Annotated in this window: 54 protein-coding genes and 1 pseudogene (2 of these 55 only partly in view); 31 read left to right on the forward strand and 24 right to left on the reverse strand. The window is 60.4% G+C overall.

Features of this window, described 5'->3' with window-relative positions; genetic code table 11:
• Window positions 1–775, forward strand: partial view of a catalase/peroxidase HPI gene (gene katG, locus LG290_RS15200; protein WP_499835506.1) — the final stretch only. 1,424 nt of this gene lie to the left of the window's left edge; only the last 775 of its 2,199 coding nucleotides appear in the window; its start codon lies off the left edge, out of view; its stop codon occupies window positions 773–775.
• A gap of 111 nt (window positions 776–886) precedes the next feature.
• Here the strand turns inward: katG and paaX are convergent, their stop codons facing one another.
• The 7 genes from paaX to paaN form a co-directional block, all read right to left on the reverse strand.
• A complete protein-coding gene (paaX, locus tag LG290_RS15205) occupies window positions 887–1,816 on the reverse strand; it encodes a phenylacetic acid degradation operon negative regulatory protein PaaX (RefSeq protein WP_499835507.1) in 930 nt (309 codons plus the stop codon).
• Window positions 1,817–2,018: 202 nt separating this feature from the next.
• Entirely contained in the window at window positions 2,019–3,479 is a 1,461-nt protein-coding gene (locus LG290_RS15210; protein ID WP_499835508.1) for a sodium-dependent transporter, read from the reverse strand.
• Between the two features lie 120 nt (window positions 3,480–3,599).
• The gene (gene hppD, locus LG290_RS15215; RefSeq protein ID WP_160418225.1) at window positions 3,600–4,691 is read right to left on the reverse strand and encodes a 4-hydroxyphenylpyruvate dioxygenase; all 1,092 of its coding nucleotides are present in this window, start codon (window positions 4,689–4,691) and stop codon (window positions 3,600–3,602) included.
• Window positions 4,692–4,937: 246 nt separating this feature from the next.
• On the reverse strand, window positions 4,938–6,497 hold the full coding sequence (locus LG290_RS15220) for a sigma-54-dependent transcriptional regulator (protein WP_160418227.1): 1,560 nt from the start codon (window positions 6,495–6,497) through the stop codon (window positions 4,938–4,940).
• Between the two features lie 158 nt (window positions 6,498–6,655).
• The gene (locus tag LG290_RS15225; RefSeq protein ID WP_499835509.1) at window positions 6,656–7,441 is read right to left on the reverse strand and encodes an enoyl-CoA hydratase-related protein; all 786 of its coding nucleotides are present in this window, start codon (window positions 7,439–7,441) and stop codon (window positions 6,656–6,658) included.
• Window positions 7,441–8,055: a phenylacetic acid degradation protein PaaY gene (gene paaY / locus LG290_RS15230; RefSeq protein ID WP_499835510.1), complete on the reverse strand. Its 615-nt coding sequence runs from the start codon at window positions 8,053–8,055 to the stop codon at window positions 7,441–7,443. Before paaY ends, LG290_RS15225 begins: the two co-directional genes overlap by 1 nt.
• Window positions 8,056–8,066: 11 nt before the next feature.
• On the reverse strand, window positions 8,067–9,743 hold the full coding sequence (paaN, locus tag LG290_RS15235; RefSeq protein ID WP_499835511.1) for a phenylacetic acid degradation protein PaaN: 1,677 nt from the start codon (window positions 9,741–9,743) through the stop codon (window positions 8,067–8,069).
• Window positions 9,744–10,112: 369 nt separating this feature from the next.
• On the opposite strand from paaN, the gene paaF reads away from it, so the two are divergent.
• From paaF to paaE, 11 genes are all read left to right on the forward strand, one after another.
• The gene (gene paaF, locus LG290_RS15240; RefSeq protein WP_499835512.1) at window positions 10,113–10,886 is read left to right on the forward strand and encodes a 2,3-dehydroadipyl-CoA hydratase PaaF; all 774 of its coding nucleotides are present in this window, start codon (window positions 10,113–10,115) and stop codon (window positions 10,884–10,886) included.
• A gap of 16 nt (window positions 10,887–10,902) precedes the next feature.
• Window positions 10,903–11,694: a 2-(1,2-epoxy-1,2-dihydrophenyl)acetyl-CoA isomerase PaaG gene (paaG, locus tag LG290_RS15245; RefSeq protein WP_499835513.1), complete on the forward strand. Its 792-nt coding sequence runs from the start codon at window positions 10,903–10,905 to the stop codon at window positions 11,692–11,694.
• Between the two features lies 1 nt (window position 11,695).
• Window positions 11,696–13,246 carry a 3-hydroxyacyl-CoA dehydrogenase PaaH gene (gene paaH / locus LG290_RS15250; RefSeq protein ID WP_499835514.1) on the forward strand — a complete coding sequence of 517 codons (1,551 nt, stop codon included), beginning with the start codon at window positions 11,696–11,698 and terminating at the stop codon, window positions 13,244–13,246.
• Complete coding sequence (paaI, locus tag LG290_RS15255; RefSeq protein WP_499835515.1) at window positions 13,239–13,706, forward strand: hydroxyphenylacetyl-CoA thioesterase PaaI; 468 nt, start codon at window positions 13,239–13,241, stop codon at window positions 13,704–13,706. Before paaH ends, paaI begins: the two co-directional genes overlap by 8 nt.
• On the forward strand, window positions 13,703–14,908 hold the full coding sequence (pcaF, locus tag LG290_RS15260) for a 3-oxoadipyl-CoA thiolase (RefSeq protein WP_499835516.1): 1,206 nt from the start codon (window positions 13,703–13,705) through the stop codon (window positions 14,906–14,908). Before paaI ends, pcaF begins: the two co-directional genes overlap by 4 nt.
• A 55-nt stretch (window positions 14,909–14,963) precedes the next feature.
• Entirely contained in the window at window positions 14,964–16,277 is a 1,314-nt protein-coding gene (gene paaK / locus LG290_RS15265; protein ID WP_499835517.1) for a phenylacetate--CoA ligase PaaK, read from the forward strand.
• Between the two features lie 307 nt (window positions 16,278–16,584).
• A complete protein-coding gene (paaA, locus tag LG290_RS15270; protein ID WP_499835518.1) occupies window positions 16,585–17,571 on the forward strand; it encodes a 1,2-phenylacetyl-CoA epoxidase subunit PaaA in 987 nt (328 codons plus the stop codon).
• A 105-nt stretch (window positions 17,572–17,676) separates the two neighbouring features.
• A complete protein-coding gene (gene paaB, locus LG290_RS15275) occupies window positions 17,677–17,958 on the forward strand; it encodes a 1,2-phenylacetyl-CoA epoxidase subunit PaaB (protein ID WP_160418249.1) in 282 nt (93 codons plus the stop codon).
• Between the two features lie 11 nt (window positions 17,959–17,969).
• The gene (paaC, locus tag LG290_RS15280) at window positions 17,970–18,749 is read left to right on the forward strand and encodes a 1,2-phenylacetyl-CoA epoxidase subunit PaaC (RefSeq protein WP_499835519.1); all 780 of its coding nucleotides are present in this window, start codon (window positions 17,970–17,972) and stop codon (window positions 18,747–18,749) included.
• Window positions 18,733–19,317: a 1,2-phenylacetyl-CoA epoxidase subunit PaaD gene (paaD, locus tag LG290_RS15285; protein WP_499835520.1), complete on the forward strand. Its 585-nt coding sequence runs from the start codon at window positions 18,733–18,735 to the stop codon at window positions 19,315–19,317. The genes paaC and paaD overlap by 17 nt, the downstream gene beginning before the upstream one ends.
• Before the next feature lie 62 nt (window positions 19,318–19,379).
• The gene (gene paaE / locus LG290_RS15290; RefSeq protein WP_499835521.1) at window positions 19,380–20,459 is read left to right on the forward strand and encodes a 1,2-phenylacetyl-CoA epoxidase subunit PaaE; all 1,080 of its coding nucleotides are present in this window, start codon (window positions 19,380–19,382) and stop codon (window positions 20,457–20,459) included.
• A 114-nt stretch (window positions 20,460–20,573) separates the two neighbouring features.
• On the opposite strand, the gene LG290_RS15295 is transcribed toward paaE, so the two are convergent.
• The 8 genes from LG290_RS15295 to LG290_RS15330 form a co-directional block, all read right to left on the reverse strand.
• Window positions 20,574–20,960 (reverse strand): hypothetical protein, encoded by a 387-nt coding sequence (locus tag LG290_RS15295; RefSeq protein WP_499835522.1) that lies wholly within the window; start codon window positions 20,958–20,960, stop codon window positions 20,574–20,576.
• A gap of 247 nt (window positions 20,961–21,207) precedes the next feature.
• On the reverse strand, window positions 21,208–22,503 hold the full coding sequence (locus LG290_RS15300) for a TRAP transporter large permease (RefSeq protein ID WP_499835523.1): 1,296 nt from the start codon (window positions 22,501–22,503) through the stop codon (window positions 21,208–21,210).
• Window positions 22,496–23,068, reverse strand: coding sequence for a TRAP transporter small permease (locus tag LG290_RS15305; RefSeq protein WP_499835524.1), 573 nt, complete (start codon window positions 23,066–23,068; stop codon window positions 22,496–22,498). Before LG290_RS15305 ends, LG290_RS15300 begins: the two co-directional genes overlap by 8 nt.
• A 27-nt stretch (window positions 23,069–23,095) precedes the next feature.
• Complete coding sequence (locus LG290_RS15310) at window positions 23,096–24,148, reverse strand: TRAP transporter substrate-binding protein (protein ID WP_499835525.1); 1,053 nt, start codon at window positions 24,146–24,148, stop codon at window positions 23,096–23,098.
• A gap of 449 nt (window positions 24,149–24,597) precedes the next feature.
• The gene (locus LG290_RS15315; protein ID WP_499835526.1) at window positions 24,598–25,146 is read right to left on the reverse strand and encodes a MarR family winged helix-turn-helix transcriptional regulator; all 549 of its coding nucleotides are present in this window, start codon (window positions 25,144–25,146) and stop codon (window positions 24,598–24,600) included.
• Window positions 25,147–25,158: 12 nt separating this feature from the next.
• Entirely contained in the window at window positions 25,159–26,454 is a 1,296-nt protein-coding gene (locus LG290_RS15320) for a TRAP transporter large permease (RefSeq protein ID WP_499835523.1), read from the reverse strand.
• Window positions 26,447–27,019, reverse strand: coding sequence for a TRAP transporter small permease (locus LG290_RS15325; protein ID WP_499835527.1), 573 nt, complete (start codon window positions 27,017–27,019; stop codon window positions 26,447–26,449). The genes LG290_RS15320 and LG290_RS15325 overlap by 8 nt, the downstream gene beginning before the upstream one ends.
• Before the next feature lie 24 nt (window positions 27,020–27,043).
• Window positions 27,044–28,099, reverse strand: a complete 1,056-nt coding sequence (locus tag LG290_RS15330; RefSeq protein WP_499835528.1) for a TRAP transporter substrate-binding protein — start codon at window positions 28,097–28,099, stop codon at window positions 27,044–27,046.
• Between the two features lie 316 nt (window positions 28,100–28,415).
• Between LG290_RS15330 and LG290_RS15335 the strand changes: the two genes are divergently transcribed.
• The 7 genes from LG290_RS15335 (at window position 28,416) to LG290_RS15365 (ending at window position 35,891) form a co-directional block, all read left to right on the forward strand.
• Window positions 28,416–29,384, forward strand: a complete 969-nt coding sequence (locus LG290_RS15335; RefSeq protein WP_499835529.1) for an MBL fold metallo-hydrolase — start codon at window positions 28,416–28,418, stop codon at window positions 29,382–29,384.
• A gap of 106 nt (window positions 29,385–29,490) precedes the next feature.
• Window positions 29,491–31,203 carry an FAD-dependent oxidoreductase gene (locus tag LG290_RS15340; protein WP_499835530.1) on the forward strand — a complete coding sequence of 571 codons (1,713 nt, stop codon included), beginning with the start codon at window positions 29,491–29,493 and terminating at the stop codon, window positions 31,201–31,203.
• Window positions 31,190–31,411, forward strand: a complete 222-nt coding sequence (locus LG290_RS15345) for a DUF2783 domain-containing protein (RefSeq protein WP_160418269.1) — start codon at window positions 31,190–31,192, stop codon at window positions 31,409–31,411. Before LG290_RS15340 ends, LG290_RS15345 begins: the two co-directional genes overlap by 14 nt.
• Window positions 31,412–31,424: 13 nt before the next feature.
• Entirely contained in the window at window positions 31,425–32,735 is a 1,311-nt protein-coding gene (gene hmgA / locus LG290_RS15350) for a homogentisate 1,2-dioxygenase (protein ID WP_499835531.1), read from the forward strand.
• 117 nt (window positions 32,736–32,852) lie between these two features.
• Complete coding sequence (locus tag LG290_RS15355; protein WP_499835532.1) at window positions 32,853–33,875, forward strand: fumarylacetoacetate hydrolase family protein; 1,023 nt, start codon at window positions 32,853–32,855, stop codon at window positions 33,873–33,875.
• A gap of 9 nt (window positions 33,876–33,884) precedes the next feature.
• Complete coding sequence (maiA, locus tag LG290_RS15360; RefSeq protein WP_499835533.1) at window positions 33,885–34,529, forward strand: maleylacetoacetate isomerase; 645 nt, start codon at window positions 33,885–33,887, stop codon at window positions 34,527–34,529.
• A 135-nt stretch (window positions 34,530–34,664) separates the two neighbouring features.
• On the forward strand, window positions 34,665–35,891 hold the full coding sequence (locus LG290_RS15365) for a multidrug effflux MFS transporter (protein WP_499835534.1): 1,227 nt from the start codon (window positions 34,665–34,667) through the stop codon (window positions 35,889–35,891).
• On the opposite strand, the gene LG290_RS15370 is transcribed toward LG290_RS15365, so the two are convergent.
• Window positions 35,880–39,404 carry an indolepyruvate ferredoxin oxidoreductase family protein gene (locus tag LG290_RS15370; RefSeq protein ID WP_499835535.1) on the reverse strand — a complete coding sequence of 1,175 codons (3,525 nt, stop codon included), beginning with the start codon at window positions 39,402–39,404 and terminating at the stop codon, window positions 35,880–35,882. The two genes, LG290_RS15365 and LG290_RS15370, sit on opposite strands and share 12 nt — an antisense overlap.
• 181 nt (window positions 39,405–39,585) lie before the next feature.
• Here LG290_RS15370 and LG290_RS15375 point away from each other — a divergent pair, with 181 nt between their 5' ends.
• Window positions 39,586–40,074 (forward strand): Lrp/AsnC family transcriptional regulator, encoded by a 489-nt coding sequence (locus LG290_RS15375; RefSeq protein ID WP_160418280.1) that lies wholly within the window; start codon window positions 39,586–39,588, stop codon window positions 40,072–40,074.
• A gap of 39 nt (window positions 40,075–40,113) precedes the next feature.
• Here the strand turns inward: LG290_RS15375 and LG290_RS15380 are convergent, their stop codons facing one another.
• Window positions 40,114–40,323 (reverse strand): hypothetical protein, encoded by a 210-nt coding sequence (locus LG290_RS15380; protein ID WP_499835536.1) that lies wholly within the window; start codon window positions 40,321–40,323, stop codon window positions 40,114–40,116.
• Window positions 40,323–42,008 carry an FAD-dependent monooxygenase gene (locus LG290_RS15385; protein WP_499835537.1) on the reverse strand — a complete coding sequence of 562 codons (1,686 nt, stop codon included), beginning with the start codon at window positions 42,006–42,008 and terminating at the stop codon, window positions 40,323–40,325. Before LG290_RS15385 ends, LG290_RS15380 begins: the two co-directional genes overlap by 1 nt.
• A gap of 148 nt (window positions 42,009–42,156) precedes the next feature.
• Here LG290_RS15385 and LG290_RS15390 point away from each other — a divergent pair, with 148 nt between their 5' ends.
• The gene (locus LG290_RS15390; protein ID WP_499835538.1) at window positions 42,157–42,942 is read left to right on the forward strand and encodes a LuxR C-terminal-related transcriptional regulator; all 786 of its coding nucleotides are present in this window, start codon (window positions 42,157–42,159) and stop codon (window positions 42,940–42,942) included.
• Window positions 42,943–43,044: 102 nt separating this feature from the next.
• On the opposite strand, the gene LG290_RS15395 is transcribed toward LG290_RS15390, so the two are convergent.
• Window positions 43,045–43,488: a hypothetical protein gene (locus LG290_RS15395; protein ID WP_499835539.1), complete on the reverse strand. Its 444-nt coding sequence runs from the start codon at window positions 43,486–43,488 to the stop codon at window positions 43,045–43,047.
• 141 nt (window positions 43,489–43,629) lie between these two features.
• Between LG290_RS15395 and LG290_RS15400 the strand changes: the two genes are divergently transcribed.
• Entirely contained in the window at window positions 43,630–44,106 is a 477-nt protein-coding gene (locus tag LG290_RS15400) for a MarR family winged helix-turn-helix transcriptional regulator (protein ID WP_202114734.1), read from the forward strand.
• On the opposite strand, the gene LG290_RS15405 is transcribed toward LG290_RS15400, so the two are convergent.
• Complete coding sequence (locus tag LG290_RS15405) at window positions 44,096–44,635, reverse strand: VOC family protein (RefSeq protein ID WP_160418290.1); 540 nt, start codon at window positions 44,633–44,635, stop codon at window positions 44,096–44,098. The genes LG290_RS15400 and LG290_RS15405 overlap by 11 nt on opposite strands.
• Before the next feature lie 394 nt (window positions 44,636–45,029).
• Between LG290_RS15405 and LG290_RS15410 the strand changes: the two genes are divergently transcribed.
• Genes LG290_RS15410 through LG290_RS15420 form a run of 3 tightly spaced genes read left to right on the forward strand, consistent with a single transcriptional unit; the run spans window position 45,030 to window position 47,266 of the window.
• Entirely contained in the window at window positions 45,030–46,388 is a 1,359-nt protein-coding gene (locus tag LG290_RS15410; RefSeq protein ID WP_160418293.1) for a Na+/H+ antiporter family protein, read from the forward strand.
• Between the two features lie 59 nt (window positions 46,389–46,447).
• The gene (locus tag LG290_RS15415) at window positions 46,448–46,822 is read left to right on the forward strand and encodes a thiol-disulfide oxidoreductase DCC family protein (protein WP_160418295.1); all 375 of its coding nucleotides are present in this window, start codon (window positions 46,448–46,450) and stop codon (window positions 46,820–46,822) included.
• 54 nt (window positions 46,823–46,876) lie between these two features.
• On the forward strand, window positions 46,877–47,266 hold the full coding sequence (locus LG290_RS15420) for a Rieske (2Fe-2S) protein (RefSeq protein ID WP_499835540.1): 390 nt from the start codon (window positions 46,877–46,879) through the stop codon (window positions 47,264–47,266).
• Here LG290_RS15420 and LG290_RS15425 read toward each other — a convergent pair.
• The gene (locus LG290_RS15425) at window positions 47,263–48,234 is read right to left on the reverse strand and encodes a LysR family transcriptional regulator (RefSeq protein WP_499835541.1); all 972 of its coding nucleotides are present in this window, start codon (window positions 48,232–48,234) and stop codon (window positions 47,263–47,265) included. The two genes, LG290_RS15420 and LG290_RS15425, sit on opposite strands and share 4 nt — an antisense overlap.
• A gap of 114 nt (window positions 48,235–48,348) precedes the next feature.
• On the opposite strand from LG290_RS15425, the gene LG290_RS15430 reads away from it, so the two are divergent.
• From LG290_RS15430 to kduD, 4 genes are all read left to right on the forward strand, one after another.
• Window positions 48,349–49,290: a sodium-dependent bicarbonate transport family permease gene (locus LG290_RS15430; protein ID WP_499835542.1), complete on the forward strand. Its 942-nt coding sequence runs from the start codon at window positions 48,349–48,351 to the stop codon at window positions 49,288–49,290.
• A 531-nt stretch (window positions 49,291–49,821) separates the two neighbouring features.
• Window positions 49,822–50,754, forward strand: coding sequence for a sugar kinase (locus tag LG290_RS15435; protein ID WP_499837122.1), 933 nt, complete (start codon window positions 49,822–49,824; stop codon window positions 50,752–50,754).
• 34 nt (window positions 50,755–50,788) lie between these two features.
• Complete coding sequence (locus LG290_RS15440; RefSeq protein WP_499835543.1) at window positions 50,789–51,814, forward strand: 2-hydroxyacid dehydrogenase; 1,026 nt, start codon at window positions 50,789–50,791, stop codon at window positions 51,812–51,814.
• Window positions 51,801–52,553 carry a 2-dehydro-3-deoxy-D-gluconate 5-dehydrogenase KduD gene (gene kduD, locus LG290_RS15445; protein WP_499835544.1) on the forward strand — a complete coding sequence of 251 codons (753 nt, stop codon included), beginning with the start codon at window positions 51,801–51,803 and terminating at the stop codon, window positions 52,551–52,553. The genes LG290_RS15440 and kduD overlap by 14 nt, the downstream gene beginning before the upstream one ends.
• Before the next feature lie 80 nt (window positions 52,554–52,633).
• Here kduD and LG290_RS15450 read toward each other — a convergent pair.
• From LG290_RS15450 to LG290_RS15460, 3 genes and pseudogenes are all read right to left on the reverse strand, one after another.
• Window positions 52,634–52,957, reverse strand: a pseudogene (locus tag LG290_RS15450) (mannonate dehydratase); the annotation flags it as partial.
• A gap of 19 nt (window positions 52,958–52,976) precedes the next feature.
• The gene (locus LG290_RS15455) at window positions 52,977–53,081 is read right to left on the reverse strand and encodes a mannonate dehydratase (RefSeq protein WP_499835545.1); all 105 of its coding nucleotides are present in this window, start codon (window positions 53,079–53,081) and stop codon (window positions 52,977–52,979) included.
• Between the two features lie 13 nt (window positions 53,082–53,094).
• Window positions 53,095–54,567, reverse strand: coding sequence for a mannitol dehydrogenase family protein (locus LG290_RS15460; protein ID WP_499835546.1), 1,473 nt, complete (start codon window positions 54,565–54,567; stop codon window positions 53,095–53,097).
• Window positions 54,568–55,008: 441 nt separating this feature from the next.
• On the opposite strand from LG290_RS15460, the gene LG290_RS15465 reads away from it, so the two are divergent.
• A complete protein-coding gene (locus LG290_RS15465; RefSeq protein ID WP_499837123.1) occupies window positions 55,009–55,758 on the forward strand; it encodes an SDR family oxidoreductase in 750 nt (249 codons plus the stop codon).
• Window positions 55,759–55,775: 17 nt separating this feature from the next.
• Window positions 55,776–56,176 carry the 5' portion of a fumarylacetoacetate hydrolase family protein gene (locus tag LG290_RS15470; RefSeq protein WP_499835547.1) on the forward strand. 451 nt of this gene lie beyond the right edge of the window, so the window shows 401 of its 852 coding nt (coding positions 1–401); its start codon is at window positions 55,776–55,778; the stop codon falls past the right edge of the window.

Consider the following 56,176-nt stretch of genomic DNA (forward strand, 5'->3'; position numbering starts at 1 on the left):
GGCCTGTACTTACCGCCAGACCGACCACCGCGGCGGCGCCAACGGCGCGCGTATCCGCCTCGAACCTCAGGTCGGCTGGGACGTCAACGTACGCTCGGGCGTAGCAGAGGTGATCGACAAGCTCGATGAGATCAAGAACGCCTCCGACGCCAACATCTCGCTGGCGGACATGATCGTGCTGGGCGGTGGCGTCGGGGTGGAAATGGCGGCGAAGGCGGCCGGTCATGACATCACGGTGCCGTTCACCCCGGGGCGCACCGACGCGAACCAGGAGATGACCGAGGTCGACACCCACGCCTACCTCGAACCGAGGCACGATGCGTTCCGCAACTACATGCAGGCGCAGACGACGTCCATCCCCGCCGAGCACCTGATGATCGACCGGGCGTTCATGCTCAATCTCAGCGTACCGCAAATGAGCGCTCTCCTTGGCGGCATGCGGGCCATCGGTACCAATGCTGATGACAACGATGAAGGGGTTCTCACCGACCGCCCCGGCCAGCTGACCAACGACTTCTTCGTCAACCTGATCGACATGGGCACCGTCTGGGCGCCGATCGACGAAAGCGAGGAACGCTTCGAGGGCCGCGACCGTGCGACGGGCGAGAAGAAGTGGAATGCGACACGCGTCGATCTCGTCTACGGATCCAACTCGCAGCTACGCGCCATCGCGGAGGAGTACGCCGCAAACGGTGGTGAGGAGAGAATGATCGAGCGCTTCGTCAAGGGCTGGGTCAAGGTCATGGAGAACGACCGCTTCGACCTGCACCGCTGAGCGTCAGGCCCGCGAGGGAACGCGGGCCGTTGCTTGTGAACTTGCACCCCGAAGGTTGGACACCCCAATCTTCGGGATTTTTTTATGTTCTAGGCTGACCTAAAACACCCTTCAATCCAGGCCGCCAAAACGCTGGTAAAAGCTGGACGTAGGGGCGGGCAAGGGTCCTTCGGCGGTTTCCAGGTGTTTGTCCAGCCAACTCTCCGCACGCTGATGAATCGCGCGGTATATGTTTCGGCACAGCTGAAAGGCATTGCGCCCTTCCCAAGCGGCGGGAAGCAGCTCATCTGGAAGTTGAGGGTCGCGAAGCTGTACTTTGCGGTATTCATGAATTAACAAGATACGCGCGATAAAGCACTCTTCTTCGCTAAGTGCATTATCTTCATTGGCCAGGGCGCGCCATAAAGGGCGAAACTTATCCAGAAAAACCTTGTAGCTCTGGGATAACTCATCAAGGTTCCAACTCTCTCTAACCTGGAGCCTCAGGGGCTTTCTTACCATGGGCGTCAGCGGCTCGGTCTGCATGATAATGGTATCTTCGGCAGCCCCCATTTCCTGCAGCACAGCAATCGTTTCATTTCGGCTAAGCGTGGGGTGCGCCAAAATCCCGGGACAAAAGCTACCAAACCCGAGCCACTCCAGTTCATCACGCACTTTCTGACGTGTCGCAGGCTCCAGCTGCGTCAACATGGCCAATGTCCATTTGCCCATCCATTGGGTTTGCTGGCCGTGGTAAACCCGCTTGAAGGCCTGTTCAAAACGACGCCGCCCGGCATTGCTCAGGCTGTAGTAACTGCGCCGGCCCACCTTTTCGCCTTGCAGCCAGGTATCCTGGGTTAGCCGATAAACAGACGTTCTTACCAGGCGTTCGTTAATGCCGATGGGTTCCAGCAGTTGATACAAACTACCCAGCCAGACAGTGCCCCCTCGCGGGACAATCGCATCGCCGTAAACGGTAATGATGAGAGAGCCGGCGCGAATCGGGCGACGTGCCTGGAAGTTGCAGACGAGATCCGCAACACAGTCAGAAGCAAGCGACATGGTGATAGTGAGTCCCTGTGCGGCAATTCCGTGGGTGTTGAACGTTGGCAGCAAAGGCGCACATGCTACACAAAGGAGATATATCACGCCATAAAAGGCGCCGTGCCGCTCCCGCCAGTAAGCGGAAACGGCACGGCTGTTCTAGCGTCTAGCCTGGTGTAACGCTCCCATCAGGGGAATGGGAGCGTTTCGGCTAGGTGGCTCAGGAGACCTGGCGGCGTAGCCGCGGGCTGGCCAACTCGCCCACCACGGTAACCAGCGCCAATAGCGCCAGCAACCAGGGCCACTGGGTGGCTATCTGGAGCGTGGCAAGACCCAGCGCATCGATGAAAATCAACACGATGCCCAGCGGGCTCACGTAACGCACCATGAACAGCCACAGCGCATGCTGGGTGCGGCTGAGCCCCAACTCTTCCCGGAAGATTTCGTTGCGCAGCAGGAAACCTGCCATCAAGGCCATGCCCAGGCCGCCCAACGGCATCATCCAGCGAGAGGTCAGGTAATCCAGCCAGTCGAAGAAGTTGCGTCCCGCCAGGGTCCAGTCGGCGCCCAGGTTGAACGACAGCATCGCCAGGGTACTGACCAGCCACAGCACGATACCCACACCCCAGGAAGCTTTTTTCCGCGTCATGCCTTTACTGTCGGTGAGCCAGGCCACCGTGGCTTCGATCATCGAAATCGAAGAGGTGAGTGCAGCCATCGCCAGCATCAGGAAGAACAGGATGCCGAACAAGGTGCCAAACGGCATCGCTTGGAAGGCCAGCGGCAAGCTCATGAAGATCAGCCCCGGTCCAGCACCCGGGCTCATTCCGTTAGCGAAAATGATCGGGAAGATCGCCAGTCCCGCCATCAGCGCCACGACGGTATCGGCAATCGCTACGCTGAACGTGGTGCGCGCGATGGAGTGACCCGCCGGCAGGTAAGAGCCGTACGTCAGGATCGCCCCGGACGCCAGCGACAGGGTGAAAAAGGCATGGCCCAGCGCGGCTAGCAGGCCTTCACTGCTGAGACCTTCGGTATTGAAGGAAAACAGGAACGACCAGGCCTCGCCAAAGCCACCGGAAAAGGCGCCGTAGCCGATCAGGATACCCAGCATGATCACCATGCCCGGCATCATCCAGCTGACGCTTTTCTCGATACCGGCTTGCACGCCCTTGCCCACGATCAGCATGGTCAACACCGTGACCAGCGTGCTCCAGGCACCCAGGTTGAAGGGATTGGCGTTATTGGCCGCGAAAATCGCCGCCATGTCATCGACGCTGGTACCCGCCAGCCCACCACTGAGCATTTTCCATAGATAGGAAAACGCCCAGCCGGCGACCACCACGTAGAAAGACAGGATCATGAAACCGCACAGCATGGCCATCCAGCCGAAGATCGACCAGAAACCGCCATGGCCCGATTCATGCACCACACGGCGGATAGCGTCAATCGGGCTACCCCGGCCACGGCGGCCGAAGCTGATTTCAGCCATCATGATAGGAACCCCTACCGCCAGAATGCAGGCCAGATAGACCAGCACGAAGGCACCGCCACCGAACTCACCGGTGATGTAGGGAAACTTCCAGATATTACCCAGACCCACTGCGGAACCAGTGGCAGCCAGTACAAACCCCCAGCGGCCCAGCCACAGCGTCTTGGTAGGTGTATTCATCGTCGTCATCGGGGAAAACCTTATAGATTTAATTGTTTTTTAGGTTATTTTTTCTAGACAGTAAAAACAACCAATAAAGAGAAGATTGGTTGCATGAAAAGACCGCCCTACCCGGGCGGTCCAGGCTTTTTACTCGCTGATTACACCGCGGCGAATCTGGTCTTCCTCGATCGATTCGAACAGAGCCTTGAAGTTGCCCTCGCCGAAGCCGTCGTTGCCCTTGCGCTGGATGATCTCGAAGAAGATCGGGCCGATCACCGTCTCGGTGAAGATCTGCAGCAGCACGCCCTCGTCGGGACCGCCGTCGATCAACAGGCTCAGCTCGCGCAGGTCTTCCACGTTTTCTTCGTGGTTGGGCACGCGTTGATCGATCTTTTCGTAGTAGGTGTCCGGCGTGGACAGGAAGGTCACGCCGTTTTCGCGTAGCGCACGCACCGTGGCGTAGATGTTGTCGGTGGACATGGCCAGATGTTGGATGCCCTCGCCGTTGTACTCGCGCAGGAATTCAGCGATCTGGGAGTTATCGTCGGCGGATTCGTTGATCGGGATGTGCATCTTGCCGCAGGGCGCGGTCATGGCACGGGAATGCAGACCGGTCTTCTTGCCCTTGATGTCGAAATAGCGGTTCTCGCGGAAGTTGGCGATATCGATGTAGAAGTTGGCCCAGACGTCCATCTGGCCGCGGTCGACGTTATGCGTCAGGTGATCGAGCACCTTGAGGCCGACGCTATTATCGCTGGGCGAACGGTTGGGGATCGCCTCGAAGTCGATGTCATAAATGGTGCGGCCTTGGTCATCGACCTTGTTGTCGACGAAATACAGCAGGGAACCACCGATACCGCGCACCGCGGGAATACCCACTTCTCCGGGCTCCACATGGTTCTCCACCGGCTCGGCGCCCTGGGACACGGCATACTCGAAGGCCTGCTGGGCATCCGCCACTTTCCAGGCCATGGCACAGGCGCTGGGGCCATGCACCTCGGCGAATTTCGCCGCATGACTGCCCGGTTCGGCGTTGAGCACGAAGTTGACGCCATCCTGCTGGAACAGAAAGACATTCTTGGAACGGTGCTTGCGAGTCTCGGTGAAACCCATCTGATTGAACAGCTTGCGCAGGTTCTCGATACCTTCGCTGGTCGGCGCGGTATATTCAACGAATTCGAAACCATCGGTGCCGATGGGGTTATGCGTAGACAGGGGTGTGGTTGCTGGGGCGTTCATAAAAAGCCTCTAGACAGATAATTGTTTTTCCGACAGGTCGACCAACTGCGGGTCAACCCAGTGATAAAGAGTCTAGGGGGCTAGGCATGCGCCGGGAATGGGACTAAAGCGCGTTCATGGCCACGCCGACCATGGTCGGCACACCACCTTCGTAAATAAAACGTTACACCTGGCCGGGAGTGCTGAGCGGTGGGTGCCAGGCGTTGCGTTTTTCTGACACTGCGTAAAGAAAACATGACAGGCAATTCAATCATCCTGCGCGCCAATGCCGTAACGCTTGAGCTTGTTGGCAATCGTGGTATGCGAAACCCCTAGCCGTTTACCCAGCTGGCGGCTGGAAGGGTGCTGCCGATACAGGGTACTCAGGATGCGTTTTTCCACATCCCCAAGAATATCGCTCAGGCTTCCTTCCAGCGGAATGCCGGCAAGCTCAGGCGCACCTTCGCTTTGCGGGAGCCGCAGATGCACCGGCTGGATGACCTTCTCCTCGCACAGCGACACCGCCTGAAACAGGACGTTTTCCAGCTGGCGGACATTGCCCGGCCAATCATAGTGAGCGAGTTTTTCCAGGGCCGCAGGCGAAAGACCTGGCAAGGGACAGCCGATCTGACGCGCCGCACGATCCAGAAAGTAGGCCGCCAACTCCTCGATGCCGTCGAGACATTCGCGTAAAGGGGGCACCTGTAGCGAGAGCACATTGAGCCGATGATAAAGGTCGGGACGAAACAGCCCTTCGGCACAGAGTTGTGGCAAGTTCTGCTGGGTAGCGCAGATCACTCGCACATCGAGATAGGTTTCCTCGTCGCTGCCCACGCGGCGGAAACCACCGTCCTGGAGAAAACGCAGCAGCTTGGTCTGTAACCGCGGGCTCATTTCGCCGACTTCATCGAGAAAGATGGTGCCGCCTTCGGTGAGCTCCAGAAGGCCCAGCTTGCCTTCGGGGCGAGCCCCTTCGAAGGCGCCCGGTGCGTAACCGAACAATTCGGTCTCGGCCATCGACTCGGGGAGCCCAGCACAGTTGAGCACCATGAACGGCGCTTGCCCACGCGGGCTTGCCAGGTGACAGGCCCTGGCGACCAGTTCTTTTCCGGTACCGGTTTCACCCACGATCAACAGGGGCGCATCCAGCGGCGCCATCCGCCGCGCCTCATGGATCAAGGCTTCCAGACGTGGGCTTGACTGAAAAATCGCCTCGAAGCCGCGCAACTCCTGGCGCTGTACCTGATAGATACGCGCACCGATACGGTCGGCGCGGTGCAAGGTCATGACCGCCCCGGCCAGGGAAGCTACATCATTTTTTTCGCTATGCAACGGGGCAATATCGGCAAGATAGGTATCGCCTTTCAACTTGATGCGCAGCCCGTTGATCCGTGAGTTGTTGCGTCGAATCAGGTCGGGAAGGTTCAGGTCTTCCAGGTAACGATCCAGCGACAGGCCCGGTACTTCGTCGATGCGCACGCCCAGCATCTGCACGGCGGTGCGATTGGCGGCGACGATGCGCCCCTGCATATCGATCGACATCACCGGATCGGAAAGCGACGAAAGCAGCGCATCCAATTCCAGGTGGCGGCGCTCGCTGGGCATCAGACTGACACGCTTGACCCCGAACACCCCCGGGATCGCGTCCAGGGCCGGCTTTAACGTGGCCAGCTGAGCATTGAGCAGTTGCGGTACATACAGATAGATGGTGTTGCCGTGATCCCCGCCCACTTCTCCTCGCGCCACATTGACGCGGTAATCGGCGAACTGGGCCACGATATCGCGAAGAATTCCGATTCGATTCTGACAGTGAAACTTAAGGCGCATAGGTACCTCGAGGCGCAAGACAGGCGTGCGGCATTCGTGTAACGATATTTTGACACTTCACCACGCCAAACACATAGCCGGTTTTTCTGTTGTAAGCAAAAGCGCCCCCTGCTGAGCAGGGGGCGCTTGGGTGCCATCACGTTCAAGCTTTTTGCCGGTCAGCGGTGACGAAACACCGGCTTGCGCTTTTCGGCAAAGGCGCTCATGCCTTCCTTGCGGTCGGCCAGATTGAACGTCGCCTGAAATGCGCGGCGCTCGAACAGTAATCCCGCCTGCAAGCCGGTTTCAAAGGATTGCTCAACGGCTTCACGTATCTGCATGACCACCGGACGCGAGTGGGAAGCGATGGTGGCCGCCATGGTCAGGGCTTCCTCCATCAAGGCATCCACCGGCACGACCCGACACACCAGCCCCGCCTGCTCCGCTTCTGCGGCGTCCATCATGCGGCCGGTCAGGCACAGCTCCATGGCCTTGGCCTTGCCGATGGCGCGCACCAGGCGTTGCGTGCCTCCGGCCCCCGGCATGGTGCCGATCTTGACTTCCGGCTGGCCGAATTTCGCCGTGTCGCTGGCCAGTATGATGTCGCAGGCCATGGCCAATTCACAGCCACCGCCAAGGGCAAAACCCGAGACCGCCGCAATGGTCGGTTTACGGCAATTGCTCAGCCGCTCCCAGCCGTGCGACTTGACGTAAGGAAAGTCGTCGAGAAACAGATCGGCATGCTCGCGATCGAGCATTTCGCCGATGTCGGCCCCGGCGGCGAAGACCTTCTCGCCCCCGGTGAGCACTATCGCCCCTATCGCCTCGTCCGCCTCGAAGGCGTCCAGCGCCTGGCCCAGCTCTTCCACCAGCGCATTGCAGAGGGCGTTATAGGCCTTGGGTCGATCAAGGCGGATGATGCCCACCGCCTTCTGTGTCGAGACCTCGATCAGTTCATAACTCATCAGGACCCGCCCCCTTTGGCGCCAAGCTGCTGCTTTGGCGCCGTATCACCGGATTCCAGCTGGGGCCGGTCGGCATCCAGCTCGGTGAGTGGCTCGCAAGGCTCCAGGCTGTCACGACAGCGAGTTACCAAGCGCTGGTATTCCTGGGTGCCCTGCTGCTTCCAGGCAAATTCCTCATCGCTCAGTTCGCGCTTGACCTTGGCGGGAGCGCCCATCACCAACGACTGGGGTGCGCACTCGAAACCCGCCTTGACGAATGCCGCCGCCGCAACGATCGAACGCTCGGCGATCCGGGCGCCGTCCATCACCACGGCGTTCATGCCGACCATGGCATCACGCCCGACCACGCAGCCATGCAATACTGCGCCATGGCCAATATGCCCATCCTTTTCGACCTTGGTGACACAGCCGGGAAAGCCGTGCATCACGCAGGTATCCTGAAGGTTGGAGCCTTCTTCCAGTACCAGACGGCCGAAATCGCCACGCATCACCGCGCCGGGGCCGACATAGCAACCGGGGCCGACGATCACATCGCCGATCAACACCGCCGTGGGATGCACATAGGCGGTCGGGTGCACCACCGGCGTCACCCCTTCGAGTCGATAGTACGGCATAACGTTCTCCGTCAGTCTGGTTGGCCGTGACGACGGCTTTGCACCACCAAGAAGCGGCTGGCGACAAAGGCCTGGTCGCATAAGGAGGCATTGGCCGCCGGGTTGCCGCCGGTGGCATGGAAATCACTGAAAGCGGCCGACTGGTTGACGAACACACCGCCGTCCATGTTCAGCGACAGCGGCGCCGCCACGTCCATGGCCAGCTGTTCGAACTGCTCGGCCACATTGTCGTCGGTGGTATAGGCACCCAGGGTTATCGCGCCTTTTTCCAGAATCACCTCGCGCGCCAGGTCAATGCTGTGCCGGGTGTCTTCGGTAGCGACGACGAAGCTGATCGGGCCGAAACGCTCTTCACTATAGGCAGCCTTCTGCTCAGCATCCACCTTGAGCAGCAGCGGCGTATGAATGCGAGCGTTGGGGAACTGGGCGTGCTCACGCGGCTCGCTATCCAGCAGAATTTCGCCCAAGCCACGACATTCATCGATACGCGCTTCGGTCGCCGGCGACTGGATGGCGCCCAGCACGGCACAGGCACGGTCGTTGTCGCTGAGAAACTTATCGATCGCCTTGGAAAGCGCTGCGGTGACGTCGTCGAAGCTCAGATGACCCTCGGCCGTTTCAATGCCGCTCTTGGGTACATAGATGGCCTGGCTAGTGGTGCACATCTGTCCCGAATACAGGCTCAGCGAGAAGGCAAGGTTCATGGTGACCGCCTTGAGGTTATCCACGCTGTCGATGATCACGGTATTGATACCGGCCTTCTCGGCGAACACCTGGGCCTGGGTGGCATTCTGCACCAGCCAGTCACCGAAGGCGTTGGAGCCGGTGAAGTCGATCAACTTGACCGCCGGGTCGAGCGCCAGCGTCTTGGTCATCGGCGCCTCGACGCTATCGGGTACCAGGCTGACCAGGCAGGGGTCGAAGCCCGCTTCCTCAAGCACGTCCTGAGCGACGCGTGCGGTCATCGCCACCGGCAGAATGGCGCCGGGGTGCGGCTTGAGAATCACCGGATTGCCGGTGGCCAGGCTGGCGAACAGCCCCGGGTAGGTGTTCCAGGTGGGGAAGGTGGAACAGGCCACCACCAGCGAAACACCGCGCGGCACGATGTGATAGCGCTTGTCGAGCACCAGGGGATCATGCTTGCCCTGGGGCTTGACCCATTTGGCGGTCGCGGGAATCTGCGCCATCGCCTGCCAGGCATAGGTCACGGCTTCCAGGCCGCGATCCTGGGCGTGTGGTCCACCGGCCTGAAACGCCATCATTGGGCCCTGGCCGCTGGTGTGCATCACCGCCTGGGCGATATCCGGGCTCATGGCGTTGAGACGCGCCAGGATTTCCAGACAGACACCGACGCGCGCCTCGGCACCGGCATCGCGCCAGGCGGGCATTGCCTTCTGCATGGCTGCAATCAGCGCTTCAGAGTCCGGCTGGTCATAAGTGATACCGAGGTCAAAGCCATAGGGCGACACTTCGCCGCCCACTTGCCGGGTGCTTGCCACGGCCTTGAGCGTAAACGGCTGATTGAGGAGAGACTCGAACCTGGACGGCGCCCCTTTAACCGCATCCTCGGGATATTTCTTCATGTTTTCCGGATAGGGCGTCCAGAAATCACGGCTGGAAATAGCCTCGACGGCTTGATCAAGGGTCTGACGGTGACGGTCGAACATCTGCTGCGCTGATTGCGTCATGGGGCACTCCTGCGTTTACGCATTGTTTTGATACGGTATCAAGATAGAGATTATCTTTCCCGTAACAAAACATCAAACGCCTTGCCCGGCACATCCAGCCTGAAAGTCGCCGTGCCAACGCCAACGAGCCCCGGGGTCCGCGCCCTTCTCTCAACCGCATTCGCCTTACCACCACCTTTCATACTATGGTCTAACTTCGCTCTGACGCCCTAGAAAAAGCATGCAAGCTGCTGTTAATAGAGCATAAACTCCATGCATAAAGGAAAAACGATACACTAATCATTAATTATCAATGTTGATGCGTATCAAAAAAAACCTATACTCGGCGGATAGTCCATCCTGTGTACCACAGGCCGAACTGAGGAAAAAATGCCCACGACTCTAATAATCACCCCTCCCCTAGATGGCGTTCTATGTATCAGGCTGAATCGCCCGGACGCATTGAATGCGCTCAACACACAGCTTCTCGCCGAACTCGCCGACACCCTGAGCGATGCTGACAATGATGACAGGGTGCGCGCCGTGGTGATCACCGGTAATGCACGGGCGTTCGCCGCCGGTGCGGATATCAAGGAAATGGCCGAACGCGACCTAGTCGGCATGCTGGAAGACCCTCGCCAGCACCACTGGGCCGCCATCACGCGTTTTCGCAAACCGATCATCGCCGCCGTCAACGGCTATGCGTTGGGCGGCGGCTGCGAGTTGGCCATGCATGCCGACATCATCATCGCCGGCGAGAGTGCCCAGTTCGGCCAGCCGGAAATCAACCTGGGCATCATGCCCGGTGCCGGCGGCACCCAGCGCCTGCTGCGGGCGGTGGGTAAATCACTGGCCACCCAGATGGTACTGACCGGCGAGCCGATTTCCGCTCGCCGTGCGCTCGAAGCCGGCTTGATCAGCGAAATCACCCAGCCCGAACTGACCCTTGAGCGCGCCATGGCCATTGCCAAACGCATCGCCGCCAAGGCACCGCTGGCGGTACGCCTGGCGCGGGAATCGCTGCACAAGGCGATGGATACCGACTTGGCCACCGGCCTGCGCTTCGAGCGCCATGCATTTACATTGCTGGCGGGCACCGCCGACCGCGAAGAGGGCATTCGCGCCTTTCAGGAAAAACGACCTGCCACTTTTCAAGGGCACTGACACAAGGATATACCCCATGAGCCAAGCGCCCCTGCTTTACAGCGTGGAAGACGGCGTCGCCTGCATCACGTTGAACCGCCCCGAAAGCCTGAACAGCTTCAATACCGAGATGCACGCCGAGATGCGCAAGACGCTCAAGGCCGTGCGCCAGGACCCGAGCATCCGGGCATTGCTGTTGACCGGCAACGGTCGCGGCTTCTGCGCCGGCCAGGACCTTTCTGACCGTAGCGTAGTCCCCGGCGAGCAAGCCCCCGACCTCGGCGAGTCGCTTGAGAAACGCTACAACCCCATGCTGCGCGCCCTCAAGGACATGCCGTTTCCCACCATTTGCGCGGTGAACGGCGTGGCGGCGGGTGCCGGTGCCAACATTGCCCTGGCCTGCGACATCGTGCTGGCGGCTCGCTCGGCAAGCTTCATTCAGGCCTTCTGCAAGATCGGCCTGATTCCGGATTCCGGCGGCACCTGGACCCTGCCCCATCTGGTAGGCATGGCGCGCGCCAAGGGCTTGGCGATGCTGGGCGACAAGCTTCCCGCCGAGAAAGCCGAACAATGGGGCATGATCTGGCGCTGCGTCGATGATGAGGCGCTTCAAGAAGAAGCCATGAACATGGCGCGTCACCTAGCGACCCAACCCACGCGCGGCCTGGCGCTGATCAAGCGCGCCCTGCATGCCAGCAGTGACAACAGCTTCGACGAACAGCTCGACCTGGAACGCGACCTGCAACGCCTTGCCGGGCGCTCCGAAGACTACCGCGAAGGCGTCAGCGCCTTTATCGAGAAACGTCGCCCCACCTTTAAGGGAGAGTGATATGTCAGCCCTTCCCACGACCGCCGTCATTGGCGTGATCGGTGCCGGTGCCATGGGTGCCGGTATCGCTCAGGTGGCCGCTCAGGCCGGCCATTCGGTCATCCTGCACGACAATCAGCCGGGCGCGGCCAGTGCCGGCATCGACAACATTCGCCGCCAGTTGGAAAAGCGCGTGGCCAAGGGCAAGATGACCCAAGACGAAGTGGACGGCATCGTCGCTCGCCTGCAGCCCGCCGACACCATAGATGCCCTGGCCGATAGCCGTTTGATCATCGAGGCCATCGTTGAGAACCTCGAAATCAAGCGCCAGGTGTTCGCTCAGCTCGAAGCCCTGTGCTCGCCCGACACCTTGCTCGCCAGCAATACGTCCTCGCTGTCGATCACCTCGATTGCGGCCAACCTCGAACGCCCCGAGCGCATGGCGGGACTGCACTTCTTCAACCCCGCACCCGTCATGAAGCTGGTCGAAGTGGTGTCGGGCCTGGCGACCAGCGCCGAGGTCGCCGAGACTCTTTATGCCACCGCCAGCGCCTGGGGCAAGGTCGCGGTGCACGCCAGTTCCACCCCGGGCTTCATCGTCAACCGCGTGGCCCGGCCTTTCTATGCCGAAGGGCTGCGCCTGCTGCAGGAAGGCGCCGGCGACGCCGCCACCCTGGATGCATTGCTGCGTCAGGCCGGCGGGTTTCGCATGGGACCCTTCGAGCTGATGGACCTGATCGGCCATGACGTCAATTACGCCGTGACCCGCTCGGTGTTCGATGCCTACTACGGCGATACCCGTTTCGAGCCTTCCCTGGTGCAGCAGGCCCTGGTCGAAGCCGGACGCCTGGGACGCAAGTCCGGACAAGGCTTTTATGACTACTCTCGTGAAGGACAGCATGAAAATACCGCCAAGCCTCAGCCCACAATCTCTGCACCGGCCCAGGCCGAATTGCCGCCGCTGGTGGTACAGGGCGAGCCTGGGGTAATCGCTCCGCTGCTGGAACGCGCCCAGGAAAGCGGGCTCGAGGTGGTTCGCCGGGAGTCGTTGCAGCCGGACGGCACGACCCGCCTGCGCCTGGGCGATCTGGTGCTGGCCCTCAGCGACGGGCGTTGCGCCGCTGAGCGTGCGGTCAACGAAGGGCTCGAAGCGCTGGTGCTGTTCGACTTGTGCCTGGACTACCGCAACGCCGGTGCCATCGCGCTTTCCGCCAGCCACGCCACCTCCGCCGAGGCCCGTGAGCTTGCCACCGCCTTCTTCCAGCGCCTGGGAATCGACGTGGTCTGGCTGACCGATACTCCGGGGCTGGTGGTATTGCGCACCGTGGCGATGCTCGCCAATGAAGCCGCCGACGCCGTCTTGCAAGGTGTATGCAGTGCCGAGGATGGCGACCTGGCCATGCAGGCCGGGGTCAACTATCCCCGTGGCCCCCTGGCCTGGGCGGACTCGCTGGGTCTGGCCTTCGTCCACCGCACCCTCACGCACCTGCAGCAGAGCTACGGCGAGGAGCGCTATCGCGCCTCTTTCCTGCTGCGTCGCAAGGCCCTGACCGAGGAAAGCTTCCATGAGTGAATCCCCACTGACCCCGCAACAGCTGGCCGAAGCCTGTGCCGAGTCGATGTTTTCCCGCGACCATGCTAGCCAAGGGCTGGGCATGCGCATCACTCGCATGGCCCCCGGCTACGCCGAACTGACCATGACCGTGCGCCAGGACATGGTGCAGGGTCATGGCAACTGCCATGGCGGGTTCCTGTTTACCCTGGCCGACTCCGCCTTTGCGTTTGCCTGCAACAGCTATGATGAAGCCACGGTGGCCGCCGGCTGCAGTATCGACTACCTCGGCCCCGGCCAGCTGGGCGATGTACTCACCGCCACCGCCGAAGAACGCAGCCGCCGCGGGCGCACCGGCATTTACGACATCACGTTGCGCAATCAGCACGGCGACACCGTTGCCTTGTTCCGTGGACGTTCCTATAAGATTCGCGGCAGCGTACGCCGCCTGGAAGACATCGCTGCTGGAGATAATCCATGAAAGACGCCCTGATAATCGATGCCATTCGTACCCCGGTCGGTCGCTACGGCGGCGCGCTTTCGAGCATGCGCGCCGATGACCTGGGGGCCGTTCCCATGCGTACCCTGATGGAGCGCAACCCGAGCGTCGACTGGTCGTTGATCGACGATATCTTTTACGGCTGTGCCAACCAGGCCGGGGAAGACAACCGTAACGTGGCGCGCATGTCCGCCCTGCTCGCCGGGCTTCCGGTCGAGGTGCCCGGCACCACCATCAACCGCCTGTGCGGTTCCGGCATGGATGCGATAGGCAATGCCGCCCGCACCCTCAAGGCCGGCGAAGCCGGGCTGATGATCGCCGGGGGCGTGGAGTCGATGTCACGCGCGCCCTTCGTGATGGGCAAGGCCGAACAGGCCTTCTCACGTCAGGCCGATATCTTCGACACCACCATCGGCTGGCGCTTCATCAACCGTGCCATGAAAGCTCAGTTCGGGGTGGATTCAATGCCCGAAACCGCCGAGAACGTGGCCGAGCAGTTCGGCATTTCCCGGGAAGATCAGGACGCCTTCGCACTGCGCAGCCAACAGCGCACCGCCGCCGCCATGCAGGCCGGTCGTCTCGCCGAGGAAATCGTTGCGGTCGAAATACCCCGGCGCAAGCAGGACCCGCTGGTGGTGGATACCGATGAACATCCGCGTGCCTCCACCACCGCCGAGCAACTCGCCAAGCTGCCCACTCCCTTCCGCGAAGGCGGCAGTGTCACGGCAGGCAATGCCTCGGGCGTCAACGATGGTGCCTGTGCGCTGTTGATGGCGTCCCCCGACCAGGCCGAGCGCTTCGGCCTCAAGGCCCGCGCTCGTGTGGTGGGCATGGCCACCGCTGGGGTGGAGCCGCGCATCATGGGGTTCGGCCCCTCGCCGGCCACCCGCAAGGTGCTCGCCCAGACCGGGCTGACTCTCGACCAGATGGACGTCATCGAGCTCAATGAAGCCTTCGCCGCTCAGGCCTTGGCGGTCATGCGCGACCTGGGCCTTGACGACGACGCCGAACACGTCAATCCCAATGGGGGTGCCATCGCCTTGGGCCATCCGCTGGGCATGAGCGGCGCTCGGCTGGTCACCACGGCCCTGCATGAACTCGAGCGCCGGCAAGGACGCTTTGCGCTATGCACCATGTGTATCGGTGTCGGCCAGGGCATTGCCCTGATCATTGAGCGCCAGTAAGCCTATATTTCTTAGCTATAAGCCTAATAACAACTTGCTTGACCGGAGACTCCTGATGAATCAGCCCGCAACGCGTATCGATACCGCGACTCTCGACCCCCTGGAAACCGCCAGCGTCGACGAGCTGCGCGCCACTCAGGTCAAGCGCCTGAAGTGGAGCTTGAAGCACGCCTACGAAAACGTGCCGTTCTACCGTCAGTCCTTCGACAAGGCGGGGGTGCACCCCAATGACATCCAGACGCTTGCGGATATCGCCAAACTGCCTTTCACCACCAAGGCAGACCTGCGCGCCAATTACCCCTACGGCATGTTTGCCACACCAATGAGTGAAATCGTGCGGATCCATGCGTCCAGTGGCACCACCGGGCAACCCACCGTGGTCGGCTACACTCAGAACGACATCAATGTGTGGTCCGATGTGGTGGCGCGCTCGATCCGTGCCGCCGGCGGTAGCCGCAACGACAAGGTCCACGTGGCGTATGGCTACGGCCTGTTCACCGGCGGGCTGGGTGCCCATTACGGTGCCGAGCGCCTGGGCTGCGCGGTAATCCCCATGTCCGGCGGCCAGACCGAGAAACAGGTCCAGCTAATCCGGGATTTCGAGCCGGACATCATCATGGTCACCCCCTCCTACATGCTTAACATTGCTGACGAAATGGAGCGTCAAGGCATCGATCCGCACACGCTGCCGCTGCGTACAGGCATCTTCGGTGCCGAGCCCTGGACCGACAGCATGCGCACCGCCCTCGAGAAGCGTCTGGGTATCGATGCGCTGGACATCTATGGCTTGTCGGAAGTCATGGGACCCGGTGTGGGCATGGAGTGCCTGGAAACCAAGGACGGCCCGACCATCTGGGAGGACCATTTCTATCCCGAGATCATCGACCCGGTCAGCGGCGAAGTTCTGCCGGACGGCGAATACGGCGAGCTGGTGTTCACCACCCTGACCAAGGAAGGCCTGCCGGTGATTCGCTACCGCACCCGCGACCTCACCCGTTTATTACCGGGCACCGCGCGTCCCATGCGGCGCATCGACAAGATCACTGGGCGTAGTGACGACATGCTGATTATCCGCGGGGTCAATGTGTTCCCCACCCAGATCGAGGAACAGTTGCTCAAGGTCGAGTCGCTCTCGCCGCATTACGAGATCGAAGTCAGCCGCCAGGGCAACATGGACATGGTGCTGGTGCGTGTCGAGGCAAGTCACCATGACATCGCCCGCGACCCGGTGGCCTGCGAACAGGCCTCAAAACAACTCCAGCATGCGATCAAGACCTATATCGGCATCAGCACCCAGATTGAAGTCTGTGAAGTGGAAAGCGTCATGCGCTCGCTGGGCAAGGCCAAGCGCGTCAAGGATCTGCGCTGATTTAATCCTCCCGCCACTTGATGAGTCGCTCTCAGCATTCTCAGCATTGGTCCAAAGCCCCTTCGGGGGCTTTTTCATGCCCGAATAGTTAACAAATTCAGAAAAGCGACCAATATACAGAATCACTTTATTTTAAGCTCCACTCCTTTAGAGCCCGCTTATCCTGGCATGGACTCTTATCACAAAGTCTTAAAGTGACACACAAAAATACTTGTTGATAAAATATTCCGTGTCACTATACTTTGTAGAAGCACTTTACAAAAGATAAGTCACACCCCCCTGACATACCGACGCCGCGGAGGTCTCTATGTACGCGCAGCTCGTTGAAACCGGTTCCAGCAAACTCAAGACACTTGACGAGATGAGCCCCGAGGAACGCCAGTTCCAGGAGCGCATCAATGATGAAATCAAGATAGAACCCAAGAATTGGATGCCGGACGCCTATCGCAAGACATTGATCCGTCAGATCTCCCAACACGCTCACTCTGAGATCGTCGGGATGCTGCCGGAAGGTAACTGGCTGACGCGTGCGCCGACCCTCAAGCGTAAGCTGCAGCTGATGGCCAAGATTCAGGATGAAGCGGGACACGGCCTGTACCTTTACAGCGCCATGGAAACCCTGGGCGCCGACCGCGACGAGGAAATCGACAAGCTCCACGACGGCCGTGCCAAGTATTCCAGCATCTTCAACTACCCCACGCTCAACTGGGCCGACATGGGCACTGTCGGCTGGCTGGTCGACGGTGCCGCCATCGTCAACCAGGTACCGCTGCAGCGCACCTCTTACGGCCCCTATTCACGCGCCATGATCCGTGTATGCAAGGAAGAGAGTTTCCACCAGCGCCAGGGGTATCAGATCCTGCTGACCATGATGCAGGAGGGCACCGACGACCAGAAAGCCATGGTGCAGGACTCCATCAACCGCATGTGGTGGCCGGCCTTGATGATGTTCGGTCCGTCCGACGACAACTCGCCCAACAGTGCCCAGTCGATGGCCTGGAAGATCAAGCGCCACAGCAACGATGAGCTGCGTCAGCGTTTTCTCGACCAGACCGTCCCGCAACTCGCACTACTGGGCTGCACCGCACCGGACCCTGACCTCAAATATAACGAGGAAACCGGTCACTACGAGTTCGGTGAAATCGATTGGCAGGAATTCTTCGACGTGGTCAAGGGCAACGGCCCCTGCAACCGCGAGCGCATCGAAGCACGTCGCAGCGCCATCGATAACGGTGCCTGGGTGCGTGAAGCCGCCGTGGCTCACGCCGCCAAGCGTCAAAGCCGGGCCGCCTGATCGCAACACCCCGAGCTTTTAAAACCTAAGTTTTTAAAAACAGTTCTTTTAAAACAATAGGGAGTCCCGTAGCACGGGGCTCCTCTGACCACCGAGGTTTTCCCCATGGCTGACTGGCCCCTCTTCGAAGTTTTCGTACGCAGCAAGCACGGCCTGAATCACAAGCACGTCGGCAGCGTGCATGCCGCCGACCGTCGCATGGCCATCGAAAACGCCCGCGAGCTTTATACCCGTCGTAATGAAGGAGTGAGTATCTGGATCATCCCGGCCAGCGAAATCACCGCTTCTTCTCCCGACGAGAAAGAGCCGCTGTTCGACCCGTCCAACGACAAGGTCTATCGCCACGCATCCTTCTACAAACTGCCGAAAGAAGTCGGCCACATGTAAGGGAGGCTGTGATGCATAACGTAGCTCAAAAGACACAAACACCGTTGATCGCTTACCTGCTGCGCCTCGGCGACAGCGCTTTGGTACTCGGACAACGTAGCGCGCAATTATGTGGCAAGGCCCCGGCGCTGGAAGAAGAAATGGCCTTGATGAACGTGGGTCTCGACCTCTTTGGTCAGGCGCGCAACTGGCTGACCTACGCCGCGGAACTGGAAGGTGAAGGTCATGATGCCGATCACCTGGCATTTCGTCGCGACGCTCAGGATTTTCGTAACCTCCTGATCGTCGAGCAGCCCAACGGCGACTTCGCCGATACCATGGGACGTCAGTTCCTATTCGACGCATGGCACGTTCACCTGCTTGACGGCCTGACCCAGTCCAGCGACCCCCGCATCGCCGAAGTGGCCGCCAAGTCGCTCAAGGAAGCGACGTATCATCTGCGCCGCTCCTCCGAGTGGGTCATGCGCCTGGGCGACGGCACCGAAGAAAGCCATACCCGCATGCAGCGTGCCCTGGATAACCTCTGGCGCTTCACCGGCGAGCTGATCCAGTTCGACGAGATCGATCAGGCCATGTTCGAGGCCGGTATCGCGCCTGACCCGGAAATCCTTGCCACTCGCTGGAAAGCGACCGTGGAAGAGGTGCTCGAGGAAGCCACCCTGGTGCGCCCCTCCTACGACACTTGGATGTATACCGGCGGCAAAGTCGGTCATCACACCGAGCACCTGGGCTTTCTACTGGCGGAAATGCAATATCTGCCGAGGACGTATCCCGATGCTACCGTCTGGTAACCATCCGTCGAAGCCGGTCGATGACTGGCCTTCCAGCGACTTGATCGGCAGCGATCGCAGCGGACTGCCGCACGCCGGCGATGAAGGCGATATCGACGCCGTGCGGGCGGTGCTGCAGGAAGTGCCGGACCCGGAAGTCCCGGTCGTCAGCGTGGTTGAGCTGGGCATCGTGCGCGATATCGAGTGGCTCGACGGTCGGCTGGTGGTCAGCGTGACCCCGACCTACTCCGGCTGCCCGGCAACCGAGGTCATCGAGCAGCATATCCATGAAGCGCTAGTGGCCGCGGGCTACCCGGACCCTTTGATCCAGCGCCGCCTGTCCCCCGCCTGGACCACCGACTGGCTGACCGAGGCAGGACGCGAAAAGTTGCGCGCCTATGGCATTGCCCCCCCGGTAGGTAGCGCGAGCAAACACAGCCTGGTCGGTCAAGCCGACCCGGTAGTGCCCTGCCCTTTATGCGGTAGTGAAGCGACCGAACGCGTCAGCGAATTCGGCTCCACGGCTTGCAAGGCGCTCTACCGCTGCCGTGACTGCCTAGAGCCTTTCGACTATTTCAAGTGCCTGTGAGGCTTCAAGTGCCTTTTTTCAAGTACTTATGAAGCGCACAACGATTGACGAGACCATTCCCTATGAGCCGATTTCACGCCTTGACCGTCAAGGATATTCGCAAGGAAACCCATGATGCCGTTTCCATTGCCTTCGACATTCCCGACGACCTGCTGGACGCCTTTCGCTTCACTCAAGGGCAATACCTGACGCTGCGCCGCGACATCGAAGGCGAGGATATTCGCCGTTCCTACTCGATCTGCACCGGCGTCCACGAGCATGAGCTAAGAGTCGCCGTCAAACTGGTGCCGGGAGGTAGCTTTTCCACCTTTGCCAACCAGGAATTGAAAGCCGGCGACACCCTGGAAGTGATGCCGCCTCAGGGCAAGTTCTTCGTGCCTCTCGACCCCAGCCGTGAAGGGCATTATCTGGCAGTGACCGCCGGCAGTGGCATCACACCGATCATGTCGATCGTGTCCACCACTCTGGAAACCGAGCCGAAAAGCCGTTTCACCGTCATCTATGGCAACCGTTCCACCACGGGTACGCTGTTCCGCGAGCGCCTGCAGGATCTCAAGGATCGTTACCTGGAACGCCTCAATATCATTTACGTGTTCAGCCGCGAACAACAGGAAATCGACCTTTACAACGGTCGCATCGATGCCGACAAGTGCAACGCTCTGTTCGATCGCTGGGTGGAAGTGCCCAAGCTCGACGCCGCCTTCCTTTGCGGGCCTCAGGAAATGACCGAAACAGTGCGTGACGTGCTGACCAACCACGGCCTGCCCAAGGAAAAGGTGTATTTCGAGCTGTTCAATACCAACCTGCCACGCACGGAGGCCAAACGCCGCCAGGCAACCAAGGTGGGTCAGGTGGAAGCCGAAACCTCGCACATCAAGGTAATCATCGACGGCCGTACCATTGAATATGACCTGCCCCGCAATACCCAGAGCATTCTGGATGCGGGTAACGAGCACGGCGCGGATATTCCCTTCTCGTGCAAGGCCGGCGTCTGCTCCACCTGCCTGGCCAAGGTGGAAGAAGGGGAAGTCGAGATGGATGCTAACTTTGCTCTCGAAGACTACGAGATCGAAGCCGGCATGGTATTGAGCTGCCAGTGCTTTCCTTTAAGCAAGCACGTTACTCTCAACTATGATCATTAAAGACGTATCATTAAAGACGGATCACTAAACACGACACCGCCGGCCTCCAAGGAGAGCAGGCGGTGTCGTTTATCTGCCGAAAATGCTCGGTAGACTCTGTCTTCGGTGCGTTTTTCATTGCTGAGGGCCCTGCTCCCCCGTGAAATAAGGCGTGTTGGGACAGAACTCGCGGCTGGTCTCAGCATCAGCGCCTGCCCGCATGGCGGTCCAGCAACGGCCCTTGACCGTACATTCCTCACAGCGAACTTCCAGCGTTTCTTGCACGTCAGCCAACGCTTGGGCGCTCACACCGAAGGTCTTCAGCATGGCCGGCATCATCACTTGCGAGGAAGCAAAATCGGCCACTCGTTTGTCGTCCAGCGATCGAGCCACGGCACGCTCCATCGGTGGGCTAAGCGGCGCTTCAAGGTCGCTGGCCAGCGTCTCGAGTGCCTCCGGGGCATGCCGACGCAGTTCCCGTACCACGCGTTCCCCCTGAATATAGTCTTCAAAGCGTTCCATATAACCTCCCGAGGCCAACTATCGCCAACCCGACGGGTTGCACTAACGATGTGGTGGTTCTCAAAAGGTAGCCCAGGGTCATGGGCGTGTTTTTGACCTCGATCAAATCAGCATCAAAAAAGACACACAAAAATTAAAAAATTAATTTTATCCGTATCGCTTTAAGAGGCTTTATTTGGATGACTTCCAGAAAAACAAAAGGGCCGGGCATAGCCCGACCCTTACGCTGAGATTATTCAGATATCGATCAATAGAGCAGTTGTGGCAGGAACAGCACGATGCCCGGAAACACCAGTACCAGGATGGCGCGTAGCGTACCGGCCACCCAGAAAGGTGTCACGCCGCGGAAGATCGTCCCGGTGCTCACGTCCGGCAGCACCGCCCGCAGCACGAAGACGTTCATCCCCACCGGCGGCGTGATCAGGCTGATCTCGATCACGATCACCACCAGAATGCCGAACCACACCAGGTCGTAACCCAGCCCCGCCACCACCGGAAAGAACACCGGCACGGTGAGCAGTAGCATCGACATGCTTTCGAACACGCAGCCCAGCACCACGTAGATCGCCAGAATCACCAGGATCACCACGAAGGGCGCCACATTGAGGCCGTTGACCAAGGCCAGCAGGTCGTTGGGCAAGCCCGCCCGGTTGATGAAGTTGGCGAAGATCAGGGCGGTGAGCACCACGGCAAACAGCATGGCGGTGGTGCGCACCGTGTCCATCAGCACATTCATCAGCACCCGGGGCGTCAGGGCACGCTTGAGCAGGGCAATGATGAAGGCACCCATCGCCCCGATGCCCGCGGCTTCGGTGGGCGTGAATATCCCCATATAGATACCGCCGATCACCAGCACGAACAGCGCCAGGGTGCTGCCCACGTCCTTGAGGGCCAAGAGGCGCTCGCCCCAGGGCACTTTCTCGGCCGCCGGGCCCGCCTCGGGGTCGCGCCACAGCACCCATTTCACCGCGCCGAGGTACATCACGATGCCCAGTATCCCGGGAATGAAGCCGGCCGCGAACAGCTCGCGGATACTGGTCTCGGTGATGATGCCGTAGATCACCAGCATCACGCTGGGGGGAATCAGGATGCCCAGGGTGCCGCCCGCGGCAATCGAGGCGGCGGCCAGGGAGTCCTTGTAGCCGTACTTGCGCATCTGCGGCATGGCCACACGCCCCATGGTGGCGCAGGTCGCCAGGCTCGACCCACAGATGGCGCTGAAGCCGCCGCAGGCGACGATGGTGGCCATGGCCTGGCCGCCCTTGCGGTGGCCGAGAAAGCCGTTGGAGGCCCGGAACAGCGCATCCGAAAGCCCGGCATGCGAGACCAGGTTGCCCATCAGGATGAACAGCGGAATCACCGACAGGCCGTAGCTCATGGCGGTGTCCACCACCCGGCGCGAGGCCATGGCTTCGGCCGCGCCCCAGTTGCCGGTCAGGTAATAGAAGCCCACGAATCCCACGATGCCCATGGCGAAAGCCAGCGGGAGGCGCAGGAACACCAGAATCAACAGGGCACCAAACCCATACAGTGCTTCAATCATGCGTGTCTCCCTGCTGTTTGTCGGTGTTCGGCTTGGCCGCCGGGCTGACCGGGCCGCCGCATTCGACCACCCCGACCCCTTCGAGCAGGTAGCCAATCGCCCGCCCCAGGGTCAGCAGCGCGGACAGGAATAGCATCAGGGAGATCAGGTAAATCAGGTAGCCGTTGGGAATGCGCAGGAACTCGGTCACGTCGCCCCAGGCGAAGGCCCGCTCGCCCAGGGACCAGACACGGCCGGCAATCACCCACAGCGCCAGGGCGACTACCAGGTTGACGATCAATTGGCGCAGCCAGATAAAGCGTGCCGGAAACACCGCGTCCAGCAGGTCGACGCTGATGTGCTCTTCCCGCCAGCAGGCCACCGGCAATGACAGGAACACCACCGCCGCCAGCATCTGCTGGGTGAGTTCGACGGTGCCCAGGATGGGGGCATTGAAGAAATAACGGCCGACGACATCAGCGGTGGTCAGCAGCATCAAGGCAAAGAGGGTGGCGCCTGCCACCCCCTCCAGTCCCAGCTGCATGACCTTACCGACGTTCGACCAGCGACTCGTCAGGGTCTGCATTATCGCCCTCCAGGTGGCGAAGGCTAATTACGACTGCGGCACCAGGGGTGCAACGCTGTCTTGTTCGGCAGCCTCTTCGAGCTTTAGATGGAAGTAATCCAGTGCGGCATCGGCATCCACACCGCGCTCACTGACATTTTCGGACCAGGTTTCTATCAGGTCATTACTGATACCGCGTAGCGTATCGAGGTCTTCTTCACCCAGGGAAGTAAAGGTATGACCCATTTCCTCGGCAAACTCGACACCGCGCTTGTCGGACACATCCATCATGTAACCGAACAGACGTGACAGACGCTCACCCGAGACGTCCTGGACGGCTTCGCGGTCTTCCTCGGACATCTGGTCCCAGATCATCGGGTTGACCACGATGGTGAAGCTGCCGCGATAGAAGCCGCCATCGACCATCAGCGTATGGGGAAAGACTTCCGCCACGCGGAAGCTACGCAGGCCTTCCGGCACCAGCATGGCCCCGTCGATGACCCCTTGAGAACCGGCTTCGTAGACACCGGTCGGCGGCAAGGCCACACCGGTCAGGCCGAGTGCGTTGGAGAGGTCTCCCATGACACCGCCGCCTACGCGAATGCGCTCGCCTTCGAGATCCTCAAGCGTCTCATACAGCTCGCTGCTGAAGATCCAGCCCGGCCCATGGACGCCGGCAGCCACGACATCCACACCGCGGTGTTCATTAGCTTCAGCCAGGTATTCCTGGTGAGTGTTCCAATACGCAGCGGAGGCATTCTCCGAGGAGAATTCTTCGAACGTCGGGAATTCAGGCAGCTGGGTCGCCAGGAAGCGGCCTGCGTTGTAGCCATGAAATACCCAGGTCGCATCGGCGATGCCATCGGCGACCATTTCCATTTGCGAGGCTGGCGGCCCCAGGTCATGGATGACCTCGACGGTGACACGGCCATCGGTGGCTTCTTCGATCCAGCCCTTCCAGGTCGGCCAGACCATGGAGTTGATACCGTGATTAGGACCCGCCCAGGTGCTTACCGTAATGGTGGTCTGGGCCAAGGCGGATGTGCTCAGTGTGGCGGCCGCCAAGGCACCGATCATCAGGCTTAATCTGGTCTTTTTCATTGTGCTCATTTCCTTACCTCCGTCGTCACGAACGGGTGACGACCTGGTTGCTGTTATTGTGTGGAAAGGTCGTTCGTTGGATGGTGGTAGCTAAATCGTGCTCGAATGCAGCTTTCATATAGCACGTCTAATCTCAAAAAATGTGATACAGCAATTATTCCAGATTAGAAATAAAAGAAACACATTCATATATACAATGCCTGCAAGACGGTTGTAAACGCAACGATTTATGTGGCTTTGGGCAGTAATACTTAAGTAGCATTATTTTCAATTCTTTGAATTTATTATATTTTTATAACAATAACTGTACTGAGCCGATGGAATGAGAATAGAACAGGAAAAGCCTTCTTCCTGTTACACTAATTACTTCATTACAGTCGATAAACATGTTTAAAGCCAGGGCTGCTTTCTCAAGGGCCCCTCTCAAGTGCATTTCTCAAGGGCCTTGATCAAGAAGACGGCCCCAGGCGTTCAAGTTGGCGCTCCAGCTTGCCCATGGTGTGGAGCAGGTCGCGATACTCGCCTACCGACAACGTCTCGACCAACTCCGCCTCCCAGGCCTGGGCCTCGGGAATCAACTCGGCGAGCAGAGACTCCCCAGCGGCGGTGAGATGCAGATCATGCAGCCGCTGATCCCGGGCTGACGGCGTGCGGGTAATCAGCCCACGGTCCTCCAGCGCCTGCACCGCCCGCGAAACGCGCGCCTTGTCCATGTTGGTGTAGTTGCACACCTTCTTCGCCGTCAGCTCATCGCAATGGCTAAGCCAGGCCAACACCCGCCACTGAGCCACATTGAGTGCAAAGCGCTCCTGATACATCCGCGCCAGTTCGTCGCTGATGCGGTCGGCCAGGCGGTTGAGCCGATAAGGTAGGAACTGGTTGAGGTCCAATTCGGCCTTAGTACGCAATTCCTCAGCGGAAGAAGAGTTTCGTGACCCTTCTTCGCCACCCAAAGGCTTGTGGTTAGCGTCCATCAAAGTCATTTCCCTATCGGTCATGTAACACTGCCGTCAATAGAGCAGTTGTGGCAGGAACAGCACGATGCCCGGAAACACCAGTACCAGGATGGCGCGTAGCGTACCGGCCACCCAGAAAGGTGTCACGCCGCGGAAGATCGTCCCGGTGCTCACGTCCGGCAGCACCGCCCGCAGCACGAAGACGTTCATCCCCACCGGCGGCGTGATCAGGCTGATCTCGATCACGATCACCACCAGAATGCCGAACCACACCAGGTCGTAACCCAGCCCCGCCACCACCGGAAAGAACACCGGCACGGTGAGCAGTAGCATCGACATGCTTTCGAACACGCAGCCCAGCACCACGTAGATCGCCAGAATCACCAGGATCACCACGAAGGGCGCCACATTGAGGCCGTTGACCAAGGCCAGCAGGTCGTTGGGCAAGCCCGCCCGGTTGATGAAGTTGGCGAAGATCAGGGCGGTGAGCACCACGGCAAACAGCATGGCGGTGGTGCGCACCGTGTCCATCAGCACATTCATCAGCACCCGGGGCGTCAGGGCACGCTTGAGCAGGGCAATGATGAAGGCACCCATCGCCCCGATGCCCGCGGCTTCGGTGGGCGTGAATATCCCCATATAGATACCGCCGATCACCAGCACGAACAGCGCCAGGGTGCTGCCCACGTCCTTGAGGGCCAAGAGGCGCTCGCCCCAGGGCACTTTCTCGGCCGCCGGGCCCGCCTCGGGGTCGCGCCACAGCACCCATTTCACCGCGCCGAGGTACATCACGATGCCCAGTATCCCGGGAATGAAGCCGGCCGCGAACAGCTCGCGGATACTGGTCTCGGTGATGATGCCGTAGATCACCAGCATCACGCTGGGGGGAATCAGGATGCCCAGGGTGCCGCCCGCGGCAATCGAGGCGGCGGCCAGGGAGTCCTTGTAGCCGTACTTGCGCATCTGCGGCATGGCCACACGCCCCATGGTGGCGCAGGTCGCCAGGCTCGACCCACAGATGGCGCTGAAGCCGCCGCAGGCGACGATGGTGGCCATGGCCTGGCCGCCCTTGCGGTGGCCGAGAAAGCCGTTGGAGGCCCGGAACAGCGCATCCGAAAGCCCGGCATGCGAGACCAGGTTGCCCATCAGGATGAACAGCGGAATCACCGACAGGCCGTAGCTCATGGCGGTGTCCACCACCCGGCGCGAGGCCATGGCTTCGGCCGCGCCCCAGTTGCCGGTCAGGTAATAGAAGCCCACGAATCCCACGATGCCCATGGCGAAAGCCAGCGGGAGGCGCAGGAACACCAGAATCAACAGGGCACCAAACCCATACAGTGCTTCAATCATGCGTGTCTCCCTGCTGTTTGTCGGTGTTCGGCTTGGCCGCCGGGCTGACCGGGCCGCCGCATTCGACCACCCCGACCCCTTCGAGCAGGTAGCCAATCGCCCGCCCCAGGGTCAGCAGCGCGGACAGGAATAGCATCAGGGAGATCAGGTAAATCAGGTAGCCGTTGGGAATGCGCAGGAACTCGGTCACGTCGCCCCAGGCGAAAGCCCGCTCGGCCAGGGACCAGACGCGGTCCGCGATTACCCACAGCGCCAGGGCAACCACCAGGTTGACGATCAATTGGCGCAGCCAGATAAAGCGCGCCGGAAACACCGCGTCCAGCAGGTCAACGCTGATGTGCTCTTCCCGCCAGCAGGCCACCGGCAATGACAGGAACACCACCGCCGCCAGCATCTGCTGGGTGAGTTCGACGGTGCCCAGGATGGGGGCATTGAAGAAATAACGGCCGACGACATCAGCGGTGGTCAGCAGCATCAAGGCAAAGAGGGTGGCGCCTGCCACCCCCTCCAGTCCCAGCTGCATGACCTTACCGACGTTCGACCAGCGACTCGTCAGGGTCTGCATTATCTAGTCTCCCGGGACCGGTACTTAATGTTCCACGACGCGCGGTGCGATGCTGTCCTGCTCGGCGGCAACGTCCAGCTGATCATAGAAATATGCCAACGCCTCTTCTGCGTTGACACCACGTTCGCTGACGGACTCGGACCAGTCGGCAATCAATCGATCAGTAATCTCACGCAACGCTTCGACATCGCTTTCCGGTATCGGCGTGAAGGTCTGCCCTTCCGCTTTGCCAAACTCGACACCGCGCTCGTCGGACACATCCATCATGTAGCCGAACAGACGTGACAGACGCTCACCCGAGACGTCCTGGACGGCCACACGGTCTTCCTCGGACATCTGGTCCCAGATCATCGGGTTGACCACGATGGCGAAGCTGCCGCGGTAAAAACCTCCATCCACGGTCAGGGTATGCGGCGCCACTTCAGCCACACGGAAGCTTTTCAGGCTTTCCAACGTCAGCATGGCGCCATCAACCACGCCTTGAGAAGCTGCTTCATAGACGCCGGTCGGCGGCAGAGCAACACCGATCACGTCCATTGCCTCGGCGAGACCGCTCATCACACCACCCCCGACACGCAGGCGTTTGCCGGCCAGACCGTCGAGGTTCTCGACCTTGTCGCGAGTGAAGATTTGCCCTGGACCATGTACCCCCATCGCCATGACATCGATGCCACGATGCTCACCGGCCTGGGCCAGATGCTCTTGGTGGGTATGCCAATAGGCGGCAGAGGCATCTTCGGAGGAGAATTCTTCGAACGTCGGGAATTCAGGTAGCTGGGTGGCCAGGAAGCGACCCGCCATATGCGCATGAAAGATCCAGCTGGCATCCGCGACACCATCCGCTACCAAGGCCATTTGCGACGCCGGCGGCCCCAGGTCGTGGATGACTTCGACGGTCACGCGGTCATCGGTCGCTTCTTCGATCCAGGCTTTCCAGGTCGGCCAGACCATGGTGTTGACTCCATGGTTGGGCCCTCCCCAAGTACTTACCGTAATAGTGGTCTGGGCCAAGGCTTGTGTACCGAAACTCAAGCCAACCGCTGCCACGGCGCCGATCATCAGGCGGGTTGAATTATTCATGTATGTACCTCGTCGTCACGGGTGGCGGCATTGCGCCATATTGTTGTCATCTGACGCTTTTACCATGCCGACAGATACTTTCTTTCGCAACTAATTTGCAAAAAAGCACTATTATACTTATGTCTTAAAAAATAGAAAATCCATGATTAATAAGCTTTTTTAGGGCAAATTGCCTAGCTAGCTAACGAATTATATCGCTGGATCACTGGACACATAGTTTCATTGGAAACTATGATCGAGCGACATCCTCATGCCACGGGCAAGCCCCGCCGGGAACATTGCCTGAGCATGATGCCCTGACGATATTGGAGGAACCATGAGCAAGAAATTCGCATCCCACGCCGATACAGAAGAAAAGAACATCAGTTTTACCAAGCTGGCCGACGGTCTCTACGCCTACACGGCCGAAGGTGACCCCAACAGCGGCATCATCATTGGCGATGACAGCGTGATGGTCATCGACACCCAGGCCACACCGATCATGGCGCAGGATGTGATCCGCCGCATTCGTGAAGTCACCGACTTGCCGATCAAGCATGTGCTGATGACCCACTACCATGCGGTACGCGTACTGGGTGCCTCGGCGTATAACGCTGAAAACATCTATGCCAGCCAGAACACTTACGACCTGATTGTCGAACGCGGCCAGCAGGATTACGAATCCGAAGTCGGTCGTTTCCCGCGCCTGTTCCAGGGCGTCGAATCGGTACCCGGCCTGACCTGGCCCAACATTGTCTTCCAGGAAGAACTCACCGTCTTCATGGGCAAGCGCGAAGTGCGCATCATCCATCTGGGTCGCGGCCACACCAAGGGCGACACCATCGTCTGGTTGCCTGAAGAAAAAATCATGTTCGCCGGTGATCTGGTCGAATACGGCGCCACGCCCTATACCGGTGATGCCTATCACGAAGACTGGCCTGCCACGCTGGATCGTCTGCAAGCCATGCAGCCGCAGAAGCTGGTGCCCGGCCGCGGCGATGCCCTGGAAACCCCGGAAAAATGTCAGGAAGCGATTCAAGGCACACGCAACTTCCTGGCCGACATGTATGAAAGCGTCAAGGCGGGCAAGGCAGCCGGCAAGCCCCTTTCCGAGTGCTATGCCGAGACTTACGCCAAGCTCAAGCCCAAGTACGGCCACTGGGTCATCTTCGATCACTGCCTACCGTTCGATGTGACGCGCTGTTATGACGAAGCCGGCGGCGAGCATCCGGACCCACGCATCTGGACTGCAGAGCGCGACACTGAAATGTGGCATTCGCTGCAGGAAGTTCTCGAGAAACAGTAATCGAAGGCCAGTAATCAAAAAGCTTAACAACCGTTAGCTTCCCGGTTAGCCGGGATCAAGACGCATCGCTGGGCTTTGTGCCACGGCGATGCCATGGGAGAGTTACATGATTACAACCTACAAAAATCCCGTCTATCCCTACCATCGCCCGCCGGAACTGGATCGCAGCAATGTTCGCCATTGCCCGGTGGTTATCGTCGGCGCCGGCCCCAGCGGCCTGGCTGTCGCCATTGACTTGGCCCAGCAGGGTATCGATAGCGTCGTGCTGGATGACAACAACACCGTGAGCGTGGGTTCAAGGGCGATCTGTTTTTCCAAGCGCACCCTGGAAATCCTCGACCGCCTGGGCGCCGCTCAGCCGATGCTGGACAAGGGCGTCACCTGGCAACACGGTCGGGTATTTTTCCAGGAGCGTGAAGTCTATGACTTCAACCTGCTGCCCGAAGAAGGTCACCGCGTACCGGCCTTCATCAATCTGCAGCAGTATTATTTCGAAGAATATCTGGTCGACCGGGCCGACGAACTCAGCGAGCGCATCGATCTGCGCTGGCTGCACAAGGTCACCACGGTGGACAGCCAGGCCGAACGCAGCCTCGTTTCGGTAGCCACTGAAGACGGTGACTACCAGCTGAGCTGTGACTACCTGCTGGTGGCCGACGGCGCCAACAGCAAGATTCGTGACATCCTGGGGCTGGAAAGCAAAGGCCAGGTATTCCAGGATCGCTTCCTGATCGCCGACGTGGTGATGAAAGCCGAGTTCCCGACCGAGCGCTGGTTCTGGTTCGACCCGCCCTTTCATCCCGACCAGTCGGTATTGCTGCACAAGCAGCCGGACAATGTCTGGCGTATCGATTTCCAGCTGGGCTGGGACGCCGACCCGGAAGAAGAGAAGAAGGAAGAGAATATTCGCCCCCGCGTGCAGGAGATGCTTGGCGAGGATGTCGAGTTCGATCTGGAATGGGCCAGCGTCTACACCTTCCGCTGCCGCATGATGGACAATTTCATCCACAATCGGGTGTTCTTCATGGGCGATGCCGCGCATCAAGTGTCGCCCTTCGGCGCTCGCGGTGCCAACGGCGCCCTTCAGAGCACCGACAACCTGGCGTGGAAACTCGCGCTTGTGCTCAAGGGTCAAGCGCCCCAGGCCTTGCTCGAGACTTACAACATCGAGCGCCAGCACGGGGCCAAGGAAAATATTCTCAACTCCACCCGTGCCACCGACTTCATCACGCCAAAGAGCCGTGTCAGCCGGCTGTTCCGCGATACCACCCTGGAACTGGCGGAGCATTATCCTTTCGCCCGCAGCCTGGTCAACAGCGGCCGTCTGTCATTACCCTGCCACTACGATGAGTCACCGCTCAACGGTGCTGATGATTACGGCTTTCCCGAAGCGCTGCGCCCCGGCAGCCCAGCCAAGGATGCCCCGATCAAACAGGACGGCAACGCTGCCTGGCTGCTCAATCAGCTCGGCGACCGCTTCGTGCTACTGCTTGACGGCCGCATCGAAAGCGAACGGGCGGCAACCCTGGGCGCCGAGCTCAAGGCATTGCTTGACGCTCATCCCGACTTGGATCTGGTGATCGTGGGTCCGGCCCCCGCCGAACTCAGCGAATTGCCGCGCAGTCGGGTGATCGACGATGTTCAAGGGTTGGTTCGCGAACGCTATCGTCTGGGCGGCGGCGCCGGCTATCTCGTGCGCCCCGACCAGCACGTCACTGCCCGCTGGGCCGAGGTCTCCGCCGAGGCGGTGAACAGCGCCCTTGCCCGCGCCCTGGGCGCTCATCTTGACGAAGTGGAGAAACGCTATGCCACGGCTTGAACTCAACCCCAATTTCACTCAGCCGGATGCTTTTTACGCGGCCTTGACCGCCACCCACCGCGAGCGTAGCGACGAAGAAAGCGAACGTATCAATGCGCGCTTGATCATGCTGCTGGCCAACCATGTCGGTGACCAGCAGGTACTCGAAGAAGCGCTGGGCATTGCTGAACAAGCCGTGACCACACAGCACGCTCTGCATCAAGGTTGAAAAAGAGGTTTTCATGAGTACTGAAACACTTGATTATCAAAGCGGTTTTCGTAATCACTTCGCTACGGAAGCCCTGCCCGACGCCTTGCCGAAAGGCCAGAATTCTCCGCAACGCTGCGCCTACGGCCTGTATGCCGAACAGTACACTGGCTCGGCGTTCACCGCGCCACGCCACCAGAACCTGCGCAGCTGGCTCTACCGTATCCGCCCGTCGGTAGTGCAAAGCGCCTACCAGCCGCTACCCGAAAAAGCGGTAGCCACCGCGCCGCTGGCCAAGCCCGCAGCCGACCCCAACCAGATGCGCTGGGACCCGCTGCCGGTGCCCGCCGAGCCCACCGATTTCATCGATGGCCTGCTGACGATTGCGGTCAATGGCGATGCCGGCGCTCAAAGCGGCGTCGGGGTGCATGTGTATGCCTTCAACCGCGACATGACCGAACGCTTCTTCTATAACGCCGACGGCGAACTGCTGATCGTGCCGCAACTGGGCACGTTGCGCCTGAGGACCGAGCTGGGCGAGCTGGATATCGCCAATGGCGAAATTGGCGTGATTCCCCGCGGCATCAAGTTCCAGGTTCGCCTGGGTGATGGTGCCGACGTCGCCCGTGGCTATATCTGCGAAAACTACGGCAACCCTCTGGAACTGCCGGGACTCGGCCCGATCGGCGCCAATGGCCTGGCCAACCCACGGGATTTCTTGAGTCCCGTGGCCAGCTACGAGGACCTGGAAGGCGACTACTCGCTGGTGGCCAAGTTCTCCGGGCGTTTCTGGGAAACCAAGCTTTCGCACTCACCGTTGGACGTGGTGGCCTGGCACGGCAACTATGCGCCCTACAAGTACAACCTGGCCAACTTCAACACCATCAATACGGTGAGTTTCGACCATCCCGACCCTTCGATCTTCACTGTACTGACCTCGGCATCCGATACGCCGGGAATGGCCAACCTGGACTTCGTGATCTTTCCACCGCGCTGGATGGTGGCCGAGAGTACCTTCCGCCCACCCTACTTCCATCGCAACTTGATGAGCGAGTTCATGGGCTTGATTCACGGTGAGTACGATGCCAAGGCGGAAGGGTTTCTCCCCGGCGGTGCCAGCCTGCATAACTGCATGTCGCCCCATGGCCCCGACGCCGACACCTTCGAGAAGGCCACCAACGCTGACCTGACACCTCAGTATCAGAGCGATACCATGGCCTTCATGTTCGAGAGTCGCTACGTTTACCATCCGACGCAAGCGGCACTGAACGCTGATATTCGTCAACGCGACTATGTCGATGTGTGGTCAACCCTGCGCTCGCACTTCGACCCGACCAAGCCCTGACAGGTATCGACGACAGCACAGCCTAGTGGGAGGGCGCTTTAGCGCGAGGGGTTACCGAAAAGCACCCCGGCAAAGCCCTCCTACAATAACGACCCTGACAAGAAGGATTGAACAACGATGAAGCTCGCTACCCTTAATACCGGCCGCGACGGCGAACTGCTTGTGGTCTCGAAAGACCTGACCCGTGCCGTGCGCGCCACGGACATTGCCACCACCATGCAGCAAGCCATCGAGAACTGGGCTTCCTTGGCACCCAAGCTCGAAGCGCTCTATGCCCAACTCAATGAGGGCAAGGCCGAAGGTGCTTTCGATCTGGATCAGAGCACACTGCACTCGCCGTTGCCGCGCAGCTACCACTGGGCCGATGGTTCCGCCTACCTCAATCACGTCAAGCTGGTGCGCCAGGCACGTAACGCCGAAATGCCGGACACTTTCTGGACCGATCCCTTGATGTACCAGGGCGGCGGCGATCACTTCCTGGCACCGACCGAAGACATCGAAGCCGTCAGTGAAGAGCACGGGATCGATTTCGAAGGCGAAATCGCCGTGATCACCGACGATGTGCCGATGAACGTCACCCCGGAACAGGCCGCCGGTCATATCAAGCTGATCATGCTGGTCAACGACGTCAGCTTGCGTGGCTTGATTCCGGGAGAACTGGCCAAAGGCTTCGGTTTCTTCCAGGCCAAACCGGCCTCAAGCTTCTCACCGATCTGCGTCACGCCTGATGAACTCGGCGACGCCTGGCAGGAAGGCAAGGTGCATTTGCCCCTGACAGTGCATTTCAACGGCGAGAAATTCGGCGAGCCGCAAGCCGGTCCCGACATGATTTTCAGCTTCCCGCAGCTGGTCGCCCATGCCGCCAAGACGCGCTATCTGGGTGCCGGTGCCATCGTCGGTTCGGGCACGGTTTCCAACCCCGACCCGGACGGTGGCCCCGGAAAGCCGGTGGCTGACGGCGGCGTGGGTTACAGCTGCCTTGCGGAAATCCGCATGGTGGAAAAAATTCTTCACGACGAAGTCAAAACCTCCTTCATGCACTTTGGTGACCGGGTGCGTATCGAGATGTTCGACCGCAACGGCAACAACATTTTTGGCACCATCGACCAGCAGGTCGTCAAGTATCAGCCCAAGGCCTGAGGAGTTCGCATGACGACGCTACACGGCTATTTCCGTTCGTCGGCCGCCTATCGGGTACGCATCGCGCTGAACCTGAAAGGCCTGGAGCATGACCTGGTTCCAGTTAACCTGGTCAAGGGAGAGAACCGCGGTGATGCTTACCGCGCGCTCAATCCCCAGGGGCTGGTGCCCGTGCTGGAGACCGAGGAAGGCGTGCCGCTCACGCAATCGCTGGCGATCTGCGAATACCTTGACGAGCGTTACCCCACCCCGGCCCTGCTCCCCGACAATCTCGAGGAGCGCGCCCGGGTGCGGGCGCTGGCGCAACTGGTTGCCTGCGAAATGCATCCGCTCAACAACCTGCGGGTACTGAAGTATCTGGTGGGCAAGCTGGACGTCAGTGAGCAGGACAAGCTGAGCTGGTATCGCCACTGGGTCATCGAAGGCTTCGATGCCCTGGAGTCGATGCTTACACCGGCCGCCGGTACCGGTGACTTCTGCCACGGCGATACCCCGACTCTGGCGGATCTTTGTCTGGTCCCCCAGGTGTTCAACGCCGAACGCTTTGAATGCGACCTGGCGGCCTATCCGACCATCCAGCGCATTACCGCCAACTGTCGCGCCCTGGAAGCATTTCGCCTGGCAGCGCCCGGCGAGCAGCCTGACGCCAATTAAACAGACGAGCGTTTTGCGGTTACAATAAGCAGGCTAATTAAGTGGGTGTGCTCCTTGCGGGTCGCACCCACTTCTCGTTCCACCATTGCTTTCAAGGCAGCCCCGTCCACGCCTCGGCTGCCCAAGGAGATTCGGGTGCTGAAGCTGACGTCCCCCACCACCGTCGCGGTGCTCGCGGCCCTGACGGCGCTGGGTCCCTTGGCAACCGACATGTACCTGCCGGCCATGCCGGCCATGGCCGAGGCCTTGAATACCGGCCCGGATCAGGTGCAGTTGACCCTTAGCCTTTATATGGCCGGCTTTGCCATGGCGCAGCTACTCTGTGGGCCGCTTTCCGACCGGTTCGGCCGCAAGCCGATCATGGTCGGGGGGATTACGCTATTTTTGCTGGCCAGCCTGTTATGTGCCTTTGCACCCAGCATCGAGGTGTTGCTGATAGGGCGTTTTCTGCAAGCCTTCGGCGGCGCTGCCGGCCCGGTATTGGGGCGGGCGGCGGTACGTGATATTCACGGCCCTCTGGAAGCCGGGCGAATCCTTTCCTACATGGCCAGCGCCATGGCGTTGGCACCGGCACTGGCCCCCCTGGTAGGCGCCGGGCTGCTGGTGTTCTTCGGTTGGGAGTCGGTGTTCGTGGTACTGGCGCTGTATGCCAGTGTGATGTTGCTGATCCTCAGCCTGGCCCTGCCCGAGTCATTACCACTCGAGCATCGTCAGTCGATTCATCCGGGCGCCATCCTGAGCAATTTCCGCAGGTTGCTTACCCAGCGCGCCTTCATCGGTTATACCTTGACCAATGCCACCGCCTTTTCCGGGCTGTTCGCCTATCTTTCCGGTTCCTCGTTCGTATTGATCGAGTTTCTCGGGGTGACCCCCTTTCACTACGGGCTTTTCTTTATCCTGATCGTGGCCGGCTTTTTCACCGGCACCTTGGTCAGCGGTCGTTATAGCCATCGCCTGGGACGCGATCGTCTGATACAGCGGGGAACGCTGCTGTGCGCGTTGGGGGGAGGCAGCATGGCGGTACTGGCCATCGCCGGGGCCTTTGCTCCCTGGGCGGTAGTCGGTCCCCATGTGATCTTCATGATAGGTGTGGGTATTCTCATGCCGCAGACCATGGCCGGTGCGCTTTCGCCTAACCCCCACTGTGCCGGGGCGGCTTCCTCGCTATTCGGCTTCTTGCAGATGACCATCGCCGCCGTGGTCGGCGGCGTGGTCGGGCAACTACATGACGGTTCATCGCTCACCATGGCCTTGGCGATCGGTGCCTCCGGCCTGCTTTCACTGGTAAGTTACCTGAGCCTGGTGCGACATGACGCAGCATCGGCTCAGGCAGTCGACAGCAAACCGGAATCAGGCCACTGAGGCAATGGTCACCGGCTTGTCTTCGCGCAGTTCCTTGAGCAGCCGGGCCTGGCGCTCGGCGGCTTTCTCGGCGGCCTGCTCACGTACCGGGCCGTAGCCACGTACCTCTTCCGGCAGTTTGGCCAAGGCCAATGCCGTGGCGTGGTTGGTGCCGTCCAGGCGCGCCAGCAACTCATCGACCAGCTGTTCGTAATCCGCCAGCAACTTGCGATCGAGCTTGCGGTCGGCACTGAAACGGAAAGGGTCGAGGGCGGTATTGCGCAAGCCGCGCATCTTCGCCAGCACTCCCATGGCCTTCAACACCCAAGGGCCGAAGCGGCGCTTCACCGGCCGTCCCTGGGTATCCTTGCGTCCGCCCAAAAGCGGCGGCGCCAGGTGGATATTCAACCGATAATCACCGGCAAAGGTGGCCTTGACCTCGTCGAGGAAATCGCTCTGGGTATACAGCCGCGCCACTTCGTACTCATCCTTGTAAGCCATCAAGCGATAGAGCTGCTGAGCAACTGCCTCGCTCAACGCTTCGCTTCCACCCACGGAAGCCTCGGCCTCACGCACCTTGGCCATCCGTGCCGCGTAACGTTCGGCCAGGGCACGGTTCTGGTAGCGTTCCAGGTAGCGGCCGTTACGCGCCACCACATCATCCAATGTGGCGCCCGTGGGTAGCGGCACCGCATCCAGGCGCTGCTGGAGGTAGTCGGGTTCCACCGCCGCCAGACGTCCCCAGGCAAATGCCTGGCGGTTCTTCTCCACCGCCACGCCATTGAGTTCGATGGCTCGCTTTAGCGCCGGTTCGGAAAGCGGCACCAGCCCTTGTTGCCAAGCGAAGCCCAGTATCATCATGTTGGAAAATACCGTGTCCCCCAGCAACTGCTCGGCCAGACGATTGGCATCCAGGGTCGCGAAACGCGACTCACCCACGGCGTCACGCAGCAGCTGCAGGCGCTTGTCGGGCTGCATGTCGGCATCGCGATACAGGACGTAATCCGCGGTGGCCAGCTCCGCCAGATTAGCGACGATTCGGGTCGTCGGCTGCAGCACATTGAGCGCTTTCTGCGAGCTTGCCACCACCATGTCGCAGGCGATCAAGGCATCGGCCTGGCCGGTTTCGATACGCACCTGATTCAGCTCGCCCGGCAGTGGCGCCAGACGAACGTAACTGAGTACCGCCCCGCCCTTCTGAGCAAAGCCCATGAAGTCGAGCACACTGGCGCCCTTGCCTTCCAGATGCGCGGCCATGGTGATCAGCTGGCCTACCGTGACCACACCGGTGCCACCCACACCGCCTACCAGGAGGTCATAAGGCGCCTGAAGACTGGCAAGCGTCGGGGTCGGCAAACGTGAGATGCGTTCCCAGAAGGCGTTATCCGCCGCCACGCCCTGGCCTTTACGCAGCTCGCCGCCTTCGACGGTGACAAAGCTGGGACAAAACCCACTGACGCAGGACATATCCTTGTTACAGGAGGACTGATCGATCTTGCGCTTGCGACCCAGCTCGGTCTCCCGAGGCACCACCGACAGGCAGTTGGACTGTACCGAGCAGTCGCCGCAGCCTTCGCAGACGTGGTGGTTGATGAATACCCGGCGCGCCGGATCTTCCATCAGGCCGCGCTTGCGACGCCGACGTTTTTCCGCCGCGCAGGCCTGGTCATAAATCAGTACGGTGCAGCCCGGGATCTCGCGCAGTTCACGCTGCAAGGTATCCATCTCCTCGCGCCCGTGAAAGGTCACGCCCTCGGGAAATTCCTTTTCATGTCCCCGGTATTTCTCCGGCTCGTCACTCACCACCATCACCCGGCGCACGCCTTCATCCAGCGATTGCCGGGCGATCATGGGCACGTTGATCTGGCCGTCCACCGGCTGACCGCCGGTCATGGCCACGGCGTCGTTGAACAGAATCTTGTAGGTGATATTGACGTTGGCGGCCACGGCCTGGCGCACCGCCATCGAGCCCGAATGGAACCAGGTGCCTTCGCCGAGGTTCTGGAAGATGTGGCCGTTGCCAGTAAAGCGGCTCTTGCCCACCCAGTTGACGCCTTCGCCGCCCATCTGGATCAGCGATTCGGTGCTGCGATCCATCCATGACGCCATGAAATGACAACCGATGCCCGCCAGGGCCTTGCTGCCTTCGGGCACCTTGGTTGAGCTGTTGTGCGGGCAGCCCGAACAGAAATACGGCATGCGGCGTACGCCACCCAATTCCTTGGCCCCGGCCTGACAACGATCGATCGCCGCCAGGTTCCCACTGAGATCAATCTCGAAAAAGCGCTCCAGACGCTCCGCCACGAAGCCTGCCAGGAGACGCGGGCTGAGCTCACCGACAAAGGGAATCAGCGGTTTGCCGGTTTCATCCTGCTTGCCGGTGATCAGCACTTCGCCGGGGTGATCGGGTTCCGACATGTACTCTTTCAGCTGGCTTTCGATAATCCCGCGCTTTTCTTCAATGACCAGCACCTCACGCTTGCCATGGATGAAGTCCAGGATGCCACGCCGGTGCAGCGGCCAGACCATGCCAACCTTGTAGAGCTCGATTCCCAATTCACGCAGCCTGGTTTCATCCAGCCCCAGCAAACGCAACGCCTCGAGCAGATCCAGATGTCCCTTGCCGGTGGTAACGATCCCGAAGCTTGCATTCTCGTGGCGGAACAGCCGCTGATCGATGGGGTTGGCCTCGGCAAAGGCCTGGACGGCGGCAAGCTTGTGCTCAAGGCGCGTCTCGAGCTGAGGCCCCGGCAAGTCGGGCCAGCGGTAGTGCAGACCGCCTTCGGGAACCGTGAAGTCGGGCGTCGCATACTCAGGCAGCGGCGACACCTCGACCGAAGCACCGCTTTCCACGGTTTCGGAAACGGCCTTGAAGCCCACCCAGCAACCGGAGAACCGCGACAGCGCATACCCCCACAGACCGAAGGTTTCGTATTCCGCCAATGACGCGGGGCTTACCACCGGCATGAACCAGGCCATGAAGGCCACATCCGACTGGTGCGGCATCGAGGACGACACACAGCCGTGGTCGTCACCGGCCACCACCAGCACACCGCCGGTGGGCGAGCTGCCGTAGGCATTGCCGTGCTTCAAGGCATCGCCTGCGCGGTCGACCCCCGGTCCCTTGCCGTACCACATGCCGAACACGCCTTCCACCTGCCGCTCGGGGTCGGTCTCGACCTGCTGGCAACCCAGCATCATGGTGGCGGCAAGGTCCTCGTTGATCGCGGGGACGAAGTCGATGTTATGTTCGTCCATGGCGGCCTTGGCCTGCCAGATCGCCTGGTCGACCCCACCCAGGGGCGAGCCACGATAACCGCTGATCAGCCCCGCCGTCTGGCGGTCATCGCGGCGATCGAGTTCGGCCTGACGCAGGGCGATACGCACCAGCGCCTGGGTGCCGGTCAGAAAAATACGCCCTTGGCCACGGCTATAGCGATCAGCCAATGCATAGTCATCAAGCGTGATATCAACAGAATCATTGAGAGAGCTGTCGAGAGAGCCTTCGAGCTCGACACGAGGAGAAGTCGTCATGAGATGTCACCAGTCAGGTCGGAGATTTATTTATGATTGTAATGACCTGAAGTCTAGCCAAGAGCGCGCTAAAGGTGCTTGCTAAAACACTCTCTAAAACCGTAAATTTCAATAATTTCTTTCTTTTTTTTATCTTTAACACAATTATATTCAGCCATTCATCAAAATATGAAATATCCCCATGAAAGAGACCACCAAAGAAACCACCCTGGACGGACATGACCGGCGCATTCTCACGCTACTCCAGCAGCAGGGACGCATTACCAACAATGAACTTGCCGAACAGATTGGCCTCTCACCCGCCGCCTGCTGGCGCCGGGTCAAGGCCCTGGAAGAGAGCGGCGTCATCCGCCGCTTCGCCGCCCTGGTGGAACCCAGCCGGGTGGGGCAGCCGTTATCGGCGTTGGTGATGGTGACGCTGGTTCGCCACCATATCGACAATACCGCCGAGTTCGAAAATCGTATCCTGCAGTACCCGGAAGTGCTGCAGTGCTACGCCACCACCGGCAACGCCGACTTCGTGCTGCGCGTGGTGATCGAGGACATGGCGGCCTATGACCGCTTTCTCAACGAAAAACTCTTCACCCTCAACGGTATTTCCCAGGTCAGCTCCAATTTCGTGCTGCGTAATATCAAGGAAGAAACCGCCATACCTATTAGCAAGGGCTAGCTTCCAAGGGCTAGCCCGGCGCCAGGGAGCCTTTGCTGACTAAGTTTGCAGGCCGTCGCGGGCTTCCTGTATCGCCGCCATCACCTGCGCCACGTCGGGCACACGATGGGCCAGCGCCAGCGCCAGCTGGGCGAGGAACAACGTTTCCTGCGTCTCGGGCACGGCATCCAGCGTCACGGCCAGCTGCTCATAGACCTGCTCGAGATCGGAAAACGGCAAGGTTGTCTGTGTCGAGGTCGGCGTGGTCATCAGTGTTCTCCCAGAGCGGTCTTGAAGGCAGTGTTCAAGGTGGAAGCGTCGAGTGTCTTCCAGCGGGCCGTGACATGGCGATCCGGACGCACCAGATAGGCACTGCCGGGCTCGGCGTCATAGCCATCGAAGCAAGCCCCCTGCCGATCGACCAGAGTGGTGCCCAAGGGTGCCGTTCCGAAATGGCGCGCGATAACCAGCACATCCAGGCCGGTATTGCGTGCCTGAAGATCAGTCAATGCTGTCTGCAGTTCAGGCGTCACGCTACCATCCTCGCTAAACACCAGCAGGTTGAACCCCGCGCCCAGGTGGTCGAGCAGAAAATCGTCTTCGCCCAAGCGGCGGTTGATCAAGGGTGCGCCGGGCATCGGGCCAGCGGTGAAACCGGCATCACCGCTGGCAGTTACCGGGCTGTCGGCATAGGTGTAGGGAGTGACCTGACGCGGGTCGGCGAAGCTGCTGGCGTAATCGTTACGCAGCGCCAGCGATAAAGCGGCATCGCGCATCAGCCGATAGCCACGGCTGGGCGGGGTCATGAAGCGGGTACTCTTGCCGGCATTGGCGAAGACTTCCAGCGTGGCGCCGCGCCGTTCCGGGCTGTAGCTATCCAGCAGTTTCTCGGATGCCTCGCCCTTGAGCACCCAGGCCAGTTTCCAGGCAGCGTTGACTGCATCTGCCAGGCCGTTATTGAGCCCACGCACCCCGAAGATGGGCACCAGATGGGCACTGTCGCCAATGAACAGCACGCGCCCATGGCGATAATCCTCCAGCGCCAGGGTGTAAGCCTTGTAAAGGCTCCACCACTCAAGCTCCCATTCGCTGTCTTCGCCAAGCATCTCGATGATCATGCCCACGCGTTCGCGGATGGCCGCCTCGGTCACCGCCTGGTCGGGGTCTTCATCGGCCAACAGTTGATAGTCAATACGCCAGATATCGTCGGGCTGCTTGTGCACCAGAAGCGTGGATTCGGGCATCACCGAGGGGCTGAAAAAGGCACGGCGTTCGGTGGGAAAGTCGGATTTCATGCGTACATCGGCAATCACATAGCGGCCTTCGTAGGCCTCCCCGTGCAAGGGCAGATCAAACGCCTTGCGTACCACGCTGCGCGCACCATCAGCAGCCAGCAGATAATCGGCCTCAAGCCGATAGTCGCCTTCGGGGGTGGTGACGCTCAAGGTCACGCCGTCGTCGTTCTGGGTTACGTCGCTGACCGCTTGCTGCCAGCGCATCTCGATCAAGGGGCTCTGCATGGCCGCGTCGACCAGAAACTGTTCGATGTACTGCTGCTGCAGGTTGTACATCGGCAGAAAACGTTCCTGATCGGAATGCGGCATCTCGAAGCGATAGACTTCATGGTCGTGAAAATAGGTACGCCCCCTCGTCCAGCCCAGCGCCTTGTCGATAAACGGCTTTTCCACGCCCAGCTGCTGCAGGATTTCCAGGCTGTGACGCGAAAGACAGATCGCCCTGGAGCCGTCATTGAGCGTGGCCTTATCATCGAGCACCACCGATTCGATACCCTGGCGGGCAAACTCCAGTGCGGCCGCCACGCCGACCGGCCCTGCCCCGATGATAGCCACCCGATGGCGGGGTTGATCACCATTCAATTCAGCAGGACGCACGAAGGGAAAATGCGGATAATCGAAATACAGCGAGTCGAGCTCGCCTTTACCGGCGGGTCGCATGGCGTTCTCCTGTTACTGTTGTTTTCAAGCATTCAGCTCAGGGATAGCCTATACCCAAGTCGCCCGGGGGGTTGTCCCGCAAAAGCCTGGACACCGCCATTGTTTAAACCGCATCAGCCTCAGTTCAAGCCACCCTGAAGGATTTCCCATGAGCGACTTTCTCGACACCGAGCTGACCGACTGGCCGAGTCTGTTGCCCGGCATGGCCGCTTGCATCGAGGCGATGGGAAGCGACAGCTTCGAAACCCAATTGCTCGCCTTGCTGCAACAGGCCGTGGGCATCGAGCAATGCATGATATTTGCCTACGCCGATAATGACGAAGTCGACTGCCTGTTGGCCGTCAATCAGAATAAGCCTCGGGTTGCCGGGCGCCTGGCTCGTCTTTATGCCGGTGGATTGTTTCGCCAGGACCCCAATTACCTGCACCTGCGTCGGCTGGTCGACAACCGGGAAAATCTTTCCACCGAAGAGTTGACCACCATGCAGGGCGAGGCCATGTCACCTTCGTATCGTAGTCATCTGTTCGCTTTTCCCGATCTTATCGACAAGGTCTCGCTCAACGTAGCAGCCAGTGACGGTGCCTATTATCTCAATCTCTATCGAGACACTCAGCGAGGCCCTTTCACCTCGACCGACCTGGCTTGCCTGAATGGCCTGGCGCCGCTGCTGGCCAGTTTGATTCGCCGCCATTACAGCAGCACGCGCGCCGGACCCGAGCAACCTAGCGCTCATGAAGCCGCAGTATTGGCGCCTCTCTCCGAGCGTGAACGCCAGCTGTGCCTGTATCTGTTACGTGGCCACACGCTCAAGACCGCTGCCGCCGAGCTCGATATCGCGCTTTCCACCACCGAGACTTACCGCAAGCGGGCCTACGCCAAGCTCGGCGTCCCTTCCAAGGCACGCCTGGTGGCGCTCTGTCGGCAAGAATCCTGAATGACAAGAACCCTGAACGATTAAACCCCGACAAAGCCGGGGTTTAGTATTTACTATTTTCTATTTACTAAATGAAGCGAGAGATGCGAGAGGCTCGAAAGGTTACTCTTCGACGTGGGCACCCATCCGATCAAACGAGTCGGCGTTGGGGCAGAAGTCACGGAAGGTCTCGACATCGGTGGTGTGGCGCAGCGACTTCCAGCAATGGCCCACCACGGGACATGCATTGCAGGTGGTTTCGAGAGATGCTTGCTTCTCGCCGAGGTTTTCGAGCACCAGCCCGAAGCGCTGCACCATCACCGGCATCAATGATTGGGCGGGGCGAAACCCGACATAAGTGCCCCGTGCCAGCTGTCTGGCGACTTCCTGTTCAAAGGTGGCATCCAGCGGCAGGGTGATATCGTTGACCACCTCATGAAAGGCGCCCGGCGACTCGTTCTGCATACCTCGCGCCAACGCAGGGGTGGAAGCCCGGTAGCAACGCTCACTGACACGCTCCCACCAGGATGGACGCTTTGCAGGGGTTTGAGATTGGGGATGAGTCATGATCGTTCTCCCTTCTAGTGAATAACTGCAGTATCGTTGCGATATTCAGCGCCTGCCTTGATCAGGATCAAATTTGTTTCACTTGAAACTATAAGCCTGCGGCTTGAACCTTTTTGCCCACTTGCCACCGGACGCCAGATCGTGACTCATTCGGATACTCCCCAACTGACATTGAAGCGTTTCTTCCCCTACCGCCTCGCCAATCTGCAGGCAGCCGTGAGTGGCGCTGTGGGGCGGTTGTATACCGGGCGTTTCAATCTGACGCATCAGGAATGGCGGGTGCTGGCGACACTCAGCGAATATCCCGAGCTTTCCGCCAAGGACATCGCGACCCATACCAATCTGGAAAAAATGCAAGTGAGCCGGGCGATTGCCCGCATGACGGAACGTGGGCTTCTGCTCCAGCACCCGGCAGCGCACGACCGACGCTATCTACGCCTGCAACTGACGGAAAAAGGCCTGCAAACCTACCGGGACATCGTACCGTTGGTACTGGAAAGAGAGGCGTACTTGCTGGACGCGCTGAGCGCTGAAGAACAACAACTGCTCGATGGATTGCTCGACAAGCTGCTGGAACGCACCCACCAGCTTGCCGAGCAGGATAAACTCAAGGAGTGAATTCTTCCTCGTGCAGCCAGGCGGCATGCTTGGGCGCTTTCTTGGTGACCGCCCATTCTTCGATCATCGCAGGGGCGACTTCCTTGAGCTGCTTCATCTGCTCCGCCGTGCCTTTTACGTAAGTCAGCTCCAGCCGGTGGCCATTGGGGTCAAAGAAGTAGATCGAGCCGATAATGCCGTGCTCGGTCGGGCCAATCACGTCCACACCCTTGGCTTGTAGTTCGGCCTTGGCTTCCAGCATCGCTTTTTCATCCGCTACCTGAAAGGCAATATGCTGCACCCACTCCGGGGTATTGGGATCCCGGCCCATGGGAGGCGAGTTGGGGATTTCAAAAAACGCCAGAATATTGCCTTGGCCTGCATCCAGAAACAGATGCATGTAAGGGTCCGGCTCCTTGGTGGAAGGCACCTGGTCTTCGGCAATGGCGACCAGAAAATCCATATTGAGCTTGTCCTGATACCACTCGACGGTTTCCTTGGCGTCGTTACAGCGATAGGCCACATGGTGAATCTGCTGGATATTGATCATGAGCTGCTCCGATTTGCTTGTTGTTGGTTACCTGACGTGTTCTGGTGACCCCAAGAATATAGTAACAAACGTTACTACCTGCAAATACTTTCTTGGCCACTCACGTTATCAAGGAGCAGAAAACTCAAAATTGGTGATAAGGAAGGCTGGTTTCTGGCGCCCTATCGTAGATAACAGGTAAACTGCGCAGCCTCTCTTTCCGTTTTCGAGAAAGAAGATCGCTGATATTGAAGCCGCCACACAATTACCGCTGCCTCGCATCCTGAGTCATCCGGTTACCTCGTCCTCCATGGCACTCTTCTCGACACTCTCTTCAAAACCGTCTTTGAAACTGTCTTTGAAACTGCGCCGCGGAGGCTAACTCAAGATACCCCTTTGAATTAAAAGAGTTTTTATGAATGCCATTGTTCTTGCCATCCTGGTCATGGTTGGCCTGAGTCTTGCCCGGGTTTCCGTGGTGTTTGCCCTGATTATCGCAGCCCTGGTAGGCGGCCTGTATGCCGGCATGCCTTTGGGCGAGATTCTCGATGCCTTCAATGACGGCCTGGGTAACGGCGCGACCATTGCGCTGTCTTATGCGGTGCTGGGTGCTTTCGCCGTGGCGCTGTCGCGTTCGGGCGTCACCGAGCTACTCGCCAGCCGCGCCATCAACGGCCTTAACCTCAACGATTCCAAAAGCGCTACCGGCGATAACCACCGTTTGATCATTTACACCCTGCTGGCGGCACTATTGGCGGCATCGATCAGCTCGCAGAACTTGATCCCGGTGCACATCGCCTTCATTCCAGTGCTGGTGCCGCCCCTGCTCAAGCTCATGAATCATCTCAGGCTCGACCGGCGGGTGGTTGCCTGTGTGATCACCTTCGGTATCACCGCGCCTTACATGTTACTGCCGGTAGGTTTCGGCTCGATCTTTCTGAATGACATCCTGCTGGCCAATCTCAACGAAAGCGGTGCTGAGCTGGGTTTGGAGGTCACCCGCCAGATGGTACCCATGGCCATGGTGATTCCCATCGGCGGCATGGCATTGGGGCTGGCTGTGGCGGTGTTGTTCAGTTATCGCAAGAAGCGCGATTATGAAGACCGCGACCTGGCTCACGGCGATGAGACACCCGCCGAGGCGGCACGCCATCTCGCTACCTGGCAAAAGGCAGTACTGTTGGCGGCCCTGGTCGGGACCGTCACCGTTCAGCTACTTAGCGGTTCCATGGTGCTCGGCGGCATCTTCGGCTTCGCACTGCTCTCGGTAAGCGGTGTGTTCCGCTGGCATGAGCAGGACGGCATTTTCACCGAAGGCATGCGCATGATGGCCCTGGTCGGCTTCATCATGATTTCAGCAGCGGGCTTTGCCAGCGTGATGCAGGCCAGCGGCGAAGTGGAAGGCCTGGTCGCAAGCTCCGCCGACTTGATCGGAGACAACAAGGGGCTTGCCGCCTTGGTGATGCTGCTCGTGGGCCTGTTCATCACCATGGGCATCGGTTCCTCGTTCTCGACGATTCCGATCATCGCTTCCCTCTATGTGCCGCTGGCACTGAGTTTCGGCTTTTCACCGATGGCCACCATTGCGCTGGTGGGTACCGCTGCGGCCTTGGGGGATGCAGGCTCCCCGGCATCGGACTCAACGCTCGGCCCCACTGCCGGCCTGAATGCCGATGGTCAGCATGACCATATCTGGGACAGCGTGGTGCCCACCTTTCTGCACTACAATATCCCGCTGCTCGCCTTCGGCTGGGTGGCCGCGATGATTCTGTAACACGCCGCCTTGCACTTGGCACAATGAGCTAGCCTTAAACACTCCACCCAGGAGAAACCATGACCCAGCCGACGACACTTTACGTTTATTACGACGCCAAATGCCCCGGTTGCCGCCGGGACAGGCAGCGCTATGAACGGCTTGCCGGCAGCAAGGCGAAGGGTATTGAATGGGTGGATGTAACTGATAATGCAACACTGCTGCGTGAGCGAGGAGTGGACCCGCAAGAGGCTCTTTTATCGCTGCACGTGGAAGATGAACAGGGGCGGATCTACAACGGTCTCGATACGTATATCCTGTTGATGAACCGCGCCCCCAGGCTCAAGCCATTGGCCTGGCTGATTGGGCTTCCCGGCATCAAGCCAATGTTGAGCTGGCTCTATCAGCGCTGGGTAAAACGTCGCCTGGCCCGCCAGGGGCGCCTGCCCGAATGAGTGAACTTATTTTCCTGGATACATCGATAACCAACCAAGCATCGAGAGCACCGTATGTCCCAATCATGGCAGAGTTACCGTAGTGCCCCTTACCCAGGCACGCGCCTCGTAAAGGAAGAGGAACTGCTTCCCAATAGTACGCGCAGTCTCACGCTGGAAAATGAAAAGGGACGTTTTCCACTTCTACTCATCAAGCTTGAGTCCACACTTGTCGCCTATGTCAACGCCTGCCCACACCAGTACTTACCTTTGGACCAGCGTGGCAAACGTATTTTAAGTCAAGACGGCGAGCTTCTGCGCTGCACTAACCATGAAGCGAGTTTTTTAACCCGTACCGGCGAAGGTGTCGGGGGCCATGGGCTGGGATGTGCGCTGGATGCAGTTCCGGTAAGCGTCGAAAGCGACGGCTGGGTAGTGATCGGTGACCCTGCGCAACAACGCTAATCTTTTTCCAACTTGAAGGGTAACGCCTCGAACAACGCTGCCAGTTCGTTGCACACAAAGCGAGGCTCGATCCACTCTTCCAGATGATCTCGCGTGTACTGCAAGAAACGCTGGGCCGGCTGCGGTAGGCGGCGATCATTACGGATTATCAGCTGCCAATGGCTTTCGATCGGCAGGCCCTGTACTGGCAGTACTACAAGCTCGGGATGCTCTTTGGGCAACACATGCTCAGAGAGCACCGCCACGCCCATCTGGGCTCCCACCGACACCCGCATTGCCTCGTTACTGGCCATTTGCAGGGTCGAGCGCATCGCCAAGCCGTGTTCCTGCAGCCAGCTTTCCAGCAGCATCCGAGTAGCGGAACCCGGCTCGCGCAGCAACAAGCGTTCGTTGAGCAGCTGTTCCATCGAGAGCACCCCTGGCGCTTGAGCCAACGGATGTGCGGTAGAGGCAATCGCCACCAGCGGATTACGCATAAAGCGGGCTGCCACCGCATGGTCCAGTGAAGGCGGGTGGCTGAACACATAGATATCGTCTTCCTGGCGCTCAAAACGTGTCAGCATCTGGCGACGGTTGCCGATATGCACCGTCACATCGACGTCTGGAAAGGCGCGACTAAAAGGCCCCAGCAGTCGGGGAAGCACGTACTGGGCGGTGTTCACCAGCGCAATACTGAAGCGCCCCTTGCTGCCTTGCTGCAACGCACCTAGCTGATCGGCGAAATCCTCGAAGCGGCCGAGTACGTCGCGGCTTGCCTGGTAAAGCGCCTGGCCGGTGTCGGTCATCCTGAGTTCCTGGGCATGATGCTCCAGCAAGGGGCCACCCACCGCTTCGCTCAACCGCTTGAGCTGTTGAGAGACGGTCGGTTGAGTGAGATGGAGTTGCCGCGCCGCTTCGCTGATCGAGCCGCAGCGCACCACGCTGACATAGACCTGCAACAGCCGAAAGGTGAGATGGCGAACGTTCATCGAAATAAACTCATATAGAACATCATCTATGCTAAAAACCCGATTTATTATTAGTCGACTAAGCCCACCATGGGCAAACTCCTGCACCAAATCAACTCGCGGAGCGATGTATCCATGCCTGATATCGTGGTGATGTTTTTCCTGCTGGGCTTGGTGGCCGGCGCGGTGAAGTCCGACCTGCAAGTCCCCAAAGCCACCTACGACACCCTCAGCCTGTTGCTGATGCTGACCATCGGCCTGAAAGGCGGCATGGCGCTGCATGGTAACCTTCACTGGGGGTTGGTGCCGGAACTTGCCGGCGTTGCGCTCCTTTCGGCGCTGATTCCGCTGATGTTGATGCCGGTGCTGCGGCGTCTGGTGCGTCTCTCGGCGGCCGACAGCGCCAGTATCGGGGCGCACTACGGTTCGGTGAGCGCGGGTACCTTTGCCGTTGCACTGGCTTATGTCGAAGCGCGCAACCTACTGGTAGGCAGCGAGGTCACCCTGTATCTGGTGGCGATGGAGCTGCCCGCGATCATGATCGCCATTGCACTGTTCCGCCGTCACCAAGGGGCCGAAGTCAACGAGAGCGTCAGCAAGCTGTGGCACGAGACCTTGACCAACCGCGGCGTGATACTGCTAGGCGGCGGCGTGCTGATCGGTGCGCTTTACGGGCCTGTCCAAGGAGGAGAAGTCACCGCGCTGTTTACCAGTGCCTTCAAGGGTGTGCTGGCGCTGTTCTTGCTGGAAATGGGGCTGACGGCCGCCCAAACGTTGCGCCCATTGCCTTGGCACCACTGGCGCTTACTGACGTTTGCCATCGTCACACCGCCACTATTGGCGATGCTAGGTATCGCCATGGGCATGGCACTGGACCTGCCGACCGGCTCCGTGGTGATTCTCGCGGCCCTGACCGCCAGCGCCTCTTATATTGCCGCACCAGCGGCGATGCGCGCGAGCGTTCCCCAAGCCAATATCGGCCTTGCGATGTTGGCGTCGCTGGGCGTGACTTTTCCGCTTAACGTGATGATAGGCATTCCCTTCTATCACGTCTTGATCGAGAAAATAGCGGGTTAATAACGCTTGGCATCCGCAAGAAGAACGAGGACGCCGACGCCTTCATGGTCTCCAACCACCGTGTGGGCTTCGGCATGGGTGCTACCAGCATGACCACCACCTGGATCTGGGCAGCCTCCTTCTACGCCGCGGGTGCCTTCCCAGGTTCTAGAAGTACCATTTGAGTACATGCAAGCTCACCAGTGTCCCGCCGGAAATCAAACATATTCATCTTGAAAGTGATCTCTCGCCAAACCTATGTGCATTTGCCTTACCTCCAAGAGGGACCTACGATGGGAACGGTTCCATTTGCAGAGATCCAATGACGCCAACCAATCACCAACGCACAACGATCCTCAAGGTCGCGCAGGAGGCCAGGGCTTCAAAGACCAGCGCCTGGGCGAGATCGGGCTGATGGGCATCGACGAGCTCGATTGGTGCGGGCTGGTCGGCCCCGGTAATGAAACACCAGCCACGGTTCACATGACTGAGAGGTCCTTCATGTCCGCCCATGTTGCTCCCGCCCCCGATCTCCTCACCTTCGGTGAAGCCATGACCATGTTCGTTGCCGAGAGTCCGGGCGAGTTGGCCGACGTCGAACACTTTCAGCGCCGCATCGCCGGCGCCGACACCAACGTCGCCATCGGCCTGTCTCGCCTGGGCTTTCACGTCGGCTGGTTGAGCCGGGTCGGCGACGATGGCTTCGGCACCTTCATTCGCCGCACCCTAGAGGCAGAGGGGTTGGACTGCCGGCATCTAGCCATCGACCCCGACCATCTCACCGGCCTGCTGTTCAAGGAGCGAACCCTGGGGGGGAACGATCCCAAGGTCACCTACTTCCGTCGCGGCAGCGCCGCCAGCAACCTAGCCCCCGCCGATGCGGACGCCGTTGACTTTTCGGCGTTGCGCCACCTGCACGCCACCGGCATCCCGCCCGCGCTCTCGCCCAGTGCCCGAGCGCTGTCGCGACATATGCTTACCCAAGCCCGCAAAGCCGGCGCCAGCATCTCCTTCGACCCCAACCTGCGCCCCAGCCTATGGTCGAGCGAGACCGAGATGCGCGACACCCTGAATGACTTGGCCACCCATAGCGACTGGGTACTGCCCGGCTTGGCCGAGGGGCGACTGCTTAGCGGCCGGGACAGTCCCGAGGCAATCGCCGACTTCTACTTGGAGCGCGGCGCTCAGGCGGTAATCATCAAGCTAGGGGCCGAGGGCAGCTACTATCACGGCACCCTGGGCGGCCGACAGGAGAGCTTCACCCTACCGGGCGTCCCGGTAGCCGAGGTGGTGGATACGGTGGGCGCCGGCGACGGTTTCGCGGTGGGCGTAGTCAGCGCCCTGCTCGACGGCCGCTCTCCCCGGGAAGCGGTACGCCGCGGCAACCTGATCGGCTCACTGGCGGTGCAGGTGGTGGGCGACATGGAGGGCCTGCCCAGTCGCGACCACCTCACGGCGCTTGAAGCCGAGGTGTCTGCCCAGTAATTACCCTGCCCACCACCCGAAAGGAGCCTAAAAAATGAAGAAACGCATCCTCGCCTATGGCCGCCTGAACGACGACCAGCTGGCCCAGCTTAACCAAGACTTCGAGGTCCAGGCCTTTCCCAGCTTGGCTGCCGCTGACGATCCTGGCTTCCGGGCCGCTCTCCCAGGCGCCCACGGGCTGATCGGTGCCAGCCTGACCATTACCCCCGAGCTGCTCGACGCGGCCCCCCACCTGGAGGCGATCGCCACCATCTCGGTGGGCTACGACAACTATCCGGTCGAGGAGTTGACCCGCCGCGGCATCCTGCTCTGCAACACTCCGGATGTGCTCACCGAGACCACCGCCGACACCGGCTTCCTGCTTATCATGGCTGCCGCCCGGCGCGCCGTGGAGTTGGCCGAGCTTGTCAAGCGCGGTGACTGGAAGACCGGGATCAGCCCCGAACACTTCGGCAGTGACGTGCACGGCAAGACACTAGGCATGATTGGATTCGGGCGTATCGGCACCGCCGTGGCTCGTCGCGGCGCCCTGGGCTTTGGCATGCGGGTGCTCTACTCCAATGCCTCCCCCAAGCCGGCTCTCGAGAAAGAACTGGGTGCCGAGCGCCGCGAGATGGACGCGCTGCTCGCCGAGGCGGACGTCATCTGCGTCACCGTGCCGCTCACCGCCGAGACCGAGCACCTGATCGGCGAGCGAGAGCTTGCCCTGATGAAGCCGTCGGCGATCTTCGTCAATATCGCCCGCGGCAAGGTCGTCAACGAAGCGGCGCTGATCGAGGCACTGGAGATAGGGCGCATTCGCGCCGCCGGCCTGGACGTCTTCGAGCAGGAGCCGCTGTCGCCGCTGTCGCCTCTGCCACACATGACGAATGTGGTGGCTCTGCCGCACATCGGCTCGGCGACTCATGAGACGCGCAATGCCATGGCCCAGCGGGCCGTGGACAACCTGATCCTGGCGCTCAGGGGCGAGCGCCCGATCAACCTGGTCAACGACGTTGCCTGGAGGCCCGAAGCGTTGGCTCGCCTCGACGCACAGGAGACCAACCATGACCCGCTTTGACCTGCATGGCCGGGTGGCCATGGTCACCGGCTGCAACAAGGGGCTCGGCCAAGGCCTGGCCGTGGCGCTCGCCGAGGCCGGCGCTGACATTGTTGGCGTCAGTCGCAGCCCTGCCGACGAGACCCGTGCCCACATTGAAGGGCTGGGGTGTCGCTATATCGGCATCGAAGCGGAACTGGGCCGCGAGACCCCAGCCAACATCGTCGAGCGCGCCCTCGAGGCGGCTGGGCAGCTTGATATCCTAGTCAACAACGCCGGAATTATCCGCCGTGTGCCCGCCCTGGAGTTCAGCGAGGAGGACTGGGACGCCGTGGTCGACGTCAACCTCAAGGCGGCATTCTTCCTCGCCCAGGCGGTGGCAAGCCATCTGGTGGAACGCGACGCACCTGGGCGAATCGTCAATATCGCCTCGGTGCTCTCCTTCCAGGGGGGCATTCGAGTGCCCTCCTATACGGCCAGCAAGAGCGGTCTCCTCGGCCTGACCCGGCTTCTTGCCAACGAATGGGCTGCCCACGGCATCACCGTCAATGCCATCGCTCCGGGCTACATGGCCACCGACAACACCCAGGCCCTGCGCGAGGATCCTACCCGCAGCGCCGAGATTCTGGGACGCATCCCTACCGGGCGCTGGGGTACCCCCGAGGATCTGGCCGGAGCAGTCATCTTTCTATGCTCGGATGCTGCCTCCTACGTCAATGGTCACGCCTTGGTGGTAGATGGCGGCTGGCTGGCTCGCTGAGGCATGTAGCGTCCGTCGAACTTTCGAGGTGCAGCTCATCGCTTGGCGGGGCCGCTTCTTGATGATAAGGAGCAGTGAGGTCAGGTGAGTTGGTGTACCGCCAGCTCCATCCCGCGCAGCTCAGCCAAGCCGCGTAGTCGACCGTAAAGTGGATAGCCCGGGACGGTGTCGCGGTACCGGTCGTCGAGGATATGGTGACCGTGATCAGGGCGCAGCGGCAGCCCCAGCATTGGCCGAGGCGGGTCGTCGGGGTGGCTCGCCATGCGGATTCCCTCCTCTTCGGCCACAGGGATCACCGCACGCAGGAAGTAGCCGAGGTGCTCACGCAGCCGCTCGGCATCAATGTCAGCATACTCAGTCAGCACTCCCCTGAACTGTTCCAGCGTGTAGCGCTCTTCGGCCCCCAAGGCGGGCGAAGGCTGTCTAGTCGAAGTGCAGCGCCGTGACGATGCCAGTGGCCCCAGTCTGGCGGATTTCCTCGAGGCGGATGGGATCCTTCAGGCCGAACCAGCGCCAAGTATGTTCCATAGGGGATCTCCTCTCAGCCTCGCACCAGGGCGGCGAGCGCCCCGTCGAGGCCCTGTTCGGTCAGGGAACGATAGGCCGTGAGCACCGCCTCAGCAAAGGGGGCATCGGCCGCCAGGGCTGGCGGCACCACATCGCCCATTGCCAGGAAGGCCGTGACCAGCGCCTCGGGGTCCTGGCCGTGCCGCACGTGATGCTCGGCGAAGCGCGGCGCCAAGGGGTCGTCCACGTCATAGACGTTGCCCCAAAGATCCCTGCCGGCGGTATAGCGGATCCAAGCGGCCATGCCAAGCGCCGTGCAGGTCGCCGCCAGCCCAGATTCGCAGCGTGCCAAGGTGCCGAGCAGCCAGCGTTGCGACAGCTTCTGGCTGCCGTCCATGGCGATCTGGTGAAGCCGGTGGCGCAGGCTGTCGTTGGCAAAGCGCGCCAGCAGCGAGTCAGCGTAGGCGACGAGGTCGGTGCCCTCTGGCATGTCCAGCGTCGGCGCCGCCTCCTCCAGCATGTAGCGACGCAGCAGTGTCCGCAGGTCGTTGCGGCTCACCGCGTCATACACCGTATCGATACCCTCCGGCGCGCCCAAGTAGGCCAGCAGCGAGTGGCTGCCGTTGAGCATGCGCAGCTTCATGGTCTCGTAGGGCGCCACGTCGGCGACCATCTCCACTCCGTCGGCCGCCCAGTCTGGCCGGCCGAGCGGGAAGCGGTCCTCCACCACCCACTGGGCGAAGGTCTCGCAAATCACGGCGTTGGGGTCTTGTATCCCAAGCTTGGAGAGTTGGGCGAAGCCCGCCTCGGTCATCGCCGGCACAATGCGGTCGACCATGCTGCAGGGAAAGGCCGTCTGGGTGACGATCCACTCGGCCAGCACGAGGTCGCGACGCTCGGCGAGCTGGACCACTGCATTGCGGGTGCGATGGCCGTTGTCCGGCATGTTGTCGCAACTGAGCACCGCGAAAGGCGGTACGCCGGCCTCGCGCCGCCGCGCCAGTGCCTCCACCAGAATACCCGGTGCGGTATGTGGTGCCTTGGGCGAAGCGATATCGGCGGCGATCATGGGGTCGTCGGCGCGCAGCTCGCCGCTGGCCGGGTTGAGGAAGTAGCCCTTCTCGGTGACGGTGAGGGTGACGATGCGAATCTCGGGCGAAGCCAGCCGCGTCAGCAGGGCCTGGAGGTCACGCCCCCAGTACCCCTTTGCATCGCGGCCGGTGAACAGTGCCTCCTCGATCACCCCGATCTTGCGCAGGGTCAGGGTCTCCCTGTCGGCGTATTCAGCCACGTGATAGCAATACCCCGCCGTGCGCAGGCCATCCACCAAGTCGATACTCGAGCGAAGGTTGGCGCTGCTCACGCCCCAATGGGTATCGCCTGTACGCTGGCGATACTTCTCGAGATAGACCGCTTGCTGAGCGCGATGAAAGGCTCCCAGACCCAAGTGGACTATCGCTATGTGACCATGGGCCTTGTTCTTGGGAATTCGTGTCACGTCAGGCATGAAGAGCTTCTCCCGGCTCGATTTGCATTCGCTCAGACCTCCAGTAAAAGCAACACTCAGCGAATCTGGGTCTCGTCTCGCCGGCGACAGAAGCAGGCAGTACTTCGGGGTTGCCTAAGCAAGGCCACCATACAGCCGAAGATAACAGCGTGCGTCGGTAAGACCTTGCCATCATCTTGGTATGACACCATGAGATTATGCTTGTGGCAATGACAGGATAGCGTATCGGGCGCGACATCATGCACAGATGCGCTTCTGTCAGTGGTTATCTCTTAGGAGACTGCGCACTTCATATGTTCAACATTAAGACAACATTCACGTTGCTGGTTCTATCCCCTTGGGCCATACTCTGACTTACCATCAGGCTAGCATCCTGTCATACCAGTAATGCGCCACGGCTCCTTTCCCACAAAACCGACACAATCCCAGGAAGCCCGCACCATGCGATTGAAGGACAAGACGGCCCTGATCACCGCCGCCGGCCAGGGCATCGGCCACGCCACCGCCCTGCACTTCGCCGCCGAGGGCGCACGGGTCATCGCCACCGATATCGACCCCGACAAGCTACACGAGCTGGAGGCGACTTCTGGCATTGAGACACGTCGCCTGGATGTGCTCGATGCCGCATCCATTGATGCCTTGGCAGCCGAGTTGCCGCCTCTGGATGTGCTATTCAACTGCGCCGGCTACGTGGCCGGTGGCAGCCTGCTCACCGGCTCGGATGCCGACTGGGAACTGTCACTGGCGCTCAACGTCACCGCCATGGCGCGCCTGACCCGCGCCCTGCTGCCGGCCATGATCGACCACGGTGGCGGCAGCATCATCAACATGGCCTCGGTGGCCTCGAGCCTCAAGGGCGTACCCAACCGCTGCGCCTACGGCACCACCAAGGCCGCGGTGATCGGCCTGACCAAGTCGATCGCTGCCGACTTCATCGACCGGGGCATCCGCTGCAATGCTATCTGCCCCGGCACCGTGGACTCCCCATCACTGCGCCAGCGCATCCGCGACCAGGCCAACCAGCAGGGACGACCGGAGGCCGAGGTACAGGCCGACTTCCTCGCCCGCCAGCCGCTGGGGCGGCTGGGCACCCCGGAGGAAATCGCCGCCCTGGCTACCTATCTCGCCGCGGACGAGTCCGCCTACACCACCGGCACCGCCCAAGTCATCGACGGCGGCTGGCTGATCTGAATTGCAAGGAGACCCCCATGAAACTGCTGCGCTTCGGCCCCCGGGGCCACGAGAAACCCGGCCTGCTCGACGCCGACGGCGTGATCCGCGACCTGTCGGCCCACCTTCCCGACCTCGAGGGTAGGCACTTGGACCACGAGACCCTGGCCCGACTGGCCGAGCTCGACTCCTCGCGCCTGCCCGAGGTCCCGGCCGACACCCACCTCGGTCCCTGCGTGGGACGCGTCGGCAAGTTCATCTGCATCGGCCTCAATTACCTTGATCACGCCGCCGAGACCGGCGTCGAGGTGCCGCCGGAGCCGGTGGTCTTCAATAAATGGACCAGCGCCATCTGCGGTCCCGACGACGATGTCATCATCCCCTGCGACTCCACCAAGACCGACTGGGAAGTGGAGCTCGGCGTGGTGATCGGCAAGGA

The organism is Halomonas sediminis, assembly GCF_044871105.1.
GTDB lineage: Bacteria > Pseudomonadota > Gammaproteobacteria > Pseudomonadales > Halomonadaceae > Vreelandella > Vreelandella zhuhanensis.

Excerpts from the sequence above, each read along its gene's own strand:
- paaG (WP_499835513.1), top strand. The coding sequence starts at position 10,903 with ATGAGCCAAGCGCCCCTGCTTTACAGCGTGGAAGACGGCGTCGCCTGC.
- LG290_RS15455 (WP_499835545.1), bottom strand. The coding sequence starts at position 53,081 with ATGGAACATACTTGGCGCTGGTTCGGCCTGAAGGATCCCATCCGCCTC.
- paaX (WP_499835507.1), bottom strand. The coding sequence starts at position 1,816 with ATGTCGCTTGCTTCTGACTGTGTTGCGGATCTCGTCTGCAACTTCCAG.
- kduD (WP_499835544.1), top strand. The coding sequence starts at position 51,801 with ATGACCCGCTTTGACCTGCATGGCCGGGTGGCCATGGTCACCGGCTGC.
- LG290_RS15425 (WP_499835541.1), bottom strand. The coding sequence starts at position 48,234 with ATGAACGTTCGCCATCTCACCTTTCGGCTGTTGCAGGTCTATGTCAGC.
- LG290_RS15305 (WP_499835524.1), bottom strand. The coding sequence starts at position 23,068 with ATGCAGACCCTGACGAGTCGCTGGTCGAACGTCGGTAAGGTCATGCAG.
- LG290_RS15430 (WP_499835542.1), top strand. The coding sequence starts at position 48,349 with ATGCCTGATATCGTGGTGATGTTTTTCCTGCTGGGCTTGGTGGCCGGC.
- LG290_RS15420 (WP_499835540.1), top strand. The coding sequence starts at position 46,877 with ATGTCCCAATCATGGCAGAGTTACCGTAGTGCCCCTTACCCAGGCACG.
- LG290_RS15410 (WP_160418293.1), top strand. The coding sequence starts at position 45,030 with ATGAATGCCATTGTTCTTGCCATCCTGGTCATGGTTGGCCTGAGTCTT.
- hmgA (WP_499835531.1), top strand. The coding sequence starts at position 31,425 with ATGAGTACTGAAACACTTGATTATCAAAGCGGTTTTCGTAATCACTTC.
- paaE (WP_499835521.1), top strand. The coding sequence starts at position 19,380 with ATGAGCCGATTTCACGCCTTGACCGTCAAGGATATTCGCAAGGAAACC.
- LG290_RS15225 (WP_499835509.1), bottom strand. The coding sequence starts at position 7,441 with ATGAGTTATGAACTGATCGAGGTCTCGACACAGAAGGCGGTGGGCATC.
- LG290_RS15340 (WP_499835530.1), top strand. The coding sequence starts at position 29,491 with ATGATTACAACCTACAAAAATCCCGTCTATCCCTACCATCGCCCGCCG.
- LG290_RS15380 (WP_499835536.1), bottom strand. The coding sequence starts at position 40,323 with ATGACCACGCCGACCTCGACACAGACAACCTTGCCGTTTTCCGATCTC.
- LG290_RS15300 (WP_499835523.1), bottom strand. The coding sequence starts at position 22,503 with ATGATTGAAGCACTGTATGGGTTTGGTGCCCTGTTGATTCTGGTGTTC.
- LG290_RS15220 (WP_160418227.1), bottom strand. The coding sequence starts at position 6,497 with ATGCGCCTTAAGTTTCACTGTCAGAATCGAATCGGAATTCTTCGCGAT.
- LG290_RS15465 (WP_499837123.1), top strand. The coding sequence starts at position 55,009 with ATGCGATTGAAGGACAAGACGGCCCTGATCACCGCCGCCGGCCAGGGC.
- LG290_RS15440 (WP_499835543.1), top strand. The coding sequence starts at position 50,789 with ATGAAGAAACGCATCCTCGCCTATGGCCGCCTGAACGACGACCAGCTG.
- paaF (WP_499835512.1), top strand. The coding sequence starts at position 10,113 with ATGCCCACGACTCTAATAATCACCCCTCCCCTAGATGGCGTTCTATGT.
- LG290_RS15295 (WP_499835522.1), bottom strand. The coding sequence starts at position 20,960 with ATGGAACGCTTTGAAGACTATATTCAGGGGGAACGCGTGGTACGGGAA.
- LG290_RS15345 (WP_160418269.1), top strand. The coding sequence starts at position 31,190 with ATGCCACGGCTTGAACTCAACCCCAATTTCACTCAGCCGGATGCTTTT.
- LG290_RS15310 (WP_499835525.1), bottom strand. The coding sequence starts at position 24,148 with ATGAAAAAGACCAGATTAAGCCTGATGATCGGTGCCTTGGCGGCCGCC.
- hppD (WP_160418225.1), bottom strand. The coding sequence starts at position 4,691 with ATGAACGCCCCAGCAACCACACCCCTGTCTACGCATAACCCCATCGGC.
- LG290_RS15315 (WP_499835526.1), bottom strand. The coding sequence starts at position 25,146 with ATGACCGATAGGGAAATGACTTTGATGGACGCTAACCACAAGCCTTTG.
- LG290_RS15370 (WP_499835535.1), bottom strand. The coding sequence starts at position 39,404 with ATGACGACTTCTCCTCGTGTCGAGCTCGAAGGCTCTCTCGACAGCTCT.
- LG290_RS15330 (WP_499835528.1), bottom strand. The coding sequence starts at position 28,099 with ATGAATAATTCAACCCGCCTGATGATCGGCGCCGTGGCAGCGGTTGGC.
- paaY (WP_499835510.1), bottom strand. The coding sequence starts at position 8,055 with ATGCCGTACTATCGACTCGAAGGGGTGACGCCGGTGGTGCACCCGACC.
- LG290_RS15325 (WP_499835527.1), bottom strand. The coding sequence starts at position 27,019 with ATGCAGACCCTGACGAGTCGCTGGTCGAACGTCGGTAAGGTCATGCAG.
- LG290_RS15210 (WP_499835508.1), bottom strand. The coding sequence starts at position 3,479 with ATGACGACGATGAATACACCTACCAAGACGCTGTGGCTGGGCCGCTGG.
- paaI (WP_499835515.1), top strand. The coding sequence starts at position 13,239 with ATGAGTGAATCCCCACTGACCCCGCAACAGCTGGCCGAAGCCTGTGCC.
- LG290_RS15460 (WP_499835546.1), bottom strand. The coding sequence starts at position 54,567 with ATGCCTGACGTGACACGAATTCCCAAGAACAAGGCCCATGGTCACATA.
- LG290_RS15415 (WP_160418295.1), top strand. The coding sequence starts at position 46,448 with ATGACCCAGCCGACGACACTTTACGTTTATTACGACGCCAAATGCCCC.
- paaK (WP_499835517.1), top strand. The coding sequence starts at position 14,964 with ATGAATCAGCCCGCAACGCGTATCGATACCGCGACTCTCGACCCCCTG.
- LG290_RS15405 (WP_160418290.1), bottom strand. The coding sequence starts at position 44,635 with ATGATCAATATCCAGCAGATTCACCATGTGGCCTATCGCTGTAACGAC.
- LG290_RS15335 (WP_499835529.1), top strand. The coding sequence starts at position 28,416 with ATGAGCAAGAAATTCGCATCCCACGCCGATACAGAAGAAAAGAACATC.
- paaB (WP_160418249.1), top strand. The coding sequence starts at position 17,677 with ATGGCTGACTGGCCCCTCTTCGAAGTTTTCGTACGCAGCAAGCACGGC.
- LG290_RS15355 (WP_499835532.1), top strand. The coding sequence starts at position 32,853 with ATGAAGCTCGCTACCCTTAATACCGGCCGCGACGGCGAACTGCTTGTG.
- LG290_RS15435 (WP_499837122.1), top strand. The coding sequence starts at position 49,822 with ATGACCATGTTCGTTGCCGAGAGTCCGGGCGAGTTGGCCGACGTCGAA.
- LG290_RS15395 (WP_499835539.1), bottom strand. The coding sequence starts at position 43,488 with ATGACTCATCCCCAATCTCAAACCCCTGCAAAGCGTCCATCCTGGTGG.
- pcaF (WP_499835516.1), top strand. The coding sequence starts at position 13,703 with ATGAAAGACGCCCTGATAATCGATGCCATTCGTACCCCGGTCGGTCGC.
- paaC (WP_499835519.1), top strand. The coding sequence starts at position 17,970 with ATGCATAACGTAGCTCAAAAGACACAAACACCGTTGATCGCTTACCTG.
- paaA (WP_499835518.1), top strand. The coding sequence starts at position 16,585 with ATGTACGCGCAGCTCGTTGAAACCGGTTCCAGCAAACTCAAGACACTT.
- LG290_RS15375 (WP_160418280.1), top strand. The coding sequence starts at position 39,586 with ATGAAAGAGACCACCAAAGAAACCACCCTGGACGGACATGACCGGCGC.
- LG290_RS15390 (WP_499835538.1), top strand. The coding sequence starts at position 42,157 with ATGAGCGACTTTCTCGACACCGAGCTGACCGACTGGCCGAGTCTGTTG.
- paaN (WP_499835511.1), bottom strand. The coding sequence starts at position 9,743 with ATGACGCAATCAGCGCAGCAGATGTTCGACCGTCACCGTCAGACCCTT.
- LG290_RS15320 (WP_499835523.1), bottom strand. The coding sequence starts at position 26,454 with ATGATTGAAGCACTGTATGGGTTTGGTGCCCTGTTGATTCTGGTGTTC.
- paaH (WP_499835514.1), top strand. The coding sequence starts at position 11,696 with ATGTCAGCCCTTCCCACGACCGCCGTCATTGGCGTGATCGGTGCCGGT.
- paaD (WP_499835520.1), top strand. The coding sequence starts at position 18,733 with ATGCTACCGTCTGGTAACCATCCGTCGAAGCCGGTCGATGACTGGCCT.
- LG290_RS15385 (WP_499835537.1), bottom strand. The coding sequence starts at position 42,008 with ATGCGACCCGCCGGTAAAGGCGAGCTCGACTCGCTGTATTTCGATTAT.
- maiA (WP_499835533.1), top strand. The coding sequence starts at position 33,885 with ATGACGACGCTACACGGCTATTTCCGTTCGTCGGCCGCCTATCGGGTA.